The following is a 56,658-nucleotide window of genomic DNA, read 5'->3' as shown; positions in this document are numbered from 1 at the left end:
GCGAGATCGGCCACCACTTTTCCGACGCTGAGGGAGACCAGGACGAATGTTTCCGCCGCGCACGAAAGGCGTCACGAGGCCCCACGAGATGGCCTGCTTTTTTGGAATGGCCGTGGAGGGTTTACCAAGGACGGGCGCGAATATGTGATCGGAGCGGATGCGACGCCAACGCCGTGGTGTAACGTCCTTGCCAATAGCGCGTTTGGCTGCCTGACGAGCGACAGCGGTCTTGGGTACACTTGGGCGGGCAACAGCCAACTGAACAGGCTCACGCCCTGGTCTAACGACCCGGTCTCGGACCCGCCGAGTGAAGTTATCTACTTGCGCGATGAGCAGACGGCGGAGCTATGGACGCCGACGCCTTTGCCTCTCGGCCAGACATCGACGACGAGGACGAAGCATGGTCAAGGTTACACGTGCTACGAAAGCAGTCGCGGACCATTGCATCATGAAATGACTGTCCACGTGCCGGCCTCGGGAGCGATCAAGGTTGTCCGCCTTGCTATTCGCAACGACGGAAAACGACTTCGCCGCCTTACCGCCACCTACTTCGTTGAATGGGTCCTCGGCACGCTGCGCGAAAGCGCATGCTCCCGGGTCGAATGCGAATTTGACAGCGAGATCGGTGCTATCGTTGCCCGGAACGTCTGGGAAGGGGATTTTTCCGGAACGCTCGCATTCGCCGCCTCAAGCGCGCCTGTCCGATCGTTCACATGCGATCGGCGCGCGTTCCTCGGCAGAAACGGTTCCATCGCTCAGCCGGTGGGATTGGAAGGCTTCGATCTCGGGGGACAAACCGGTTCTCTGCTCGACCCCTGCGCAGCCCTCATGGTCAGCGTTTCAATCCCGCCGGCGGTGACCGTCGAGCTGGTATTCGTGCTCGGGCAGGCCGAAAGCCGCGAGGAAATGCGCAGGCTCGTCCGCGAACATGCCGGACCGAGGGGCGCCAGGAACGCGCTGGCAGCCGTTTCACAACAGTGGGATCATCTGCTGAACGCCGTCACGGTCCGAACGCCAGATACGGCCTTCAACCTCATGATGAACCGCTGGTTGCTCTATCAGGTGTTGGCTTGCCGTATCTGGGCGCGAACAGGGTTCTACCAATCCGGCGGCGCCTATGGATTTCGCGACCAGCTCCAGGACGTCGCAGCCCTCGTCCATTGCGCGCACGATGAAGCGCGAACGCACATCCTTCGCGCTGCCTCGCGCCAGTTTGCCGAGGGAGACGTTCAACATTGGTGGCATCCGCCATCGGGTGCCGGCGTGCGCACACGCATGACGGATGACCTCTACTTTCTGCCCTACGTCGTCCATCACTATGTATCGGTCTCCGGAGACTACGGGCTCCTCAGCGAACAGGTTCCTTTCATCGTCTCGCCGCCTCTAGAGGACGAGGAGGAGGAGCGCTACGAGGTGCCTCCGGCCAGCCAGGAGAGCGGGACCGTCTATGAGCACTGCTGTCGGGCACTTGACCGAGGTTTGCGGCTAGGCAGCCACGGGCTTCCGCTTATGGGAACGGGCGATTGGAACGACGGCATGAACCGGGTCGGCGCGGAAGGCAAAGGCGAGAGCGTATGGAACGGATGGTTCTTTCTGACCGTCCTTGGATCCTTTGCCGCCATCGCATCGGCGATGGCAGATGACGAACGGGCCAAATGGTGCAAGGAGCGCGCCGAGACCCTGCGCATATCCCTGGAGACCCACGCCTGGGATGGCGCCTGGTATCGCCGTGCCTACTTCGACGATGGCACTCCCCTCGGGTCCCAGTCGAACGACGAGTGTCAGATCGACGCGATCCCGCAGGCCTGGGCAGTTATCTCGGGTGCTGCAGATGCCGAGCGCGCCGCGCAGGCAATGCGCGCGGTTTGGGAGCGGCTCGTTCGTACCGACAGCGGCTTGATACAGCTTTTCGATCCGCCGTTCGACAAGGGCGCGCTGCAGCCCGGCTACATAAAGGGCTATGTGCCCGGAATTCGGGAGAATGGCGGCCAGTACACCCACGCGGCCACGTGGGTGGCGCTGGCGACAGCATTGCTGGGGGATGGCGATCGGGCGTTTCAGCTCTGGAGCATGCTCAATCCCATCAACCATGCCCTGTCACCCAAAGACACCGACCGCTACATGGTCGAGCCATATGTTGTCAGCGCCGACGTCTATGGCGCCGCTCCTCACACCGGCCGCGGTGGCTGGACCTGGTATACGGGATCGGCGGGCTGGCTGTACCGCGTTGGCCTTGAGGCCATTCTCGGCATTCGCCGTCAGGGACCCCGGCTTTTTGTCGAGCCGTGCATTCCCACCGGGTGGTCGACATACGACGTGGACTTTCGCCATGGGAGGTCGACCTACCGTATCAAGGTGAGCCGAGATACCAAACGAGGACAGAAGCACTATTCGCTGAGCCTCGATGGCAAGAAGGTCGCTGACCGGAGTGTTCCACTCGTGGATGACGGACGAGATCACGACGTCCGCCTCGTGGTGGCCTAGCCATGCCGGGATTGTTGTCGACAGACCCCGAATTGAACCGGATGCCGACCGAGCAGGATCTCGCCCGGCTCCAGTTCACGACGCTTCTGTACTATCTGCATTGCACCAATCCCGACAACGGCCTGGTGCGCGACAAGACACAGGAAGATGCACCCGCAAGTATTGCGGCGATCGGTATGGCGCTGGCGACGATCCCCGTGCTTATCGAGCGGGGCATTGTCATTCGCAAGTTCGCCGCAAAGATCGCGCGTCGACGGCTGCAGTTTCTTCTGCAATGTCCGCAAGGGCCGGAGCCGGATGCTTCCGGCTACAAGGGCTTCTTCTATCACTTCCTGGATATCGAGACCGGCAGGCGCGTTTGGGAATGCGAATTGTCGACGATCGATTCCGCCTTCCTTTTCGCCGGGGCGCTGACGGTGGCCGCCTATTTTGACGGCGATACGCCGGATGAAATCGAAATTCGCCGGTCGGCAAATGCGCTCTATGAGCGTGCCGACTGGAACTGGGCCTGCGATCACGGACTTACGCTGACCCATGGCTGGCGGCCGGAGAACGGCTTCATTCCCTATCGCTGGCGCGGCTACGACGAGGGCCTGCTTCTCTACATACTCGGCCTCGGCTCGCCGACCCATCCGCTGCCGGCCGAAGCTTACGCCGCCTATACCGAAAGCTACGACTGGCGGAACCTTTACGGTCGCGAGTTGCTCTATTCGGGCCCTCTCTTCACGCACCAGCTCTCGCATATGTGGATCGATTTCCGCGGGATCCGTGACGAGTTCATGCGCGAACACAATAGCGACTACTTCCAGAACAGCCGGCACGCGACATTCGTCCAGCAGGAATATGCCATCCGCAATCCGCTGAATTTCGTCGGCTACGGCGAGCATTGCTGGGGCTTCACGGCGAGCGACGGGCCAGGCTGGACCAAGCGTACCGTGAACGGCAGCGAAAGGGAGTTTTTCGATTATCTCGCCCGCGGCGCGCCCTTCGGCCCGGATGACGGAACCGTGTCGCCCTGGGCCGTCGTCGCCTCGCTGCCGTTCGCGCCGGAGATCGTCATCCCGACAGTCTGGAACTGCGCCCGCATGAAGCTCGGCATGACCAGGCTTTATGGCTTCAAGCCATCCTTCAACCGAAGCTTTCCGGTGGAAGGAACCGAAACTGGCTGGTGGGTCAGCCCCTACCACTTCGGCATCGACCAGGGCCCGGTTGTCCTGATGATCGAGAACTACCGAACAGGCTTGCTGTGGAACATCATGCGCCGGTGCGCGCCTGTGGTGGTGGGATTGAGGCGTGCAGGTTTTTCCGGCGGCTGGCTCTGAGGGCCAAACCAACAAAAGGTACTCAGATGGACAGCCAGCCAGTACCGATCAGAACGACCGCATTTCGTTTCGCAAGAGCTGTCCGATTTTTCCTGACATCCGAAGTCGGCGGCAGGGCCAGGTGGATGTTTGCCGGGCTCATGGCTCTGCTCTTCGGCTTGAATGGCCTCAACGTGGTGAACAATTACGTCGGCCGCAATTTCATGACTGCGATCGCCGAGCGCCAGATGGATGAGTTCGTTCGGCAAGCGGTCTTTTACGTCTGCGTCTTTGCCGTCCTCACCGTTGTCGGCGTCATCGCGCGCTTTGTCGAAGAACGGCTGGCGCTGCTTTGGCGCGGGTTCCTGACGAGACGCGCCGTCGATCTCTATCTGGAGAATGAGGCCTACTATCGCCTGGAGGTCTCAGTGACGCTGAGCCACCCGGACCAGCGGATATCCGAAGACATCCAGGCATTCACGGTCACCACCCTCTCCTACATCATCATGTTGTTCAGCAGTACACTGACGGTGGTGACGTTCTCAGGCGTGCTTTGGTCCATAAGTCCCCTGCTGTTTGTCGTAGCCGTGCTATATGCGGCTTGCGGCTCGTACATGACGATCGTTTTGGGGCGCCCTCTCATCGGCCTGAACTATGAGCGACTCGACAAGGAAGCGAGCTTCAGGTCCAGCCTCATGCATGTGCGCGAAAACGCTGAATCGGTGATGGTGGCCAGCGTTGAAGGCCAGCAAAAAACGCGATTGATGCAGCGCCTCGATGATCTGATCGCCAACATCCTCACCATTACCGCGGTCAACCGGAACCTGGCCTATTTTACGAGCGGCTACAATTGGATGATTCAGATCATCCCGGACTTGATCATTGCTCCGGCTTTCATGCGGGGGGAAATCGAATTCGGAGTGATCACGCAATCCGGCGCGGCCTTTGCCATGCTCGTGGGCGCGTTCTCCTTGATCGTTCGGCAATTCAATTCGATCTCAAATTTCGCTGCAGTGGTTTCCCGGCTGAGTTCCCTGCTCGAAGCCATTGAAAAGAGCCGAACAAGGGGTGGTGGGACCGGCATCGAACTGGTCAAGCAAGATGGCGATTTGGCCTTCGACCACGTGACGTTGGGCTCGGCTGGCGGCCACGCATTGCTACATGATCTGTCGGTAACGATCCCGCCGGGAACACCGGTGTTGATATCGGGATCGCATGGGGCTGCAGGTGCAGCGCTCTTCAGGGCAACCGCCGGAATTCCGACCGCCGGCGCCGGGCGGATCCTGCGCCCGAACGACCTGATGTTTCTTCCGCAGCGCCCCTATCTGCCGCCGGGGTCGCTTCGGCAAATTCTTCTGCCTCCGGATAACCCGGGCGATGCCTCCGACAGTCAAATGCTCGAGGTCGTGCGCAGCGTTGGTCTCGACGGCCTCGTTCACGACGCGCTCGGGCTGGAGAAGGAACAGGACCGGGAGATGTCCCTGGGTGAGCAACAGCTCTTGGCTGTCGCCAAGGTGCTTCTCGCCAGACCGCGATATGTCTTTCTTGACCGGCTTGAGGCAACCCTCGGTCATGAAACGTTTCGGAAGGTGCTGAACCTGCTCTCCAAGAACGCGATTACCTGCATCAACAATGGCGAAGAAGGCGACGCGCGTGATCTCTACGAAGCCGTGCTGGATTGTCAGGAGGATGGCCGTTGGACATGGACCCATCGCCGAGCATGACCGCTTCGCCTCGCACCGCACTCCTTGCTCGGGACGACATCAAGCGCGATGCAGGGGCGGCCAAAGCCTGTCACTTTGGGCCCGGCGGCCGCTGGCCCACCAGACTAGCCGAGCCTTTTCCCTCTGGCGAAGGCGCGCTCGCGGCAGCCAAGTGATCGATGGAAAACGACCGCTGTTACCGGGGGGCGACGATGCCCTGGTAGTAATCGCCGTCACCGCCAACATAGTGCGTGCCACCGCCGCCGGTCTGCGAGCAGGCGGCCAGAGTGACGAGTGCGAACAGCAATACGATCGTTCTCATGAAGTCGGTTCCTTTCGGGCCTTAACAGCGGCTATGTCCTTGAGACTAGTGGGTATATAAGGATTAGCGTACGGGACAGGCAGCATCTAGTCGGTGGTATAGCAAAACGCTTGATCGTTGAAGATGTAATTTGTACCGGCGACCACTTGGCCGCTCGCGCATCCAGAATCTCCATGAATTTGTGTAAATCTTGGTCAATGATCGATGAGCGCGCGGGCTAGATCGGCTGCTGCTTGTTCCCCTGCTCCCGCTCCTGCCAGTATCTGAGGCGAAGCCGCGGCGCCATGAACCAGGCGACGAACGGCGTCGTGACAAAACAGGCAACCACCAGCGCCGGGATCGAATACTTCGCGTTGTCGGCGAGAACCGGGATCGACAAAACCGTTACGATGCCGATCCCGAACAGGATGGCATTGATCATCAGGCCGACCATGATGGCGAGTTGCAGGCGGACGGACATTTCGACCTCCCCGAGCTTCGAGGCAACGTTGCACCCCAAAGAAAACTTCCCGGCGTTGATTGTATCAGAGATCGCGAATTCGCGAAATGGTCGAAGGTGCAGAGCCGCAACCGGCCGCGCCGGCGACAATGCGTCACGCATGGTGCGCCGCCCCTGTCGCGCGCGAAAATCCGCCCTATGCTCTTAGGCGAGTGATTGAAGACGCATGATCGCAACGCACGCAGAGCGTCGGCGATGCGACCTCAATCGATGCCGCCTGAGGGAGACCGCATGACGAGCCCATACGAAACGCTCGGCGTCAGCCGCGAAGCGACACAAAAGGACATCCAGAGCGCCTATCGCAAGCTCGCCAAGAAATTGCACCCGGATCTTAACCCGGGAGACAAAGGAGCGGAGGACCGCTTCAAGGCTGTTTCGGCGGCCTACGCCCTCCTCAGTGACGAGGAGAAACGCGGCAAATACGATCGCGGCGAAATTGACGAGACGGGTGCGGAGACTGCACCCCGCCACTACTACCGCGACTATGCCTCGTCTGGAGATACGGCGGGACGCTACGAGAGCGCACATGGCTTTTCGGATTTCGCGGATGCGGACGATATATTCTCGAGTTTCTTTTCCCGTCGCAGCGGCGGCCAGCAGCAACGCCAGCGCGGCCGTGATCAGCACTTTTCCATGGAGATCGGCTTTCTCGACGCGGCCAACGGCACCAAGACCGAGATCAGCCTGCCGGGCGGCGGACCGGCGCTTGATCTCACCATCCCGCCCGGCACGCGCGACGGCCAGACGCTGCGGCTGCGTGGCAAGGGCGAACCCGGGTTCAACGGTGCGCCGGCCGGCGACGCGCTGATCGATATCCGCGTCAGGCCGCATCCTCTTTTTGCAACCGATGGTGACGACGTTCGCTACGAGGTGCCGATCTCACTGAGTGAAGCGGTGCTCGGCGGCAAGATCCGGGTTCCGACGATCGACGGGGCGGTCAATGTCACGATCCCGCCGCACTCCAACACCGGCAAGACATTGCGTTTGAAGGGCAAGGGCCTGCACAAGTCCGGCGGCGGCCATGGCGATGCCTATGTCAGCCTGAAGATCGTGCTGCCGCAGACCCCCGATCCGGCGCTATCCGCCTTCGTTGAAAGCTGGGCAGGCGGAAAGACGGAAGACCCGCGCAAAGGCATGGGAGGGCAAGCATGAACGACCGCGAATTCTGCGAACACCTCGACATCGAGGTGAAGGTCTTGCGCATCTGGATCGAACAGCGTTGGCTGATGCCGCGCGAGGCCGACTCCGGCTGGCTTTTCGAAGACGCCGACCTCGCCCGCGCCCGTCTGATCCAGGATCTGACAGGTCCAATGGGCGTCAACGACGACGGCGTTGATGTCGCCATGCGGCTGCTCGACCAGATCCACGGCCTGCGCAGCCGCCTCGCCGTGTTGATGAACGCCATCCGATCCCAGGAACCGGAAGTTCAAAGGCTCATCCTGTCCAGAGTTGAGGACGAATAGTCTCTGTCCCGCGCGTCCAGTAGCCCGATCGTTTCGGCGACGAACAAGGTGTCAACGAACTCCGTCAGATCGACGATCCACCCGTCACGGAACGTGAACTTGTCGATGATTTCGGTCCGTTGACGGGTTTGCGATGGAATGAAGCAAACGACGCCGGCGCGGTGGACGACGATAGTATCGCCGTCAGCGTAAGCGCCAACCATCTCCATCTCGCTCAGGTCCCAGTTCTCAACGAGGGCCTGGAAACTGCTGCGCACCGTTTCCGGCGTGTTGACCCCGAGCGCCATCGTGCCGAGCCTGCCGTTTCCGACGATGCGGAAGCTGAAGTCTGGATCGAGTTGCGCCATCATGGTGTCGAGGTCGTTGACGTTGCGGGCAAGGTAGAGGGCCCGAATCCTGGTTTCCAACACGCTTCGCTCGGTCATTTGAAGCCTCCCCGTTTCTATCTGGGCGAGTGTGCGCGAACTTTAGTGATATCGCAAGTACAGGTTCGCGCTTCGGGATTCGTTCACCGCAAGTGCCACGAATCTGGCTGTCGTTAGGATTTTATTAAAAGGCAGGTGCTGGCTTTTACACGCCTGCAAGTGGAGTTGAGCGACAAGAAAGGATTGAACGACGGGAAAGCAGGAAAGACGTGACACAGGTCGTCACAGTATCCGCGACGACAGCGGCTTATGCAGCGGAAGCGCTGAAGCCGTCTGCACGCGTGCGGGGTGACGGTCCGACCGACGAAGCGATCACGCTGCTTTCGATCCGGCGCGCCGAGGAGCCCGCACTGACGCCGGTCTCGATCCCCAAGACCAAGGGCGCCCTGCCCCTCTCCTTCATGCTCATGAGCGCCGATGGCCGGTTGCCGGAACGCTCGGAAGCCGAAGCGCTGCGCCGCTATCTCGAATTCATGCGCGATGACGACGACGGATCCGAGAGCCGCGAAAACGAAGGCCGGCAGGATGAACCGGCCGGCCAAGAGGATGAAAGCGACGCCGCCTGAGGCGAGCGTCGCAATATCTCAATCAGTGATGCTTGTGGCCGCCGGCCGCCGCGCCGCCCTTGGCCGAGCCCACCGGGAATGCCGCATCGACCTTGCCAGCCTTTTCGAAGACGAGCGTGACGGGAACGGCATCACCTTCCTTGAACGGCGTCTTCACGTCCATGAACATCAGATGCAGGCCGCCGGCCTTGAGCTCGACCGTTTCACCGGCCGGTACTGCAACGCCGTCATCGAGCTTGCGCATCTTCATCACGTCGTTTTCCATTTTCATCTCGTGGATCTCGACGCGAGCAGCCGCGGGGCTTTCGACGGCCACGAGCCGATCCTCGCCTGCCCCGCCATTCCTGATCGTCAGGAAGCCGCCGCCGACCTTGGCGCCCGGCAACATGGCCTTAACCGAGCCGCCTGATATCTCGAGGTCGCCAAGTTTCGCTGCCCCGTCGGCAGCAGCCATGTGCCCGCCATGGCCGGCATGAGGATCGGCAGCGTCGGCCATGGTTACCGTCACGGTCGGCGCCGGGCTCTTCAGGTCATGCGCGTTCTGGCCTTCGGCAGCAACCTGATCCCAGACGACCTTGCCTTCGGTTCCGCAAAGCTGCGTGGTCGGGAACGCAAGCACGGTTTCCTTGTCGAAGCCCGAGAGTTTGCCGCGTACGACAAAGGTGTCGTAGTAGTCGTCCGAGAGGTTGCCGCCCTTCCAGCGGATTTCCACCGGGCCGGACGAGACCTTCTCGCCATGATTGTCATAGGTTTTCTGGTAATCGCCCTTGATCACCTCGAGCTCCCAACCGGGCTTCGGCTGCGGCTTGGCGAAGACGAAGCCTTCGGGCAGCTTGATCTGCACTTCCGTCGTCGGCTTGCCGTCGCAGCCGTGTGGCACCTGCAGCACCGCCTTGAAGGTGCTCTCCACCGGCGCCGTGTCGTTTTCGAAGGTGGCGTGCGCGTGGGCAATGCCGCTTGCGGCAAGGCTAAGGCCGAGCGAAAGCGAAGCCAGTCTGGTCGTGTTCATGTCGTAATCTCCTGACCACGGGGGTGGTCCAAGCCGCTTGAGGGCGGCGAATTGTAATGGGAATGCGAGAGGAGGATTACGAACGCACAGGCGGCCCGCGCGAATGCGGCAGCAGGCGCAGATGCTGATGGGGCGTGGCGTTCTCAGCGAGAACCGGCGATAGCTGCCATTCGCCGGCATCGGCGCGAACGCTCTCGGTCGGCGGAACTGGCAGGAGGATCGAACCCGAGAGCCGGCAGGCTTCGCAGATCGGGGCCATCGATTGGCCCTTGCCGCTTTGGTGGTCGACGCCGTCCAGGCCGAAGCAGATTTCGGCGATCGAACCGTCAGGCAGCTGATAGGCGGCGATCTCGGCCGGCGTCAGCGTCTTGGCCATGAGCGGCTTGTGGGCAAAGGCCAGGAAAACGAGCGCGAATACGGCGACGAGCCGCACTGCTATCCCGAATTTTCCTTCGCGCCCTGTCATGGTCATCCCCGGTATTTCACTTGGGTTATCCTCAACCGGAGAAGAATGCAAAGACAGAATTGCCGCACCCGCCCGGGCTGCGGCCTTTGGTCGTGCGACAAAAATGTGTTTCACCGCGACACCGCCCCCTTGCCAAGCTCCCGCCTTCGCCGTTATCTGGAGACGATCTTGTTGGGAGAAGCCGGCTCAAACCGGTGCCGAAGGAGCAACCGCCCCGGAAACTCTCAGGCCAAAGGACCAGCAAGGTGCCGGTAGGACTCTGGAGAGAAGCGTTTTTGCGCTCGCCGAAGGGATAACAATCTCAGGCAAAGGGACAGAGGGGGCTCGAATCGACGGCGATTGACGCCGGAAGTGTGAGCCGGCGCGGGAGCGCCAGACCTGGAGGCCGGATTTGGAACAGAATCCCCATTTGAAGCATACGCCGCTGCATGCGCTGCACCTTTCCTTGGGCGCGCGCATGGTGCCCTTTGCCGGTTACGACATGCCGGTGCAGTACCCTGATGGCGTGATGAAGGAACACCAGCACACCCGCGTTGCCGCTGGTCTCTTCGATGTCTCCCATATGGGCCAGGTCATTGTCCGGCCGAAGTCCGGCAAGATCGAAGACGCAGCGCTTGCGCTTGAAAAGCTGGTGCCGGTCGATGTGCTCGGCCTTGGCGAAGGCCGGCAGCGTTATGCGATCTTCACCAATGCCGAAGGCGGCATCCTCGACGACCTGATGATCGCCAACCGTGGCGACCACCTGTTCCTCGTCGTCAACGCCGCCTGCAAGGATGCGGATTTCGAGCATCTGAAAAAGGGGCTTGCCGACACCTGCGAAGTCACCATGCTCGACGACCGCGCGCTGATCGCGCTGCAGGGTCCTCATGCCGAAGCCGTGCTGGGCGAATTGTGGGCCGATGTCTCGGCCATGCGCTTCATGGACGTCGCCGAAGCCGATCTGCATGATGTTGCCTGCATCATTTCCCGCTCCGGCTACACCGGCGAAGACGGTTTCGAAATCTCCATTCCCGTCGCATCCGCAGTGGATGTCACACAGCGGCTGCTCGAGCATCCCGATGTCAAGCCGATCGGCCTTGGCGCGCGTGATTCGCTGCGTCTGGAAGCGGGTCTTTGTCTTTATGGCAACGACATCGACACCACGACCACGCCGGTCGAGGGCGCCATCGAGTGGGCGATGCAGAAGGCCCGGCGGGCCGGCGGCGCCCGTGAGGGAGGCTTCCCCGGTGCCGATCGCATCCTCGGCCAGCTGGCCGATGGCGCTTCGCGCCGCCGCGTTGGTTTGAAGCCGGAAGGACGCGCGCCCGTGCGCGGCGGCGCAAATCTGTTCGCCGATGCCGAGGGCAAGACGCCTGTCGGCCAGGTGACGTCGGGTGGTTTCGGCCCCTCCGTCGATGGCCCCGTCGCCATGGGCTACGTCGATGCCGGCCACATCGAAATCGGCACCACCCTCTTTGCGGAAGTGCGCGGCAAGTACCTGCCCATAGCGGTCGCCGCCCTGCCCTTTGTCAAACAAACCTACAAACGCTGATCAGGAGAGAGCGCACATGTTGAAGTTCACTGAGGAACACGAGTGGCTGAAGATCGAAGCTGGTGTCGCAACCGTCGGCATCACCGAGCACGCCGCCGGCCAGCTTGGCGACCTCGTCTTCGTTGAGCTGCCGGAAACCGGCTCGACCTTCGCCAAGGGCGATACCGCCGCCACCGTCGAATCCGTCAAGGCAGCCTCCGACGTCTATTGTCCGCTTGACGGCGAAATCGTCGAAGTGAACCAGGCGATCGTCGACGACCCGTCGCTCGTCAACAGCGACCCGCAGGGTGCTGCCTGGTTCTTCAAGCTGAAGCTTGCCAATCCCAGCGAAGCCGACGCCCTTCTCGAAGAAGCGGCCTACAAGGAGCTCGTCGCCTGATGAGCATGCCCAAGGATTTCACCTTTACCGACTACAAGCCGTATGACTTCGCCAACCGGCGTCATATCGGCCCGTCGCCGGCCGAAATGGACGAGATGCTGAAGGTCGTCGGTTACCCGTCACTCGACGCGCTCATCGACGATACCGTGCCACCGTCGATCCGCCAGAAGACGCCGCTCGCCTGGGCCGCGCCGATGACCGAGCGCGAGGCGCTCGACAAGATGCGCGAAACGGCCAACCGCAACCAGAAGCTCGTGTCGCTGATCGGCCAGGGCTATTATGGCACGATCACGCCGCCGGTGATCCAGCGCAACATCCTGGAAAACCCGGCCTGGTACACGGCCTATACGCCCTACCAGCCGGAAATCAGCCAGGGCCGCCTCGAGGCGCTGCTCAACTACCAGACCATGGTCTGCGACCTGACCGGCCTCGACGTCGCCAACGCCTCTCTGCTCGACGAAGCGACCGCCGCAGCTGAAGCCATGGCGATGGCCGAGCGCGTCTCGAAGTCGAAGGCCAAGACCTTCTTCGTCGACGAGAACTGCCACCCGCAGACGATCGCTCTCCTGAAGACCCGCGCCGAGCCGCTCGGCTGGCAGATCGTCATCGGCAATCCCTTCACCGATCTCGATCCGGTCGATGTTTTCGGCGCGATCTTCCAGTATCCGGGCACCTACGGCCACGTGAACGATTTCACCGGCCTGATCGCCCGCCTGCACCAGACCGGCGCGATCGCAACCGTCGCCGCCGATCCGCTGGCGCTGGCTCTGCTGAAGTCGCCCGGAGAGATGGGCGCCGATATCGCTATCGGCTGCACCCAGCGCTTCGGCGTGCCGGTCGGCTATGGCGGTCCGCATGCGGCCTATATGGCGGTCAAGGACGCGCACAAGCGCTCCATGCCCGGCCGCCTCGTCGGCGTATCGGTCGATGCGCGCGGCAACCGCGCCTATCGCCTGTCTCTGCAGACCCGCGAACAGCACATCCGCCGCGAGAAAGCGACGTCGAACATCTGCACCGCCCAGGTGCTGCTCGCCGTCATGGCCTCGATGTACGCGGTGTTCCATGGACCGAAGGGCATCAAGGCGATCGCCCAGAGCGTTCACCAGAAGACCGTGCGTCTCGCCATGGGCCTTGAAAAACTCGGCTATACCGTAGAGCCCGATGTGTTCTTCGACACGATCACCGTCGAAGTCGGCAAGCTGCAGGGCATCATCCTCAAGACCGCGGTCGCCGAGGAAGTGAACCTGCGCAAGATCGGCGAGACCAAGATCGGCATCAGCCTTGACGAGCGCTCGCGCCCGGTCACGCTCGAAGCCGTCTGGCGCGCCTTCGGCGGCGACTTCAAGGTGGAACAGTTCGAGCCGGGTTACCGCCTGCCGCAGCCGCTGCTGCGCACAAGCGAGTACCTGATGCACCCGATCTTCCACATGAACCGCGCAGAAAGCGAGATGACGCGCTACATCCGCCGTCTGTCGGACCGCGACCTCGCGCTCGACCGGGCGATGATTCCGCTCGGCTCGTGCACGATGAAGCTCAACGCGACCGCGGAAATGCTGCCGATCACCTGGCCGGAATTCTCCGAGATCCATCCCTTCGTGCCGAAGGAGCAGGCGGCTGGCTACCAGCACATGATCGAGGACCTGTCGGAAAAGCTCTGCGCCGTCACCGGCTACGACGCGATCTCGATGCAGCCGAACTCGGGCGCGCAAGGTGAGTATGCCGGTCTGTTGACGATCCGCGCCTATCACATCGCCAACGGCAACGGCCATCGCGACGTCTGCCTGATCCCGACCTCGGCGCACGGCACCAACCCGGCCTCCGCGCAGATGGCCGGCATGAAGGTCGTCGTCATCAAGGTGAGTGAAAACGGCGACATCGACATGGACGATTTCCGTGCGAAAGCCGAGCAGTACGCGGAAAACCTCTCGTGCTGCATGATCACCTATCCGTCGACCCATGGCGTGTTCGAGGAGAACGTGCGTGAGGTCTGCGAGATCGTGCACAAGCACGGCGGCCAGGTCTACTTGGACGGCGCCAACATGAACGCCATGGTCGGCCTTGCCCGCCCCGGCGACATCGGTTCCGACGTCAGCCACCTCAACTTGCACAAGACCTTCTGCATCCCGCATGGCGGCGGCGGTCCCGGCATGGGCCCGATCGGCGTCAAGGCGCATCTGGCACCCTATCTGCCGGGCCATCCGGAAACGGACGGCCATGAGGGTGCGGTCTCGGCGGCTCCCTTCGGCTCGGCTTCGATCCTGCCGATCTCCTGGAGCTACTGCCTGATGATGGGCGGCGAAGGCCTGACCCAGGCGACGAAGGTGGCGATCCTCAACGCCAACTACATCGCTGCCCGCCTGAAGGGTGCCTACGAAGTGCTCTACAAGTCGTCGAAGGGCCGCGTGGCGCATGAGTGCATCATCGACACCCGTCCGCTGGTCGAAAGCGCCGGCGTCACCGTTGACGATGTGGCCAAGCGGCTGATCGACTGCGGTTTCCATGCGCCGACCATGAGCTGGCCGGTTGCCGGCACGCTGATGATCGAGCCGACGGAATCGGAAACCAAGGCCGAGATCGACCGCTTCTGCGATGCGATGCTGGCAATCCGCGAGGAAGCCCGCGCCATCGAGGAAGGCCGAATGGACAAGGTCAACAACCCGCTGAAGAACGCACCGCACACGGTCGAAGACCTGGTCGGCGAATGGGATCGTCCCTACTCGCGCGAACAGGCCTGCTACCCGCCGGGCGCCTTCCGGGTCGACAAGTACTGGTCGCCGGTCAACCGTGTCGACAACGTCTTTGGCGACCGCAATCTCGTCTGCACCTGCCCGCCGCTGGAAAGCTACGCGGAAGCGGCAGAGTAACGTCAATAAAGCCGGCGGGGCGCTCGCTCCGCCGGTTTCCTCAGCGCCTTCTGGCGCCCGTGGCACCGCGCAGCGCCTGCCCTCATCCAGATTGATTCCCGAAATCTACAAGGATCGACACCAGGACGTGACGCGTTCGTCCGCCCGCGTTTTTTGGCGCGCACTTACCGACGCGTGGTCATTCCGGGAGGCAGGATGGTGTTTTCAATCCAGAAGCGGACGAAGGCCTCGGCAAAGTGCCTGTAGCCGGCGACCGAAGCAGGTTTGGCGACATAGGCATTGGCGCCGGCGCGGTAGCAATGGAGCACGTCGGTCGGATTGCTGGATGACGTCAGCACGATGACCGGGATCAGGACGGTCGCCTGCCCCCTGCGGATGCGCCGCAGAAGCTCGATACCGTCGCTGCCGGGCATTTTGATATCCAGGAGCACAAAGTCGAAATGGGTGCGGGCAAGCTGGGCGATCGCGTCGTCCGCATCCGCCGCCAGCACCAGATCGATGGTCTCGTCGACCTGTGCGAAGGCACGCATGACGAAGCGCGCGTCGTGCGCGTCGTCCTCCACCAAGAGCAGTCGCTTTGGCGTCGAGACCACCTGTTCCGCCCTAGTTTGCCTTCCGTAGCCGCCTCGGAAGAAGCACGATGAAACGTGCGCCTTCGCGGAAGGTGGTGTCAAGTCGGATCGAGCCGTCGTGGCTTTCGGCTATGCGCTTGGCAAGTGCCAGACCTATCCCCGTGCCGCCATAGACGGTCTCGTCCTTGTGCAGCCGCTGGAACACATCGAAAATCCGCGTCGAAAAGCGCGGGTCGATGCCGATGCCATTGTCTTCGACCACCAGCTCAACGATCTGATCGGCGACGCCGCCGTGAATGCGGATCACCGGTTGGCGGTCGGTGTGCCGATACTTGATCGCATTGCCGATCAGGTTCTGGACCAGGCGGCGCAGAAGCTCCGGGTCCCCTTCCACTTCCGGCAGGTCGCCAACCTCGAAGGTTGCCTGCGCGTCCTGTATATCACCGGCCAAGATCGTCAGCGTCTCGGCAACAATGTCTGTGAGCCGTACCTCTGTCCAATGGGTGATCCGGTGCGCGATCTGCGCATAGTCGAGCAGGCTGTCGATCACCCTGTTCATGCGTTTCACGCTGTCGCGCAGATGACGCGCATTCTCGGCGAGTTCAGCCTGGCTTCCTGCCGCCAGATCGTCCTCGATCATTTCGGAGAACATGGAGATGTGTCTGAGCGGCGCTTTGAGGTCATGGGAGACCGTCGCGGTGAATTGATCGAGCGCCTCGTTCTTGTGCTCGAGTTCCTGCCGCTGGCGCTCGAGCGCGAGCTCGGCGCGTTTGAGATCGGTGACGTCGACGCGTGCGACGACGGTGTTACCGTCCTTCGCCTTGATATTCTCCACGCGCAGCCAACGATCATCGGCATAGCGGTATATCCTGGGTCGACCATCGGGGTGACGGAAATCGCGCAGGCGCGAAGCGATCCACTCGTCGCCCTCGCGGGTGCCCGGCAAGGCATCGGGATAATGGCCGCCCTGTCGCGCCAGAAGCAGGATCTCCTCGGCCGTGATGCCGGGCTTCAGCGCCGCGCCGGCCGGCCCGCAGATTGCGTGATACGCCCTGTTATAAACGACCAGCCGCTCTTGCCGGTCGAAAATGGCAAAGCCCTCTGGCATCGCTTCCAGCGCTGCGTTGAGCATATCGGAAGCCTTCTGCCGCTCGCCCACAGCCTCCGTGAAATCCGAAACGTCGCGGATGATGCCGATGAGCGCCAGTTCCTCGCCCTGGTCGTCGAGCAGCGGCGTCGTGCGAAGGTGGCCGGAAAATGTCGATCCGTCGCGCCTGACATAGAGATAGTTCGACGTCCGGGCCGCGGTTTCGTCGACGCGTGCCGCGCGGTTCCGCAGGCGCTTCTCGTATTCCGCGTCGTTGGCATAGATCAGCCGCACCGAGCGGTCGATGAATTCTTCTGAGGAATAGCCGAACTGACGAAGGGCGGCGTTGTTTGCGGAGCGGATGACGCGCTCGGCGTCGATGATGATCACCGGATCGGGAAACGTCTCGTAGAGCGCCTTGAAGACGAGATCCTCATTGAACGCCGCCATGCCCAATCCCCCGTTCCATGTTCAAGCATCTCAGCAGAAAAATGGCCCGGCGAAAACCGGGCCAACCTATCCGTTTGAAAGAATGGAGGAAATTTAGTTGGCGCGCACCACCGCATCGCCCTGTGCGGCCAGAGCCGCGAGGTCGGCGGGCTTCAGTTCGACCGATTCGCCACAGCCACAGGCGGACGTCTGGTTCGGATTGTTGAAGGTAAATCCGGAGCGCAGCGTCGTGACTTCGAAATCCATCTGCGTGCCAAGCAGGTAGAGCACGGCTTCGGGCGCCACCCAGACCCTGGCGCCCTGATGTTCGATCAGGTCGTCCTTGGGGTTGGGCTCGGTCACCAGGTCGACGGCATACTCCATGCCGGCGCAGCCACCCTTCTTGATGCCGACGCGAATGCCCTTGGCATCGGCACCGGCGCCTTCGACGATCGAACGGACGCGGTCGGCGGCAGAATCGGTCAGGCTCATTACGGCAAAGCCCATGGGCTCATTCTCCTTGTCGTCACCGGGGTAAAGGCCCGGCGCCTTACAGAATCAAATGTAGTATCCGTGCCTTAACGGATCAATATGCGGCGCCGGCTCAATACCAGCCGACAGCGACCTGCGCCTCCTCGGACATGCGGTCCGGTGTCCATGGCGGATCGAAGGTCATCGAGACTTCGACGCCCGATACGCCCTCGACGGCGCCGACGGCATTCTCGACCCAGCCCGGCATTTCGCCGGCAACCGGGCAGCCCGGTGCGGTCAGCGTCATGTCGATCTTGACCATCCGGTCGTCTTCGATGTCGATCTTGTAGATGAGGCCAAGCTCAAAGATGTCGGCCGGGATTTCCGGATCGTAGACGGTCTTCAGTGCGGCGATGATATCGTCGCTGAGGCGCGCCAGTTCCTCGGTCGGGATCGCCGAATGCACGATGCCCTCGCGGACATCGACCTTTTCTTCCGTTGCATCAAGGCTCATATCGGCCTCCTGGACTTTCTCTTTTGGTTCAAAAGACTACGAGAACTCTTTGAACCTTTTACCAATTTCTTAGGCGAAAAACTTGCGTGCATGCTCCAGCGCGTCCGCCAGCGCGTCCACTTCGGCCCTGGTATTATAGAGGCCGAAAGATGCACGGCATGTGGAGGTAACACCGAAGCGTTTCAAGAGCGGCTGAGCGCAATGCGTGCCGGCGCGAACAGCGACCCCGGCGCGATCGATGACCATCGAGACGTCGTGGGAATGGATGCCGGCGATCTCGAAGGCAAAAATGCTGCCCTTATCGGGCGCGTCGCCGAAAACCCGAAGCGAATTGACCGCCGAAAGACGCTCGCGCGCATAGGCCGTCAGGTCTGCCTCATGCGCCTGGATCGCTGCGCGGCCGAGCTTTTCCATGTAGTCGAGCGCGTAGCCAAGCCCGATCGCCTGTACGATCGGCGGCGTGCCCGCCTCGAAGCGGTGCGGCGGATCGTTGTAGGTGACGTAATCTTCGGTCACCACCTCGATCATCTCGCCGCCGCCGAGGAACGGCCGCATCTCCTTCAGTCGGTCCATCTTGCCGTAGAGCACGCCGACCCCGGAGGGGCCGTAAAGCTTGTGGCCGGTCATCACGTACCAGTCGCAATCGATGTCCTGGACGTCGACCGGCATGTGCACGGCACCCTGGCTGCCGTCGACCAGAACCGGGATGCCGCGTTCGCGAGCGATGCGGCAGATCTCCTTGACCGGAACCACCGTACCCAGCGCATTCGACATATGGGTGATGGCGATGAGCTTGGTGCGGTCCGTCAGGCATTTGACGAAGTCTTCGACGTGGAACGCGCCGTTCTCGTCCACCGGCGCCCAGACAAGCTTGGCGCCCTGACGCTCACGGATGAAGTGCCAGGGAACGATGTTGGAGTGGTGCTCCATGATCGACAGCACGATCTCGTCACCCTCGCCGAGCTTCGGCATGCCGTAGCCATAGGCGACCGTGTTGATCGCTTCGGTCGAGGATTTGGTGAAGATGATGTTGTCGGGCGAAGGGGCATTCAGGAAGCGGCGCACCTTATCGCGCGCCGCCTCATAGGCTTCCGTCGCGGCATTCGACAGGAAATGCAGGCCGCGATGGACGTTGGCATATTCGTTGGAATAGGCATGGGCCACCGCGTCGATCACGACCTGTGGTTTCTGCGCCGATGCGCCGTTGTCGAGATAGACAAGCGGCTTGCCATAAACGGTTCGCGACAGGATCGGGAAATCCTTGCGGATCGCTTCGACGTCGTAGGCAGGCACCGGTACGGAGTGTTCCATGTCTTTCAATCCAATTTCGCTACAGCGCCGCGCGTCATTCCAGACGCGCTAAGGTCGCTGTAACATGTTGAACTGCTGCATAATTCTATCCCTAAATCGCTTCCGAATTAAGGAATTACGCAATAGCCTTAGGCGTGCTTGTCGAGCCAGGTCGAGATGACGTCTTCGAGTGCCTCGACCAGCGCTTCGTGCTCTTCCAGCTCTTCGACGATCTCGGCGACGAAGGCGTTGACGAGCATCGCCCGCGCCTTGTTCTCCGGAATGCCGCGCGCCAGCATGTAGAAGAGCTGGGTGTGGTCGATGTCGGTAACCGTCGCACCGTGACCGCACTGGACGTCGTCCGCGAAGATCTCCAGTTCCGGTTTCGCCGACAGGTCGGCATCGTCGGACAAGAGCAGCGTGTTGCACGCCATCTTCGCGTCGGTCTTCTGGGCGTCCTTGGCGACCAGGATCTTGCCCTGGAAGACGCCCTTGGCGCGGTCGAACACGACGTTGCGGATGACCTCCGTCGAGGTCGTGTGCGGCACGTTGTGGCCGAGCGTGAAGGTCACGTCCGTGTGGCTTTCACCACCGAGCAGGTTGATGCCGCGCAGCTTGAAATCCGCGCCCTCGCCGCTCGTCTTGCCGTGGATCTCCTGGCGCACCAGCTTGCCGCCGGCATTGATGACGAAGAGATGCAGCTTGGCGTTCTTGCCGAGGTCGAAGCGGAGCTGGCCGAGATGGGTATCGGAAATGCCCTGCTGCTGCAGGATGATCCAGATGATCTCGGAACCTTCCGCAAGCGTCACGTCGCTGACAGACGAGACGAAGCTCTCGCCGGCATCGGTCGAAAGATGCCGCTCGATCACGGTTGCCTTGGTGTTGGCGCCGAAGGCGACCGGGAAGCGCGTATGCGCCTGGCCGAGGCTCTGCACCAGCTGGATTTCCAGCGGATCTTCCAGAGCAGTTTCAGCAGCCACGTCGATTTCGAGACCGCCGCGGACAAGACCGCCATTGATGCGGCCGATCGCGTCGTCAAAGCCGAGCACGGCGAGGCCGGCGGCCGCCGAACCGTCGAGCAGGCTGTCGACATAGGAACGGACGGTCACGCCATCAGGCAGGCTGGCCTTGACCTCAGCCTGGCCGTTGCGGACGGAAAGTACTGTCGAGCCCGGAACCAGCGCATCGACGCGATCGGCAAAGGCCGTCGGGTCGGCGGCCGGCACTGCGCGCAGCAGGGTGCGCAGGTCGGTATAGTGCCAGGATTCGACGCGGCGGGTCGGCAGGCCAGCCGTCTTCAGTTCGTGCACCAGCGTGTCGCGGACCGAGAGAACTGAACCATCACCCGGCAAATCGCCGATCTGCGCGGTATAGGCATCGACGAGCGCCGTCTCGGCCGCCGTCATCTTGATTGCCTGTTGCATATTCATTCGAACACTCCTTCAACAGGCGTCAAGCCGCGGCATCGATGATGTCGGCGTAGCCGTTGGCTTCGAGTTCGTGCGCCAGCATCTTGTCGCCCGACTTGATCACTTGGCCCTTGTAGAGGACGTGCACCGTGTCCGGAACGATATAATCGAGCAGGCGCTGGTAGTGGGTGATGACGACGACGGCGCGGTCCGGCGAGCGCAGCGCGTTGACGCCGTCGGCGACGATCTTCAGCGCGTCGATGTCGAGGCCCGAGTCTGTCTCGTCGAGCACGCACAGCTTCGGCTGAAGCAGCGACATCTGCAGGATTTCGGCGCGCTTCTTCTCACCGCCGGAGAAGCCGACGTTCAGCGGACGGCGCAGCATTTCCGGAGCGATCTTGAGCTCGGCTGCAGCTTCCTTGACGCGGCGCATGAATTCCGGCGTCGTCAATTCGTCTTCGCCGCGATACTTGCGCTGTTCGTTCATTGCCACCTTCAGGAACTGCATGGTGGCGACGCCGGGGATTTCGACCGGATACTGGAAGGCAAGGAAGATGCCCTTGGCCGCACGCTCGGAAGCGTCGAGTTCCAGGATGCTCTCGCCGTTATAGAGGATGTCGCCTTCGGTGACTTCGTAGTCTTCACGGCCCGAGAGGATGTAGGAGAGCGTCGATTTGCCGGAGCCGTTCGGGCCCATGATGGCAGCAACTTCGCCTGCCTTCACCGTGAGGTTCAGGCCACGGATGATTTCGGTGCCATCTTCGGCGATGCGGGCATGCAGGTTCTTGATTTCAAGCATTTCTATCGTCCTCTTGGGAAACGAACGTTTGTTCGCGCGCAAACACGACGTGCGCGCCATTCAATATTCAGTTCAGGGCCTTAGCCGACGGAGCCTTCCAGCGAGATGCCAATCAGCTTCTGCGCTTCGACGGCGAATTCCATCGGCAGTTCCTGGATGACTTCCTTGACGAAGCCGTTGACGATCAGCGCGATCGCCGCTTCGGTCGGGATGCCGCGCTGCAGGCAGTAGAACAGCTGGTCCTCGGAGATCTTGGACGTCGTGGCTTCATGCTCGAACTGCGCCGTCGAGTTCTTCGCCTCGATATAGGGCACGGTGTGCGCGCCGCACTTGTCGCCGATCAAAAGCGAATCGCACTGGGTGAAGTTGCGGGCGTTCTCGGCCTTGCGGTGGGCCGAGACCTGGCCGCGATAGGTGTTTTCCGAAACGCCGGCAGCGATGCCCTTGGAGACGATGCGGCTCGACGTGTTCTTGCCGAGGTGGATCATCTTGGTGCCCGAGTCGATCTGCTGGTGGCCGTTCGAGACCGCGATCGAATAGAACTCGCCGCGCGAACCGTCGCCGCGCAGGATGCAGGACGGATACTTCCAGGTGATCGCCGAGCCGGTTTCGACCTGCGTCCAGGAGATCTTGGAGTTCTTGCCACGGCAATCGCCACGCTTGGTGACGAAGTTGTAGATGCCGCCCTTGCCTTCCTTGTCGCCCGGATACCAGTTCTGCACCGTCGAGTACTTGATCTCGGCCTCATCGAGGGCGACGAGCTCGACGACGGCAGCGTGAAGCTGGTTCTCGTCGCGCTGCGGCGCCGTGCAGCCTTCGAGATAGGACACGTAGGCGCCCTCTTCGGCGATGATCAGCGTGCGTTCGAACTGGCCGGTGTTCTTCTCGTTGATGCGGAAATAGGTGGAGAGCTCCATCGGGCAACGAACGCCCTTCGGCACGTAGACGAAGGAACCGTCGGTGAAGACCGCGGAGTTCAGCGTCGCATAGTAGTTGTCGGTCGTCGGAACGACGGAGCCGAGATACTTCTGCACCAGCTCGGGATGTTCGCGGATCGCCTCGGAGATCGACATGAAGATCACGCCGGCCTTCTTCAGCTCTTCCTTGAAGGTGGTGACGACCGAGACGCTGTCGAACACGGCATCGACGGCGATCCTCGACTTCTGCACGCCGGCGAGGAATTCCTGTTCCTTCAGCGGAATGCCGAGCTTTTCGTAGACCTTGAGGATTTCGGGGTCGACCTCGTCGAGCGACGTCGGACCGGTCATGCCCTTCGGCGCTGCATAGTAGTAGATGTCGTTGAAGTCGATCTTCGGATAGCTGACGCGGGCCCAGGTCGGCTCGTCGAGCGTCAACCAGCGGCGATAGGCGCCAAGGCGCCACTCGAGCATCCATTCCGGCTCGTTCTTCTTGGCCGAAATGAAGCGGATGATGTCTTCCGACAGGCCCTTCGGGGCCTTCTCGACTTCAATGGTCGTTTCGAAGCCGTATTTGTACTGGTCGACGTCGATCTGACGGACCTGATCAATGGTCTCCTGCACGGCAGGCATGTCGTTCTCCAATCTTTCCGGATCCAAGGTCCGGTAGCTTGTCAACACGATGCGACTGAGCGCATCGCTTATGTAATGGCTAAAAGGCGCTTTTCACCCTGTTTGCCAAGCGGAAAATTGCTTTTCCGCAATTTCGTCCCATCGCCTCGCCTTAGGCCGCCTGCCCCGGCGCCCGGCGTCTTGCTGCTACCTTTGCGAAGGCGGCGGCGCAACGTTCGATTTCAGCCGCGGTCGTCGCCTCGCCGATCGAGATCCGCAGCGCACCCTGGCGCGGATCGTAGCCCATCGCCGTCAGCACGTGACTCTGTCCCACCTTGCCGGACGAACAGGCCGATCCGGCCGAAAGCGCGACGCCTTCGAGATCGAAGGCGATCTGTCCCGTCTCGGCTTTCAGGCCAGGGAGCGTGAAGAATGTCGTGTTGCCAACGCGCGAAACGTCGCGGCCGTGTATGACCACATCCGTTGCCGCTTTCAGCATCTCGCCTTCGAGCTTGTCGCGCAACGCTCCAACGGCGCTCATCCGCTGGCCAACGCCTTCGCCGACCTTTCTGGCGGCGGCGGCAAAGCCGGCAATCGCCACAGGATTTTCAGTCCCGGAACGATGCCCCTTCTCCTGCCCGCCGCCGCGGATCAGCGGTGCGGGCATCAACACCTCGCCGCGCGCCACCAGCGCGCCTGCGCCTTTCGGGCCACCGATCTTGTGCGAGGAGAGAATGAGAAAATCGGCGTTCAGCTCTTCGATCGCCAGCGGCAGCCGGCCCGCGGCCTGCACCGCGTCGACGACAAGTATACCACCTTTGGCGCGAACGATTTCGGCAATCTCGGCAATTGGCTGAATGATGCCGGTCTCGTTGTTGACCAGCATGACGGCGACCATCGGCAAGCCAAGTTCACGGTCATGCGCTGCGAGCAGTTCGCGAAGCACCTGAAGATCGACGACACCCGCCGAGGTCACCGGGATTTCGCAAACGGCTTCGCGCGCAAAGCGTCCGCCTTCGCGTATCGCAGGGTGTTCGATCGCCGACGCGTATAGCCGGCTGATCTTGAGCGGTGTGCGGCCCATGCGGAAATCTGGCGTCAGCACCAGATTGGCCGCTTCCGTCGCCCCGCTGGTAAAGATGACGCTGGCAGCTTTCGCACCGCAAAGGGCGGCCACATCACGGCGGGCATTTTCGATGAGCGTGCGCAGCGCACGGCCCTCGCCGTGGACGGAAGAAGGGTTGCCGACGAGGTCGAGCGCGAACAGGCAGGCCTCGCGCGCTTCGCTCAGAAGCGGCGCCGTGGCATTCCAGTCCATGTAGATGCGCGAACCCGACATGATTTCCTTCGCTAGACCAACAGGCCGCAAGCCGGCAACCTCTGGCGATGCATTTTCCTTGAATTTTCCGCGTCGCTTGCCTTAAGAGACGAAGCACAAGGCGGAATGCCCGCACAGAAGTTTTGAACGGTTCTAAACTAGGTTTTAGAAAAGCTGACTGCTTTCGTCAAGACTGATCGCGATCTGAACCCAAGATTCGAACCAGGAACACTCCCGGAGAGCCAATGCCCGAAATCATTTTCAACGGACCCGCCGGCCGCCTCGAAGGCCGTTATCAGCCTTCGAAGCAGAAGAGCGCCCCGATCGCCATCATCCTGCACCCGCATCCGCAGTTCGGCGGCACGATGAACAATCAGATCGTCTACCAGCTCTTCTATATGTTCCAGAAGCGCGGCTTCACCACGCTCCGTTTCAATTTCCGTGGCATCGGTCGCAGCCAGGGTGAGTTCGACCACGGCGCCGGCGAACTGTCGGATGCGGCGTCCGCGCTCGATTGGGTGCAGAGCCTGCATCCGGATTCCAAGAGCTGCTGGGTTGCCGGCTATTCCTTCGGCGCCTGGATCGGCATGCAGCTCCTGATGCGCCGTCCGGAGATCGAAGGCTTCATGGCCGTGGCACCGCAGCCGAACATCTACGACTTTTCGTTCCTGGCGCCCTGCCCGTCCTCCGGCCTGATCATCAACGGAGATTCCGACAAGGTCGCGCCGGAGAAGGACGTGAACGGTCTCGTCGAGAAGCTGAAGGCGCAGAAGGGCATTCTCATCACCCACCGCACGGTGCCCGGCGCCAACCACTTCTTCAATGGTCAGGTCGACGGACTGATGGGCGAATGCGAGGACTATCTCGACCGTCGCCTGAACGGCGAACTGACGCCGGAGCCGGCCGCCAAGCGCATTCGCTGACCGTTTGGTAGATTGAGCAGTAGAGCCGTGCGTTCTTCGGACCGCACGGCTCTTTTCGTTTGCGGCGAGCTTTGCGTACGTTTGAGCGCTGCGCCGCGTCGCTGTTACCCTCATTTAACTCCGAAGCCCGGTCGTCCTTCACCCGGTGGGGTGATTTCAGAGCCGCGCAAACGGCGTATGGTGCAAGTCTGAGCTGTTTAAAGGACGGCAGGGTTATTTGGAGTTGATCCGTTTGTCCGTGCTGGCGTGCGCGTCACGCCAGGCGCTTTTTTGGGGGATCGCGATGACGGGAATGTTGGGCGTTTCATTTGGCGAACCGAAATGGCAGACCCTTCCGGATACTCCGGCGCTTCCAGCGGCCACGCAGAACGGGTTCGTACCGGTATCGGGTGCGGAAATCTGGTACTCGGTCTACGGCACAGGCGAGCCCATCATCATGTTGCATGGAGGCCTGGCCAATTCCGACTATTGGGGGCGCCAGGTTCCTGAACTCGCCAAGTTCTACCAAGTCATCGTTCTCGACAGCCGCGGCCACGGCCGCAGCACCTGGGACAACCTTGTCGGTTACGACCTCATGGTTTCCGACGTCGTGGGGGTGATGGAACAGCTGAACATACCCAGAAGTGCCATTGTCGGCTGGAGCGACGGTGCCATTACCGGCCTCAAGCTGGCGATGCTGCATCCCGAGCGGGTCAGCGGCGTATTCGCCTTCGGGGCAAACAGCAACCCGTCCGGAACCTTCGATCTAACCAATAGCGCCATGTTCAACGCATACGAGGCCCGGGCCCGCGTCGAGTACGAGCGGTTGTCCCGCACTCCCGGCGGATACGCTGCCTTCTATGATCAGATGCTGAAGATGTGGACCTCACAGCCAAACATGACGGACCGCGATCTCCAGGGAATCCGGGTTCCCGTCTGGGTCGTGGATGGCGATCACGAGGAAGTCATCAAGCGAACGGATACACTGTTCATCGCCGACAACATTCCGAACTCCGGTTTGCTGATCCAACCGGAAGTCAGTCACTTCTCCCTCTTGCAGGATCCTGACCAGTTCACTCTGGACATTCTTCGCTTTCTGCAGGCGAAGGGTATCGGCAAGACATCCGGCGCGCTTGCGGACGCCCGTCCAATCTATGCTTGAGCCCGCGGCCCCTAGGGGCGACCGACCCACTGCGGCACGGTCGGATTGACGACCGTGGTCGGCGTCTCCGTGCATTCGACCCGATTGCGCCCGTTTGCCTTGGCCGAGTAGAGCGCCATGTCGGCGCGCTGCATGACGGGATCCAAGGCCTCGCCGCTGCCGACGGCGGTGACGCCGAAGCTCGCCGTCACGCGCGCTGCTTCCGGCAGGCCGGCGATTTGCTGGGACATGATGGCAGCGCGCATGCCGTGCGCGACGACGCGCGCTTCTGACAAGTCCGTGCAGGGCAGAAACACCGCGAATTCCTCACCGCCAAGGCGGCCTGCCACGGCACGGTTCGGCATGACGTCCATCAGCACCCGCGCAAAACGACGGATCACCTCGTCGCCGGCGAGGTGGCCATAGGTGTCGTTGACCAACTTGAAGCGATCGAGGTCGGCGAGGATAAGCGTGCCCGGCGTCTGGGTCGCACGCGCATGCAAGAGCGGCATGACGCGATCCATGAAGCCACGGCGATTGTAGAGCCCCGAAAGCAGGTCGATTTCCGAACGGGCCTGAACATCGTCGACGATGTCCTTCACCATCACGCCGAGCATGGCAAGCCCTGCCCCGACGATCAGCATTGCGCCGAGTGCCTGGGAAATGAGCGCGAATGGGCTCGAGACGTAGTCCTGGGCGGTGACGCCCGAGCCGGCTGCAACTGCGGCATAGATTTTCACGAGATAATAGAGCGAGCAGAGCGCCAGAAGACCGAAAAGCAGCCAGTCGAAGAACGAGCGTCGCCCCGAGCGCAGCACCACGGACGCGGTCCACACCTGGATCAGGAAGAAAGGCATCTGGTAAGGGATGGCGTGCTGCCAGGTGCCGCGCGGCAAATCGTAGATCGCCATGTCCAGCGCAACGCCCACGACGAAACACGCGGCAAGTACCGGCCAACGCACCGGAACCTGATAGAAGAGGCCGAGGCCGAACCGCAGAAGACAGAAGCCGCCGAGCACGCAGGCGAAGGCGCCGATGGCAAAGAGCCGCGGTGTCGACGAGAAGGGAACGATCGCTTCGCAAACGGCAGCAAGCGACGCGACGGTAAAACCGGCCGCGCACCACAGCGCCGCGCGGCGCTGTCGGCTCTTTACGGCAATGGTGAGGAATGCGACCGTGAAAATCTGCGCAATGATAAAGTTCACAGCCAGCAGAGAGATCGCACCACCCATCGAAGAACCCGAAACCTTCGTCCTGCGGCTAGCCGCCTTTCGCCACCTCCGGTGGTCGCGGAGGCCGATCCTAATTGGCCGATGCGAAGAATTGATTAATCCATTCGGTGGATAGCATATACCGTTTCGGGCCTATCAGCGAGCAGGTCTGGCGGCTTGTTTTCCGCCCGTGACAGGCCGCCGGACCCCGGTCGTTCCCGGATAGGTCAGCGGCAAGCCCTGCAGCGATCTTACGGCGAGATAGGCCCAGGCCTCGGCCTCCATGGAATCGCCGTTAAAGCCGGCGTCCTCCGCCGGCAGCACCGCTGCACCCTCTTCCTTGGCGAGCGCCGCGAGGTCGCGCATGATCACCGGATTGAGGCGGCCGCCGCCGCAGATGATGTAGGTCGATGGCCGCTGCGGCAGGTGTACGGCCGACTTGAGGATCGCCGCTGCGGTCACATGGGCAAGCGTGCGGGCGCCGTCGGCAAGACCGGCGTCGCTTCCCGTCGGCGGCGCAAAATCGTTTCGGTCGAGCGACCGGCGCTGCTTCGCGGTGAAAAAGGGATTGGCGAGGTAGCGCTCCGCGAGATCGGGAAGAACGGCGCCCTCGCTGGCGATCATGCCGCCCTGGTCAAAGGGAATGCCGGCACGGGCCTCGACCCATTGATCGATCAGCGCGTTGCCCGGGCCGCTGTCATAGGCAACGAGCGTTTCGCCCGCGCCGATGAAGGTCAGGTTGGAAATGCCGCCGATATTGACGAAGACGACCGGCGCCGCGAGACCGGCTGCACCCCGCGCCAGAGCGGCGTGATAGGCGGGGATCAGCGGCGCGCCCTGCCCGCCATGCACCATGTCGTTGGCGCGCATGTCGTAGACGACGTCAATAGCCGTTTCGCCGGCAAGCAGCGGGCCGTCGCCGACCTGTACCGTCAGGGCTTCGTCGGGACGGTGCAGCACGGTCTGCCCGTGGAAGCCGATCACGTCGATAGCCGTCGGCGACAGGTCGTTTTGCTGCAGGAAGGCTTTGACTGCTTCGGCATGCCGCAGCGTCAGGTCGCGCTCAAGCTGCGACAGCGCGCCGGGCCTTTGATCCCGTTGCGTGATCGTCTTTGCGTCGACCAGTCCCTGCTTCAGCCGGTCGCGAAAGCGGGCGTCATAGGCAAAGCCGGCGGAGGGGCCGCGCTCGACGATGTCTTCGCCGTCCGTCCTCAGCATGGCGACGTCGATGCCGTCCATGCTCGTGCCGCTCATCAGGCCGATTGCCGTTCTTGTCCGTGTCATGCCGTCAACATTTCCAGAATCACTTTTGAAGTGATTATGCGCGGAAACAGTGCTAAACGCCCGTTCGTTCAAAAACTTCCCCGCAAGAGAGACAGAATATGTCCGGTTTCAAGTCCGATTTCCTTCACACCCTCAGCGAGCGTGGTTTCATCCACCAGATCTCCGACGAGTCTGGCCTGGATGAACTGTTCCGGAAGGAAATCGTGACGGCCTATATCGGCTTCGACCCGACCGCACCGAGCCTGCATGCCGGCGGTCTCATTCAGATCATGATGCTGCACTGGATGCAGGCGACCGGCCATCGGCCGATCTCGCTGATGGGCGGTGGCACCGGCATGGTGGGCGATCCGTCCTTCAAGGATGAGGCGCGCCAGTTGATGACGCCGGCGACGATCGAAGCCAATATCGCCAGCATCAAGACGGTCTTCTCCAACTATCTCACCTATGGCGACGGCCCCAAGGACGCGTTGATGATCAACAACGCCGACTGGCTGCTCGGCATCAACTACCTCGAGTTCCTGCGCGACGTCGGCCGTCACTTCTCGGTCAACCGCATGCTGTCCTTCGACAGCGTCAAGACGCGGCTCGATCGCGAGCAATCGCTGTCGTTCCTCGAGTTCAACTACATGATCCTGCAGGCCTACGACTTCGTGGAACTGCACAAGCGCACCGGCTGCCGCCTGCAGATGGGGGGATCGGACCAGTGGGGCAACATCATCAACGGCATCGACCTCGGCCACCGCATGGGTACGCCGCAGCTCTATGCGCTGACCTCGCCGCTGTTGACGACGTCGTCGGGCGCCAAGATGGGCAAGTCGGTCAACGGCGCGATCTGGCTCAACCCGGATATGCTGTCGGCCTATGACTTCTGGCAGTACTGGCGCAACACCGAGGACGCGGACGTCACCCGCTTCCTGAAGCTCTATACGACGCTGCCGATGGCCGAGATCGAGCGGTTGTCGAAGCTTGGCGGGTCGGAGATCAACGAGGTCAAGAAGATCCTGGCGACGGAAATCACCGCCATGCTGCACGGTCGCCCTGCCGCCGAGCAGGCCGCGGAGACTGCGCGCAAGACCTTCGAGGAAGGCGCGCTCGCCGACAACCTGCCTTCGGTCGAAATCCCGACCGCCGAGCTCGAAGCCGGCCTCGGGCTTTTGACGCTGATCGTGCGCGCCGGCCTCGCCGCCTCCAACGGCGAAGCCCGTCGCCACGTGCAAGGCGGTGCCGTCAGGATCAACGACGAGGCGGTCAGCGACGAGCGTCGCCTGATCGGCACCGGTGACGTCACCGCCGATAATGTCGTCAAGCTGTCGCTCGGCAAGAAGAAGCACATCCTCGTGCGCCCGGCTTGAGCCGAGCCACAACGAATAGATGACTGAGGCCGGCCACCACGCCGGCCTTTTTCATTGGAACTCGAAGATGCTGCGGAAGACGCCCGGCGCGATGATCGACAGGGGATTGACCGTCAACTTCGGCTGATTGAAGGGACCGTTGAGCTTGAAAGTGATGCCGAGCAGGCCGCGGTCGCGGCCATTGCCGAGCAGAACGCCGATCAGCGGCAGTTCGCCAAAGATACGGTTCAAGCCATAGGCCGGCATGAAGGTGCCGGTCATATCCATGATGCCGTTGTTATCGCGCACCGTCCCCTGGAAGGTCGCGCCGACGTCGGTGCCGCGCAACACGCCGCCATCGACGCGGATCGCGCCGCGGTCGAGCGCGAGCTGGGCGAAACCGCGCTCGAAGCGGGCCGAGCTCACGTCGATGTCGCGGCGGACGGCCTGGTTGAGGCTTCGCCCGTCGGCGCCTGTTGGCGTCGACACCATCGATTGCAGGCGTTGTTCGCCGACGAGCTGGAACTTGCGGATGTCGACGCTCCCGCGCCAGGAACGCCCGCCACGATCGCGCAGTTTGAGATTGAGCAGGCCGCCGCGCATGTTCTGGTAGATATCGGCAAAGCGTGCCAGCGCGCCGGCGTCGCCTGTGGTCAGCTCAAGCGTATTATCGGCGCCGGCCTTGGCAATCCGGGCGACAAGTGCCTGACCGCTGCCGGTGACAGCCGAAAGATTGACGTCCTCGATCTGGCTGCCGCGTTCGGCATAGACCAGGTTCACATTCGACAGGGATTCGCCGTTGAAGCCAGTGACGCGATCGAGCTGTGCCTTGATGGTGATGTCGTCGCCGCCGCCCTGGCTCTGGTCGCTTCCCGCCTTCATCTGCGCGAGGATCGGCCTGATGTCTGCAGCGGCGCCGCTGAGCGTGGCCGTATAGCCCCCCTTGCCGCGGTCGACCGAAACCTTGAAGTCGTCGCCCTGGGCCAGTCGGACGTTGTCGAGGCGGGCGGAGACCAGTCCGCCACCGTCCACCTGCAGATCACCCCGTGCACCGAAACCGTCTCCGGCGACGGCAAAATCGGAGATGACGACGGTGTCATTAGACTTGCTCGCCGTGAAACGCGCCTCCGCCGGAATGCCGGCTCCTTTGCTCCAGCCGATCCACGGCAAGGACAGAGCGGCCTTTGCGAGCCCGATCTTCGCCTCTACCCGATCCTGATCGCCAATCGTCACGTCGGCACTGATCGGTCCGGAGACGATCTTCGACAGGCCCGGCGCCAGCTTCTGCCAGACACCCTGGTCCAAGGTGCCTGAAATCTCACGCGAGCGCTTGACCTTCGAATCGCTATCGACCGGTTCCGTCAACGCAATGCTGACCTTGGCGCCCTCCAGTTGCGCGTCGGCATCGAGCACGGCCTGCTGATTGTCGACCCGGAACGTTCCGACGAGGTCGGATACCGGCCGGCCATAGAACGCCCTGTTGACGCTGACCTTGTCCAGTTGCATCTCCACCTGCCACAGCGGCTTGGGCGGGCGCTGGTCCGAGATCAGGCCGAAGCGCGCACCGACAAGCGCGGTGAGAGGACCGCTGAAGTCCTCCGGCAGCAGCGACGTCTTTTGCAGTGCCTGGATCGGTTTGTAGGTGACGAGTTCGGCAATCGCATCCGCAGCACCTCCAACCTCGATCTTCATCTCCGCCATCAGCGGCTTGGTGTAGACATCGGGGAGGATGAAGTCGCCGCCGTTGAGCGCCACGGACCGTCCCGACGGGAAATAGGCGGTGCCCTGCCCGATCTCAACCGTCATGCGCTGGCCGCTCAGCTTGAACTTGCCGGAGGTGTCGCGCAGCGGCGGTATCTCGCCGGTTATGTTGATGCGGGTGTCGTCGATGTCGAAGTTGATGTTGAGCTCCTGTTCGTTGAGCTTCAACTCCCCTTCGTTGTTGGCAATCCGGCCTTCGGCAACTGACACTTCGATGCGCGCATTGGTGACTATGCCGCCGAAGAGGTTGCCGATCGCCCAACGGCGAGCGCCCTTGGCGATCCACCACGGCCACAACTGCTTGACGGCCGTCGCCTCCATGCGGTCGCTGACGGCGGCAAAGCTGATCTGCGGCGAGGTCTTGCCGAAGGCGACCGAAAGCGAGCCATACATCGAGCCAAGCGGGCTCGACACGGCGAGCTGATCGAAGATCAACCGGTGGGTGTCTGCGGTGAACCGGCCGCTTGCCTTGGCATCGAAGGTCAGCGGCTGATCGGTGACGTCTTCCGGGGCCGAGCTTGCGTTCTTCAGGAGGAGATCGATCGCGAAGCCATTGTCCGTGGCGCCGGCAAGTTTGTCGAGGTCGATGACCGCGCCGGTGAACGGAAAGGTCGAGCGGCCGATCTTGACGACCGATGGCAGGATCTCGACCGCGGAGCGCCCGAAATCATAGGCGATGTCCATTTGCGACGGATTGAGCGTCGAGACGAGGCCGCCGGCATGGAAGGTGCCCTTGGAGGTGCGCACTGCCACGCGCAGATCCGGCTTCGCCTCCCCGACTGCCCGCGTCGCGTTCAACGTCAGCCCTGCCGTCGCGTCGATGCCAAAGGCCTGCTCCGCACCCGACTTGCCGTGGTAGAAGAACGGCGCGAGAGGCAGATTGGTGATCGCCGCATCAAAGCCGGTCACGTGCCCTCTCTGGCCAAGCGCGTCGGCGGTGATATCGACCTCGACACCATCGACGGTGGCGCTGCCCTTGACGCTCATCGAACCGCTGGCATCCCGGTTGAATTCGAGTGCGGAGGCGACGACCGGAACGACGCGGTTGCGGGCGCCGACGACGGAAAAACTGAAGTCGGAGAGTGTTACGGTCTGGCTGCCCCGCCCGGCCGCCATCTGCGACATGCGGTCGACATGGGAGAACAGGGCCTCGAGCGCATCGCCGACATCGGCGATACGGATCTTGGTGAGATCGAGCGGCTCGCCCCGAGGAAGGAGCCCGGTATCGAAATCGCCGCCTTCCGCTTCAAGGCTGGAGACGGCGATGCGGCCGGTCATCAGCGCCAATGGGTCGAGTGCGATCGAGATCGAGCGAAGCTTCGCGACGGGTTGGCCGGATGCCGCTTCGCTGAGCGCCACCTCGCGGGCCTTGAGCGCAATCGCGCCGCTTGCCGTCATGCGCACGACCGTGCTGCCGACGTCGGCGCGGTAGGCGTCTCCGAGCGCAGCATTGAGGGCCGTCCGGGCACGCGCGTTCAGCGTGCTGTCCATCATGCCGCTTTCGATCACGGTCACGAGGATCGCCCCTATGATGAGGGCGAGCAGGGATATGGACAGGGCAATCTTGGCACAGAGACGCAGCAGGGCGCGCTTGCGTGGTGCGTGCACGATCATGGGATCGTGAGCCTGCGCCGAAGGCAACGCATGCAGCGCGACGATGTCTTTCTTGCGAAAGCCGACTTTTTCGCCGCGGATCTCACTCATCAGCGCGGACGTCCTCCGTTCGATACGAGCTTTTTCGCCGCGCCTTCTTTTCAATCGTTGCGGACGGCTGGTTCTCGTTTCCTGTAGACCACATGTCGTCGTGCAGAGTCACCATGAGACGCGGGACCATGCTGTGGAAAGCCACCACCCTCAACGGGAATCGCGCGGGCGAGCGACTGCAACGTTTCGTAGCGGCTGACGCCGTCCGAAACCTGTCGAATCTAGCACAAATGCGCTGGACGGCAGTCGACGAATTTCGATATGCCCTACAGCGCGGCGTGCCTTAAGAGGCGCGCAGAAGTCGCTGTAGAACTTTGAGTTGCCGCAGATTTCGCATTGATCGGCAACGATCAAGGGCCACATGCAGTAGCGTCCGATTGTCTGCAAAACTTGGCAGAAGGAAGGTTTAATCATGGCAAGACCCGCTCCCGGAGATGTCGCTCCCGACTTCACGCTGCCGCGCGATGGCGGCGGCACGATCTCGCTTTCCGCCTTTCGCGGCCGCCCCGTCGTGCTGTTTTTCTATCCGAAGGACGATACGCAGGCCTGCACGCTGGAGGCGATCTCGTTCTCCGAACTTGCCGAAGAGTTTGCCGCAGCCGGCATAACGCTGATCGGCCTCTCCCCCGATTCGGTGAAAAAGCACGATCGCTTCGCCAAGAAGCACAACCTCACAGTGACGCTCGCTGCCGACGAGGAAAAGGCGGTGGTGACTGCCTACGGCGTCTGGGGTGAGAAAATGATGTACGGCCGCAAGTACATGGGCGTCGAACGCAGCACCTTCCTGATCGGCGCCGACGGCGTCGTCGTCAGGGTATGGGAAAAGGTGAAGGTCGACGGTCACGCCCAGGAGGTCCTGGCCGCCGCAAAGGCCCTCTGAGGAAACCCATGACCGAATTGCCCGTGTTTCACAGCCTGCGGGGCGGCGCAGTCGAAGCGATTCGCGCCGCCGACCTCGAGGTCAAGACGGCGCTTGCGCAAGAAACGGCACGGCGCTGGCAGCGCCGCACGCTGTCGCTGCGCTCGCCGCTCGACCGACCCGTTCCGGTTCGCCCCGGGCGGCCGGACAAGCCCGTACTGACACCGCCGACGCAGGTGAAGCGGCGGTCGCTCGGTTCCCTCAAGGGCCGCATCGCCTTGCTGCACTCGATCGCCCATATCGAGTTGAACGCCGTCGACCTGGCCCTCGATATCGTCGCCCGCTTTGCGACCGAGCCGGTGCCCAATTCCTTCTTTGACGGCTGGATGCGCGTCGCCTTCGAGGAGGCCAAGCACTTCCGGCTGGTCCGGCAGCGGCTGAACGATCTCGGTGCAGACTATGGCGACATGCCTGCCCATGACGGGCTCTGGCAAGCGGCGCACGATACCCGCAACGACCTGACGGCCCGCCTTGCCGTGGTGCCGCTCATTCTCGAAGCGCGCGGTCTCGATGTGACGCCGGCCCTTCAGGCCAAGATGCGCGAAACCGGCGACGTCGAGAGCGCCGCCGTTCTGGATGTGATCTACGAAGACGAGAAAGGCCATGTTGCCGTCGGTGCCAAATGGTTCCGTTTCCTCTGCGCCCGCGAGAAGAAGGATCCCGCGGTGACCTTCCAGGCGCTGGTGCGCGCCAATTTTCGCGGACCATTGAAGGCACCGTTCAACGACATTGCCCGCGCCGAGGCAGGCCTGACGCCGTCCTTTTATCGCTCGATGACCGCCTCGACCAACCGATAGCCGCATCACGCAACCGCAATCATCCTTACCAATTGTTAACCCTAACGAAGTGTAATGATCCGCAGGTGATGCGAGGCAACGCGCACATGGCGGGAGAGAACGGGTGTCTGGACGTTCGGCAAATCGTGCCTTCGGAAAACGTAAGGAAAATCACGTTCTGATACTGGCAAGTGGCGACAAGGTTCGCCACATGACGGTTCGTCCCTGGATGGCGGCAATCGCCGTATCCTTCGCCGGCGTCTGCAGCATCGGCTATCTCGCGGCCACATCCTATCTGGTCCTGCGCGACGATCTCATCGGCGGCACGATCGCCCGCCAGGCGCGAATGCAGCACGAATACGAGGATCGAATCACGGCGTTGAGAGCGCAGGTCGATCGCGTCACCAGCCGGCAACTGCTCGACCAGCAGGTGGTCGAAGAAAAGGTCGAGAAGCTGCTGCGCCAGCAGATGGCGCTGACCTCGCGCAACGGAAAGCTCGGCGCCCTGGTCGAAAGGGCCGAAAGTTCCGGCCTGACGACGGAAAGCAACGGGACCCCGGAGATTGAACCCCTCGCCTTTGAGAAACGGGCCGACGCCAGCAGCGGCGGCGTAAAGGCGATCGAGAAATTGATGGGCCTGAGCGGCGCGTCGGTCACCGGTGCAATTCGTCCCGCTCCCCTCGCCTATGCCGCACCCGATGCGGCCGAATCGACCTCGGACCGTGCCGACCGGATATTCTCCAAAGTGACGCTGTCGCTGAAGGACGTCGAACTCGAACAAATGGCGCGACTGAAGCAACTGACGGATGGTGCTGCAAAGACGTCGGGTGCGATTCGCTCGATCGTCGGTCGGACCGGTGTCGACCTGCCGGTCGGCGATGTCGCAGCAATGGTCCCCGTCGCGACGTCTGACTCTGTCGATAGCGCCATTGGCGGCCCGTTCGTCGAACCGGCGAATGATGACGAGTTCGGCCAGTCGCTGGCGGCTCTCGATACGGCTCTTCTGGAACTGGAACGGACGCGGGCGCAGGTCCGCGCGCTGCCGTTCGGCAACCCGTCTCCGGCGAGCGACATCACCAGCGACTTCGGCAACCGTCTTGATCCGTTCCTCGGTCGCCTGGCGCTCCATGCCGGCATCGACTTCCGCGCGACGGTCGGCACGCGCATTCGCGCGGCCGCGCCCGGCACCGTGACGAATGCCGGCCTGACCGGCGGCTACGGGAACATGGTCGAAATCGACCACGGAAACGGCGTGTCGAGCCGATACGCCCACCTTTCCGCCGTTCTGGTGAAGGTTGGCGACCAGGTGACGGAAGGTGAAGTCATTGCCAAGTCCGGCAATACGGGTCGTTCCACCGGTCCGCACCTTCATTATGAAATCCGCCTGAATGGCGAGGCGGTGGATCCCATGCGCTTTCTCGATGCCAGCCGGAAGCTCGCCTCCTACATGAACTGACGGGTCGTTTGGCTGTCTCCAGGTCTTGCGCGGCTTGACAAGAAATGCGACAGATTCGCCACTATTTACCTTTTGCTGCTTCAACGTGCTGGATTTCTTGACTTTCAGCGACGTTCAGCTTATGAGCGCGGCCACGTCTCGTGCGTTTTCCATCGATCGATCAGTGTTCTATTGAACCGGAACGGAAACAGATTTCCCTTTGACCAATTTTGCTGACCTTGGCCTGAGCCAAAAAGTTCTCTCCGCTGTCACCGATGCGGGCTACACAATCCCGACCCCGATCCAGGCTGGCGCCATTCCGCCGGCCCTGCAGCGTCGTGACATTCTGGGCATCGCCCAGACGGGAACGGGTAAGACCGCTTCGTTCGTGCTGCCGATGTTGACGCTGCTGGAAAAGGGCCGCGCCCGCGCCCGCATGCCGCGCACGCTCATCCTGGAGCCGACGCGCGAACTCGCCGCCCAGGTCGCGGAGAACTTCGACAAGTACGGCAAGAACCACAAGCTCAACATCGCGCTTCTGATCGGCGGCGTTTCGTTCGATGAGCAGGATCGCAAGCTCGAGCGCGGCGCAGACGTTCTGATCTGCACGCCCGGCCGCCTGCTTGATCACTTCGAGCGCGGCAAGCTGCTGATGACCGGCGTCGAGATCCTGGTCATCGACGAAGCCGACCGCATGCTCGACATGGGCTTCATTCCCGACATCGAACGCATCGCCAAGATGATCCCGTTCACGCGTCAGACTCTGTTCTTCTCGGCGACCATGCCGCCGGAAATCCAGAAGCTCGCCGATCGCTTCCTGCAGAACCCGGAGCGCGTCGAAGTCGCCCGCCCGGCCTCCACGGCACAGACGGTGACACAGCGCTTCGTCGCGGCGCACGCCAAGGATTACGAAAAGCGCGCGGTGCTGCGCGATCTGATTCGCGCCCAAGACGATCTGAAGAACGCCATCATCTTCTGCAACCGCAAGAAGGATGTCGCCGACCTCTTTCGGTCGCTCGAGCGTCATGGCTTCTCGGTCGGCGCCCTGCATGGTGACATGGACCAGCGCTCGCGCATGGCCATGCTTGCCGGCTTCAAGGACAACAATATCACGCTGCTCGTTGCATCCGATGTTGCTGCCCGCGGCCTCGACATCCCCGATGTCAGCCATGTCTTCAATTTCGACGTTCCGATCCATGCGGAAGACTATGTTCACCGGATCGGCCGCACCGGCCGTGCCGGTCGCTCTGGCGCCTCCTTCACGCTTGTGACCAAGCGCGACACGAAGTTCTCCGATGCGATCGAGAAGCTGATCGGCCAGAAGGTCGAATGGCTGAACGGCGACCTTTCCAATTTGCCCGAGCCGATGGAAAGCCACGACAGCGGTCGCCGCGATCGCGGTCGCGATCGCGATGGTCGCAAGGACCGGAAAAAAGATGGGGATCGCGGCCCGAGGGCTCGCGCCGATCATAAATCCGATACCGTGCGTGTCGATAGTGAGGCCGAAGTTGCAACAGTCGTGGAAAGGGCGGAATCGGTGAAACCGGCACGCAGCGCAGAAAACAAGCAGGGACAGAACAACCGCGCCGATCGTCCGGTGCGCGCATCGAACCCGGCCAACGATGACAATCGCGATCGCCGCAACCGTCACCGCCGCGACTATGATGACGGCCCGACGCCCGTTGGCTTCGGCGACGAAATCCCCGCTTTCATGCTGATTGCCGGCAAGGCCTGATTAAACCTATGGGCCTGCCGGGCATCGATTTTCCGGGTCTCGGCTGCGGACTTGCAATCGTGCGCGACGGCAAGATCCTGCTCTACAAGCGCGTTAACGCGCCTGAAGCCGAGCACTGGAACATCGTCGGCGGCAAGGTCGATCATATGGAACGCTCGGAAGCCGCAGCGCGGCGCGAGGCCGAAGAGGAAAGCGGCCTCCAGATCCGTTCGAGCGAGTTCCTCTGCCTCAGCGAACAGGTGATCGAGGCTGACCGCCAGCACTGGATCTCGATGATCTATGTGACCCGGGACTTTATCGGTGAGCCTGAACTCACCGAGCCGGACAAGCTTTCCGCTCTCGGCTGGTTCGATCTCGATGCCCTGCCCCAGCCGCTGTCACGTTTTACGGCCGACGCAGTCGATGCGTTGCGCAGGCTGGAGCACAAGAGCGCCGTGCGTTCAAGCGAAGGCACAAAGGACGCTCTAGCACTTTGATTATAGAGCATCTTTCCGCCTCCAGTGATTCCACTTGAGAGCGGGATCCTCTAGCGGCGCAGTCGTCGCGGATTGCCTCCGCCGGCGGGTTTATCCTCTATTTTCTCGATCGTAACGCTGCTTCATAGGCAAGCCGCACCCAGCGCGCCATCTCGTCGGGGTCGTCAAAGGCGTCGTCCGGTATGCTCCAATAGGGCATCTTCACCGGCTTGCCCTTGCCATCATAGGCCCATTGCCGGGAGCCGGCCGCCTCGAAGGTCGGCGCCGTCTGCTCGTCCCCCTTCAGGAGGATTTCTCCGTCCACCTCGAGTGCGAAGATGATGCCCTGGCAATAGATCCCCTTGCCGCCGAACATCCGCTTGATGGTCACCGGCCCCAGCGTCTCGAACATCTCCTCGATGGCAGCATTGTCCACGCGTTCATTCCTCCAGGATACCGCCGGCAGCCACAATCTGCTCCGGCGTGTCGAGATCAAGCCGCGCCGCCGAACCAAGCTCGACATCGATGACCGGCAGTCCGCACTTCTCGATGATGTGCCTTGCGCCAACGTCTCCAACCAAAAGACGGACAGCGGAAAAGGTTTGCCGCGGCAGGATGACCGGATTGCCGCGTTGCCCATCGGCGGTTGCCCGAATGACGGCGCGGCCGCCTTCGGCCGCAAAACGATCGAGCAACCTGCGCAGATCGCCGCTGCTGACGCCCGGCATGTCGGCGAGCATGACCAACATGCCCGCGGATCGCTCGTTGATGGCCGAAAGTCCAATCGTCAGAGATGAGGCCATTCCGGACATGTAGTCTGGATTCGAGACGAGCTTCGCGGGCAGACCCTCCAACGCAGCGCGGATATCGGTCTCGCGGTGGCCGGTGACCACGACAACCCCGCCGGGGGCCGCAGCAATCGCTGCCTCGACGCTGCGGCGAACCAGCGGCACGCCGTCAAAGGTCGCCAGCAGCTTGTGCCCGCCGTCCGGTCCCATCCGGCTGGCGCGGCCGGCGGCCAGAACGACGATCTCGACCGGTCCTAACGGCAACGCCGTTGCTTTTTCACGCGGCTGCGGCCGGGTCGGGATTTCGCCGAGCAAACCACCGACGCCAAGGCCGGTTATGTCGTCGAAGCTCGGCCACTCGCCGGCGAGGATACGGTCGAGGATCCAGTCGAATCCGTTCTCGCGCGGGCTGCGGGCGCATCCGGGAGCCCCGATCACGGGGATCTCGCCGACACGGCCAAGAACGAGAAGATTGCCGGGATCGACGGGCATGCCGACATGATCGACGACGCCGCCTGCCCGACGAACCGCCGCGGGAATCACATCATCCGGATCGGCGACAGCGGAAGCACCGAAGACCACCAGCAGGTCATGGTCGGCCTGGAGTTCGTCGATTGCCGCGGCGACCGCGCCTTCCGTGTGTGCGACGCGTCGCTCGGTCACAAGCTCGCTTCCCGATTGCCGCAGGCGAGCCGCCAGGATGGTTTTCGTCTTGTCCATGACCTGGGGTTTCAGTGTCGGCAACTGAGTTGCTATTAGCGCTGCGCGTCGCGCGGAAAAGGGTTTTACTTCGAAGGCGGCATGGCTCCGGAGCAGCTTCTGTGCTTCCTCGACGAGTTGGCCGGCCACGGCGAGTGGAATGATCTTGATCGTCGCGACCATGTCGCCGGCCTGCACAGGCACATGGTCGGCAAGGCAGGCGAGCGTGATGGCGGGATCGATGCGGTTCAATCGGTTGACGGTGTCGCGCTTCGCGACGAAGAGGCCGGCAACCCGAGAGTAGACGTTCACACGCCCGGTTGCCGCCTGAGAGAAGCGCAGGTGGTCGGGTGCAATTGCCGCCGCAATGCGCGTTGCGGCCTCGTCTTCCATGAGATCGCCGGGGTCAAGGCGCGCAACAACCACCTCCAGCGTGCCGCAGGCGATCAAGGCGGCGATATCGGCGGGCGAAAGCCGGTGACCCTTCGGCAGCCGGATCTCATCCGTCTTGACCGCATGCGCCAGCATGGCGCCCTCCGCTTCGCTGGTCTTGACCGGCCCGAACCTCACGCAATCACTCCTTTGACATGGCTGGTATCGCGGCGCCGTAGCGCCTCGATGATTTCGGCCAGGATGGCGACGGCGATCTCGGCCGGGCTCGCCGCACCGATATCGAGGCCGATCGGTGCGCGGATGCGGGCTATGTCAACATCGGAAACACCGGCCTGTCGCAACCGTTCGACCCGTGTCGCATGGGTTTTCCGGCTGCCGAGCGCGCCGACGTAGAAACAGCCGGCTGCAAGGGCGACCCGGATTGGTTCGTCGTCGATTTTCGGATCATGGGTGACGGCCAGCACGGCGGTGAAGCGGTCGAGCGGCCTCTGTTTCAGGGCATCCTCGGGCCATTCGGCGATGAGCTCGACGCCTGCGAAACGTTCCGGCGTTGCGAAGGCAGTACGCGGATCGATGATCGTCATGTCGAAACCGGCAACGGGCGCCAGCTGGGCCAAGGCCTGTGAAATATGCACGGCGCCGATGACGAGAATGCGTGGCGGCGGCAAGTAGACATTGAGGAAGAAAGAGCCCTGCTCCGTCTCCACGATCCCGGCCTTGCCGGATTGCAGGGCGCGCGCGACCGGGCCGCGCCAGACATCCGGACAATCATCGCCCTCGAGATAGACCTGGCTGCTGCTGCCGGCTAGAGCGCTGACAGTGACAACCGCCCGACGCGCCGAACGCGCCGCATTGAGTGCTTCAAGAATCCTCCGTTCCATCGCTAGCCTTCGACCCGTTCAACAAGGACCCGGATCCTGCCGCCGCAGGAAAGTCCCACGCGCCAGGCGGTTTCGTCCGCAACGCCGAAATCGAGGATCCTTGGCGCGCCCGAAGCGATGACATCTGCCGCTTCGGTGATGACGGCGCCTTCGACGCAGCCGCCGGAAACCGAGCCCTGAAAATTGCCGTCGCCGTCGATCACCAGATGGCTGCCGACGGGGCGCGGCGCCGAGCCCCAGGTTTCGATCACGGTGGCAATCGCCACCTTACGCCCTTCCTTCATCCAGGCTTGGGCGATGTCGAGCGGATCCAGAACATTTGCAGCTTCCAGCATGTTGCCACCCTCCCGCCGGACAGATCAAGATCTGAGGAACCGCCGCGGGTTAGCCTGCCGGGAACCCTGCCCGGAAAGCGCCTTCACCAGTTCCCCAATCGATTCAAGATTGTGCACCGCCCGGAATTCGTCAACATGCGGCAGCATCGCTCTGACGCCGCGCGCACGCGCCTCGAAGCCGTCGAAGCGCAGCAGCGGGTTGAGCCAGATCAGCCGGCGGCAGGACCGGTGCAGTCGATCGATTTCGATTTCAAGATCGCCCACATCGTCACGCTCCAGGCCATCGGTGATCATCAGCACGATGGCGCCTTGTCCGAGCACGCGCCGCGACCAGCGTCTGTTGAATTCATGCAGCGTTTCGCCAATGCGCGTACCGCCGGACCAGTCCTTCACCGCAGCCACGCAGTCGTCGATCGCGGCATCCGGATCGCGATTGCGCAACTGGCGGGAGACATTGGTCAGCCGTGTGCCGAACAGGAAGGTGTGCACGCGCCGCCGCTCCTCGGTCAACGCATGCAGGAAATGCAGAAAGATGCGGGTGTACTGGCTCATCGAGCCCGAGATGTCGGCAAGCACGACGAGCGGCGGATGCACCACACGCCGCTCCCGGAACCGCGGCAGGATCAGTTCCCCGCCGAAACGCATCGCGTCACGCATGGTGGCGCGCGGGTCGATGCGGATCTGCCTCTTCGATGGGCGGAAGCGACGGGTTACGACACGGTCCATCGGCAGCGTCAGCGCGGCAAGGGCGCGTTTCGCCTCGGCAAGTTCGGCAGCACTCATCTGCGCGAAATCGGCCCGACGCAGGAGCTCGCGGCCCGAAACCGTGAAGCGCGCATCGATATCGATCTCGGGTTCCTCACGTGGCGGTCGATCCGCTTCGTGCCCGGAAAGCAACGCATCGCTGACGCGTGTCTCGCCGGCACGCCGCTGGTGCCGCTCGCTTTCGCGCTCCGGCGCCAGCGGCGACATCATCGCGATCATCTTCTCGACGAGGCCGCGCGAGCGCCAGAACAGCCGAAAGGCTTCGTCGAACACCGGCTGGTCCTCGTGGCGCTTCACGAAGACGCATTGCAGTGCGGCGTAAAACGCATCCCGGCCGCCGATTCCGATCAGTGCCACCGCATCGATGGCATCGGCGATGGCACCGGGCCCGATCTTGATGCCGGCGCGACGCAGGGCGCGTGCGAAGAAGACGATGTTGTCGGCAAGCCGGCCGTCGCTTTCCCCTGGCGGCGGGACAATGGCACCATCCCTGTGCTGCTCCCGCTCCTCCATGGTCAGCCCGCTGCCAGCAGTTCCGCCTTGACTTCGGCGAGTAGCTTGCGCCCCTCGGCACCCTCTATCCTGGCGATGTCGTCCTGATACTTGAGCAATGTTCCGAGCGTATCGGCGATCGTTTCCGGATCGAGCGCCAGCCGGTCGAGTTCCGTCAGGGCCGTTGCCCAGTCGATCGTTTCGGCGACGCCGGGGTTCTTGAAGAGGTCGATCGTCCGCAGCCGCTGCACATAGGCGATGACTTCGCGCGACAGCGTCGCGTTGCAGCCGGGAACCTTGCGGCGGATGATTTCCAGCTCCTGCGCCGCCTTGGGATAATCGACCCAGTGATAGAGGCAGCGCCGCTTGAGCGCGTCATGGATTTCGCGGGTGCGGTTGGTGGTGATGATGACGATTGGCGGTTCGTCCGCCCGGATTGTTCCAAGTTCCGGTATCGTGACCTGGAAGTCGGACAAAACTTCGAGCAAGAACGCCTCGAAGGCCTCATCTGTCCGGTCAAGCTCGTCGATCAGGAAGACAGGCGCGCGGCCCGCGCTGGAAGAAATTGCCTGCAGGACCGGGCGGCGGATCAGGAACCGTTCGGAAAAGATATCGCTTTCGATCCGTTTTCGATCGACCTTGCCGGCTGCTTCCGATAGGCGGATTTCCAGCATCTGTGCCGGATAGTTCCATTCGTAGACGGCCGAGGCGACGTCGAGGCCCTCATAACATTGCAGCCGGATCAGAGGCCGATCGAGCGCCTTTGCCAGAACCTTGGCGATCTCGGTCTTGCCGACGCCTGCTTCGCCCTCGAGAAAGAGCGGGCGCTTCATCCTGAGCGCCAGAAACAGCACCGTCGCCAGCGCCGTTCCCGCGAGATAGTCATGCGCCTCCAGCAGCGCCATCGTCTCCTCGATGGACTGCGGCAGGGCTGTGGTCGCCTGTGTCGCCATGTCTCCTCCGCCACGGCTCGAATCGATAACTTGATGTTGAAAAGCGAATGAACTCACCCTTCCAACTCAAAGGCTTACGGCGATCTTCTCATGTCTCGATGGGCACGAAATCTCGCCACGTAAAACTTATAGCGAGTGGTATCCGCGGTCCACATAAATGAGTGGCGGCCGCGCCGGTCCGATGGCGACATCGACGACTTCGCCGAAAAGCACCAGATGCGTGGCGATCGTCTTCACCTCGATGAGCCGGCAATCGAACGAAGCGATCGCGTTGGTGAGGATCGGAGAGCCTGTCGTCAGCTTGGTCCACTTGCCAAGGGCAAAGCGCAGATCCATGTCGAGCTGATCGCGGCCGGAAAAAGCGTGTGCCATGGCGCGATGTTCATCGCCAAGCAGATTGAGCGCGAAACTGTCGCTGCGCGTGAAGATCTCATTGCGCGGATTGGCGCCGTTGAGGCAGGCCAGAATCGTCGGCGGACTGTCGGACACGGAGCAGGATGCGGTGACCGTGACACCGCGCCGCTCGACACCATCGGCCACGGTGATGATCTGCACGTGACCGGCCAGGCGACTCATGGCGTCGCGGTAACTGATGGGGTCCAGCCGGCTCTTGTCCAACAATTCTTTCTCCGAGCGAAGTCAGCCACATACATAGACAGTACCGGGAAATATGAAACCCGCTGCAAGGAGAATCTTGCAGATCTGCGACACGCCAGCGACGCGGATAGAACCATCCGCGGCCGAAGTCACATCTTTTCCTTTGACGCGGCAGGGCACATCCTTAAAACATGCGGCCACTACCGTGCCGCGCGCCCGTCGCGACCGGCACGGATAAGGCAATGTTTGGGCTCGCCGCAGGGTCAGGATCCCTCCTGATCCGGGGAAAATGCGGCAGCGGAGAAAATGAATGCTTCGATCGATCGTCGCCAGCCTTGTCGTGGCCGGACTGGTACAGGCCGCACCCGCCGCGGCAGCCGGCATCAAGGTGGCCGTCGTCGCGCCGGTCGAAGGCCCGTTTGCACCTCTCGGCAAGCAGATCATCGATGGCGCCGCGTTCCAGGCCGGCGATCGCGGCAGTGAGATCGTCGTCATTCCAGAGAGTTGCGATACGGCCGGCAATGAAGCGCTGACCAAGGCGCTGCTTGCGGCCGGCGCCGAGGCAGCGATCGGGTTTCTCTGCACCGAAAGCCTGGACGCCACACTTCCGGCACTTGCCGAAGCGGGCCTTCCCGCCATCACCCTCAGTGTGCGTTCCGATGTCCTGATGGAAGATGCGCTGAAGAAGAAGTGGCCGCTCTTCCGTCTTGCGCCGAGCGGTAACGCCGAGGCTGCCAGCATCGTCGACACCATCGTCCAGCGCTGGAAGGACAAGCCGATCGCGTTGATCGACGATGGAACCATCCACAGCCGGGAACTGGTTGAAAGCGTACGCTCCGCCCTCGGCGAAATTGGGCTGACACCGGTCTTCACCGACACCTATCGGCCCGCCCAGGAGCAGCAGGTCAACCTGGTGCGGCGACTGGTGAAGAGCGGCGCGACCCATGTCTTTACCGGCGGCGACAGGCAGGACACGGCGGTGATCGCGCGCGATGCGCAAGGCGAAGGCGCGAGCCTCGCCTTGCTCGGCGGCGATGCGCTGAATGCCGCCGATCTCACCGTGCCGCTCGCCGATGGCGTTTTCGCGGTCACCTTGCCGGACGCATCGCAATCGCCCGAGGGCAAACCGGTCGCGGATGCCTTGCGCGCCGCCGGAACCGAACCGGATGGCTACGTATTGTCCGCCTTTGCGGCGGTCTCCCTGCTCGAGCAAGCCAAGGACCAGGCGGAAAAGGACGACAAGCCCCTTCTCGACGCATTCGCCAAAGGACCCTATCCGACCGTGCTCGGCCCCATTGCCTTCAACGCGCAGCACGAGCGCGCCGAAAATCCCTATCGCCTGATGCAGTGGCAAGGCAGCCGCTTCGTGCCCGCGCCTGCCGAAGGAACCGCCCAATGATGCGCACCGGACCGCTGAACCTGATTACCGACGTTGAGGGCCTGACGGTCGGCAATGCCGAGGATCACCGGCTGAAATCCGGCGTCACCGCCATCCTCTGCGATCCCCCGGCAACCGCTGCGGTTCAGGTGCTGGGCGGCGCGCCCGGAACGCGGGAAACCGATCTGCTCGACCCGCACAATACGGTGCAGACAGTCGACGCCCTGGTGCTTTCCGGCGGTTCGGCCTTTGGCCTCGATGCTGCGTCCGGAGCCCAGGCCGCGCTAAGAGAAATGGGCCGCGGCTTTGCCGTCGGTCCGCACCGGATACCGATCGTGCCCACCGCCATCCTGTTCGACCTGATCAACGGCGGCGACAAGGACTGGGGACGTTACCCGCCCTATCGCGAACTCGGCTTCGAGGCGGTTCGTCGCGCCGGCCCGTCGTTCGCGACCGGAACCGCCGGCGCCGGTACCGGCGCTCTGACCGCCGCCTTCAAGGGCGGCCTCGGCTCGGCATCGACCGTTCTGCCAAGCGGCATCACCATCGGCGCGCTCGTCGCGGTCAACGCGCTCGGCTCGGCGACCGTTGGAGATAGCAGGCATTTCTGGTCCGCACCCTTCGAGCTTGATGGCGAGTTCGGTGCGCTCGGCCTGCCGCATCCCCTGCCCGCTGACGCCGCCGATATCCGCATCAAGTTCCGCGACCGGCAGTCCGCAGCCGCCAACACGACGATCGCCGTCATCGCGACGGATGCAGTGCTCACAAAGGCCGAAGCGAAGCGCCTGGCAATCGCCGCCCATGACGGTTTTTCCCGAGCGCTCTGGCCGGCGCACACGCCGCTCGACGGCGATCTCATCTTTGCGCTTGCCACCGGCGCCAGCGGCAAGACCCCCACACTTGAGGATTTCATCGACCTCGGCGCGGTGGCGGCATCGACGATGGCACGCGCCATCGCCCGTGGCGTTCATGACGCGGCCCCGGCCGAAAACGACCTCATGCCGTGTTGGTCGCAGCTCAGCTGACGCAGCTTTGATCGCAGGCATGTTGTTTGCGCGGCCAGCCGGTGCTATTGCGCGGAAAACACGCTGGAGTGCGCCATGACCCATCCTATCCGCATTGCTCCGTCGATCCTGGCGGCCGATTTCTCCAAGCTCGGACAGGAAGTCCGCGACGTCGTCGATGCCGGCGCCGACTGGATCCATCTCGATGTCATGGACGGGCACTTCGTGCCGAACATCACCTTCGGCCCCGACGTGATCAAGTCGTTGCGCCGCTACACCGATGCGACGTTCGATTGCCACCTGATGATTTCGCCCGCCGATCCGTTCCTCGAAGCCTTTGCGAAAGCCGGCTGCGATATCCTCACCGTGCATGCCGAAGCCGGTCCGCACCTTCACCGTTCGCTGCAGACCGTCCGGTCGCTCGGCAAGAAGGCCGGTGTCTCGCTCAACCCGGCAACGCCGGAAAGCGCCATCGAATACGTGCTCGATCAGGTTGATCTCATCCTGGTCATGACCGTGAACCCGGGCTTTGGCGGACAGAAGTTCATCGAAGCTACGGCGGAAAAGATTCGCCGCATCAAGGCGATGATCGGCGATCGTCCGATCGAGATCGAAGTCGACGGCGGCATTACGCCCGACACGGCGGCTTTCGCAACCGGCGCCGGCGCCAACGTTCTCGTCGCCGGTTCGGCGATCTTCAAGGGCGGCTCCGTCGAAGCCTATCGCACGGCGATCGAGGCGATCCGCACGCCGGCAGAGAAGGCCTATCGATGACGCCGCGCGCGGCACTGCCCGGCGTGCTTTTGCTGGGCGCTGCGGCAGCCGCAGCGCCGGCCTTGGCGGGCGACTATGCCGCGCTCCAGCCGATCGGCTTTTCGGCCGACGGCAATGTCTTCGCCTTCGAGGAATACGGCGTTCAGGATGGCTCCGGCTTTCCCTATTCGACCATCTATGTGATCGATACGCGCAATGACAGCTTCTTGCCCGGTGCGCCGGTGCGCGCCGTCAGCCGCGAAGATGGCAGCCCGCTCTCCAAGGCGCGTCACGAGGCACGCCGCCGTGCGGCACCCTTGATCGACGCCTATCGCCTGGCTGATGCACCCGGGCTGCTTGCCGCCTTCAATCCGATCACCGAGGCGAACGCCAAGCCGCTGGCGCTGACCTACGATTCCTTTGCGGCCGACGAAGGGTTCCGCGAGACCTATTCGGTGACGCTCGAAGAGAAGACCTTCGAGCCCGAAGGCATCTGCAAGGACTTCCTGAAGGAGGTCAAAGGCTTTCGTCTGTCGATGACGATGAAGGCGGGCAAGCCGGCGACCGACGTCCTGCAGGAGGACAGCCGCTTGCCCGAGAGCCGCCGCTGCCCCACCGGCTATCAGGTCGGTGGCGCCGTCACCCATCGGAATGACGATGGCTCCGAAACCCACGTCATCATGGTTCTCGTCAAGTCGCTCGGCTTCGAAGGCACAACCGATGGACGCTGGATCGCGATCCCGACCCGGATCGCGAAATGAGCGATGCGGCGGCCGGCGTCGAGGCAAAAGCAGATCTGGCGCCGGTAGGCGTCCTGCGTCGACGCCGGCTCGCCCAATCCCTTCCGACGATGCGGGAGCTTGTCATCGGTGCGCCGCTCTGGGGCGGCGCGATGGTGCTTTCGGCCTGGTGCGGCCTCTGGCTTCGCGAGCGTGCTCTCACCTTTCATCTGTCCGAGCTGCTTCTGATCTTCGGCTTCGGGGCGCTTCTGGCCTGGGCGCCATCGCTGTTCCTGGCTCGACTTGCAGCTTTGGGGGGCCGGCCGGAAACGCGTTTTGCGGCTTACCTCTTCTTCCTTTCGCTCGGCACCGTCGCGATGACGGCGATGCTCTATGCCCTCGACTACCGGCAGTTTTACGCCCAATGGCACGCGCCTGCCGGCACCAGGACCTGGTTTCTCCAGCTCGCCTTCACCTCGCTCATCGCGTTCTACCAGTTTCTGGTGATGGGGCTTCGCCTCTATCTGCCCCTCGGTGGTGCTATACTCGTCGGCGTCAGCCTGTGGCTGGCGAGCGAGCGCACGAGCCAAACGCGTTGAGCTTCACGGCTATCTTTGCTAGAGGCACGGCCATCCTCCACTGACGACGAAAGCTAAAGCCCATGATCCCGCGCTACTCCCGTCCGGAAATGGTGGCCATCTGGTCGCCGGAAACCAAGTTCCGCATCTGGTTCGAGATCGAGGCTCATGCCTGCGATGCGCTTGCCGAAATCGGTGTGATCCCGAAGGATGCGGCCCGCACGATCTGGGAGAAGGGCGGCGCTGCCACCTTCGACGTCGCGCGCATCGATGAGATCGAAGCCGTCACCAAGCATGACGTCATCGCCTTCCTGACGCATCTTGCCGAATTCGTCGGCCCGGACAGCCGCTTCATCCACCAGGGCATGACCTCGTCCGACGTGCTCGACACCTGCTTCAACGTCCAGCTCGTCCGCGCGACCGATCTGCTGCTCGCGGATCTCGAGCATCTGCTCGAAGCCCTGAAGCGCCGCGCTTTTGAACACAAGGACACGGTGACGATCGGCCGTTCGCACGGTATCCACGCCGAACCGACGACGTTCGGCGTCAAGCTGGCGCTTGCCTATGCCGAGTTCGACCGCTGCAAGCAACGCCTGCTGGCCGCACGTGAGGAAGTCGCCACCTGCGCGATCTCCGGCGCCGTCGGCACCTTCGCCAACATCGATCCGCGCGTGGAAGAACATGTCGCCAAGGCGCTTGGCCTGAAGCCGGAACCGGTTTCGACCCAAGTCATCCCGCGCGACCGTCATGCCATGTACTTCGCCACCCTCGGCGTCATCGCCTCGTCGATCGAGCGCCTGGCGACGGAAATCCGTCACCTGCAGCGCACCGAAGTGCTCGAAGCCGAAGAGTATTTCTCGCCGGGCCAGAAGGGCTCGTCGGCAATGCCGCACAAGCGCAACCCTGTACTGACCGAGAACCTGACGGGTCTCGCCCGCATGGTCCGCGCCTTCTCGGTACCGGCAATGGAAAACGTTGCCCTCTGGCACGAGCGCGACATCTCGCACTCCTCCGTCGAGCGCATGATCGGACCGGATGCGACGGTGACGCTCGACTTCGCGCTTTCCCGCCTGACCGGCGTGATCGACAAGTTGCTCGTCTACCCCGAGAACATGATCAAGAACATGAACAAGTTCCGCGGTCTGGTTCATTCGCAGCGCGTGCTGCTGGCGCTGACCCAGGCAGGGGTATCGCGTGAGGATGCCTACCGCCTCGTTCAGCGCAACGCAATGAAGGTCTGGGAACAGGGCAAGGACTTCCTTGAGGAACTGTTGGCCGATACGGAAGTCCGTGCAGCGCTTTCCGAGGAAGACATCCGCGAGAAGTTCGATCTTGGCTACCACACCAAGCACGTCGACACGATTTTCAAGCGCGTCTTCGGCTGAGCCTGACTGTGCGCGGGTCACGCGCCCGCGTTGCACCTCATGAATATGCCCGCATTTGGCGCACATCGCTCAAATGCGGGCATTTCTTTTAGCGCGATGTTCAGTGATCGTGTGTGACGATCCAGGCCTGTCAATTCAGGTTCGAGGATCACATGGCCTACAAGGACAGTACGGAGCGTGCGGCAGCCCGCACACAGACGAAGATCACCGGCATGGTCACCTGCAAGACCGGGTCCAGCAACGGCGTCGTCAAGGACCTTTCGGACGAAGGCATCTGTTTCCAGCTCTATTTCGACATCGGCGCCAAGACGGGGCAGGAAGTGACGATCAGGAGCGAGGAACTGGGCTTCCTGACCGGCATGGTACGCTGGTACCGCGGCGACAAGATCGGCATCAAGCTCAATCTGTCGTCCAACACGGCGGCGCAGATTTCCTCCTACTACAAGTACTTTCGCTAAGCCGTAAGACCGGTCTTCGCTGACGCTTGAAAGCGCCGCAAGTCGATTGACCTGCGGCGCTTTTCGCGTTGATAGGTTGCGTCGGCTCTCGCCGTGACTCGCCTATCGTGAACCGGCGCGCGGACCTGGCTCCACCATCTTGCGATAGATATGCCATGTGGCGTGGCCGAAGATCGGCATGATGACGGCAAGACCGACGAAGACCGGGATCGAGCCGACCACCAGACCAGCCGCGATGATGAAGCCCCAGAGCGCGACGGGTACCGGATTGACGAGGGTCGCGCGGATCGATGTTTCCACCGCCGCGACGGCGCCGACATCGCGATCGATCAGCAACGGGAAGGATACGACCGTTGTCGCGAGCACGATGACGGCGAAGACGAAGCCGACGGCGTTACCGACGAGGATCAGGTTCCAGCCCTGTTCGGTACCGATGATGCCGTTCCAGAAGGCAGCGATCGAAGCCGGCGGTTCGGCCCCGAAGATTTGTACGTAGAGCGCCTGGGCCACCAGCAGCCAAACAATGAAAACCACGAAAAGCATGGCGGCAACGGCCATGATCGATGGCAAGGCTGGAGAGCGATGCAGGCGAAGCGCATGCGGCCATGAATAGTCCATGCCGAGTTCACGCCGTCGACTGATTTCGTAAAGACCGATCGCCGCGACAGGGCCGATCAGGGCAAAGCCCGAGACCAGCGGATAAAGCAGCGGCAGCATGTTTGCGCCTGCACTCCAGGTAATCAGCACGGCGCCGGCAATCGGGTAGATCAGGCATAGAAAGACGTAGTGCGACGGCTTTTCGCGAAAATCTTCAAATCCGAGACGCAAGGCGTCGAACACATCCGAGACACCAATCTTCTTTATCCCGGGGTGGGCGACACTCGCATCCGCCCCCGACAGAACATGGAATGTTGTCATGGCTCACTCCTCAACGAACTAGAGCGGCCGCGGAACAGAGATGCGACGAAACAAAGTCGCACCAACCGCGACCGTCATGGCGATTATACAGAAAATGAAGGCGCTGTCGCCTGCTGCCTGTTTCTCCAGGTCGTCACCGATCCAGGGATGAAAACATCCAGTCCTTCGAGGTGCTGCTGCGACCATGGCGCCTCTCAAATAGCGCACGGCGTTGCAGGTCTTGACTTCGGCCGCTTTCAGCGCCACATCGCGGCCACTATGAAAGTATCCGACGCCCATATCCTCATTGTCCCTGGCTACACCAACTCCGGACCGGAGCACTGGCAGACCCGCTGGGAGCGCAAGATGTCCACCGCGCGCCGCGTCGAGCAGGCGGAGTGGGCAAAGCCCGTGCGTGAAGATTGGGTGGCGCGCATGATCGAAGAGGTCAATGCGGCGGAAAAGCCGGTCGTCATCGTCGCCCATTCGCTTGGCGTCGCGACCGCCGTGCACGCCCTGCCCCACTTCAACAAGCCGATCGCTGGCGCCTTCCTGGTAGCACCTCCGGATGTGGCCAATCCAACGATCCGCCCGAAGCATCTGATGACATTCGGCCCCTATCCGCGTGATCCCCTGCCGTTCCCGTCGCTGATGGTTGCAAGCCGCAACGATCCTTTCGGTTCCTACGAACACGCAGACGATATCGCCAATGCCTGGGGTTCGCTGCTCGTCGACGCCGGCGAATCGGGCCATATCAACACCGAGTCCGGGCATGGCCCCTGGCCGGAGGGAACGATGGTGTTTGCTCAGTTCCTGAGCCGCCTGAAGCCCTGATGCTTCGCCGCCCTGGTTGACGGCTTCCCATTAATCCGACGTTCATTGTCCGCGGTCATCATCGTTTGGCATGGCAACGTGACTCGTCCTCAAGGGGCGTTGAGCGTTGTCGAATCTTGATTTGCAGCCTGATTTCCGGCTCCCCGTGCCTTGGAAATGCGGCCGCAAACGCTGGACATGGGATAAGTGGCCGTCAACGAAGGTCTCACCAAAGGTGCGCGTGGCGCGCCGGCGAATTCGGATGTTCTCACGCAGGCCGCTCTGGAGCGCTTGCCGGCCGGAGCAATCATTGCCAATGATCTGGGACGGATCCTAACGACCAACGCGCGCGCCGGCGAACTGCTGCTAAGGACACCCGCTTCGCTCCGCAAAGCCCTTCTCGCAGATCTCGTGCTGGATGAGGACCGGCCGCTGTTGCCGGCGCGGAACATCTTGCCGCCCACGACGACCGCGTCCACGACGCTCCGTTTCGAAAGCCTCTCCGGTCCGCTGCCGATGCTTGTCTCCTGGTCACCTGTGCTTTTTGCCGACCAGGACGCCTTTCTCCTGCTGATGCTCCCCGCCCATGAGCTCGTCGACGAAATCGCCGGTCTTCGCAACGACGAAACCCGCTGGAAATATGCGCTCGACAGCGCACTTGAAGGCGTGTGGGACCACGACTTCGAAACCGGGAACCTGTTTTACTCCACCACCTGGAAGCGGCTTCGTGGCCTGCCCGACGATGCCGAAGTCGACGGTAGTCTTGAGACCTGGATCCAGAACGTCCACCCCGACGACCACGCGCATGTGCGTGCCGCAATCGAGCGGCAGGATTCCGGCGAGGCTGTGTTCAACACCTTCGAGTACCGCGAGCGCCATGCGGACGGGCATTGGGTCTGGATCGAGAGCCGTGGCGCGTCCGTTGCCTATTGGCCGGATGGCAGACCCTCCCGCATCATCGGGACGGACACGGACATCACGGCGCGCAAGGAGGCGGAGGCCCGTCTCGAAGAGGTCTCTCGCCGCCTGAGGCTCGCTCTCGGCGTTTCGAAGATCGGCGTGTTCGACTTCAACCTCGACGCCCAGAGGGACGACTGGGACGAGCGCATGTTCGAGATCTACGGCCTCGACCCAAGTGATGGGCCGCCGAGCTCCGAATCCTGGGAAAACACCCTGCATCCCGACGACCGCGACAAGGTCATCGCTCGGACCAACGAAGGCATCGCTTCCGGCAAGCCCTACAGCAATGCCTTTCGGATCGTGCGCCCGGACGGCACGATCCGGCATATCCGCTCCAATGCGGCGACCTATATCGATCATCTCGGGACGCGAAAGCTCATCGGGGCGAACTGGGACGTCACCGAAGACATCGCATTGCAGGAGGACTTGCGCCAGGCCCAGGCTTCCGCCGAAGCGCGCAACCGCGAGCTCGAGCTGGCGCGGATCAGGATCGAATACAACGCCCTGCACGACTACCTGACGGATCTGCCCAACCGGCGCTACCTCGACCAAATGCTGGCGGAAAACGTCGCGGTCAACGCCATCCTGCATATCGACCTCGATCGTTTCAAACAGATCAACGACACGCTTGGGCACCAGGCTGGTGATGCCATGCTGACCCATGCCGCTGCCATCCTTCGCGCGCACGCTCGACATGACGATTTCATTGCCCGCATCGGCGGCGACGAATTCGTCATTCTCTGCCGCCGCGGTCGCAACCTGCCGCAGCTCTCCGAGCTTGCCGAGCGTATCGTGCACGCCTTCCGTCGCCCCATTCCCTACGAGGGCCAGCTCTGCCGCCTGGGCGCGAGCATCGGCATTGCCTGGAAAGGGCATGACGATTTCGATGCGAAGCAGTTGTTGATGAACGCCGACATCGCGCTCTACCGGGCAAAGAGCCTCGGCCGGGACCGGGTCGAAGCCTTTTCGGAGCAGATCCAGACACAAATTCTGACTGCCAAACGGATCGGCGACGATATTCGCCAGGCGATCGAGGAAGGGCAGTTCACGGTTTACTATCAGCCGCAATTCGATGCGCGTTCGCTCGAGATAACCGGTGTCGAGGCTCTGGTCCGCTGGAACCACCCCGAGCGCGGGGTGCTCGCCCCCTTCCATTTCCTGAAGATCGCCGAGGAGATCAATGTCCTGCCGGCCATCGACCGAAAGGTCGTGGAGCTCGCCTATGCCGACTTTCAGTCCTGGCGGCGGTCCGGCTTCGCGATTCCCAAGATCTCGGTCAACATGTCGTCGCCGCGCCTGCGTGATCCCGGCCTGATCGCCGACCTGCGTGATCTGCAGATCGCCCCTGGCGTCCTCTCGTTCGAATTGCTCGAATCCATCTTCCTCGACGATCCGGAAGATGAGATCGCCGAGACCATCTCGGCCCTCGGCGCGCTTGGGATCGAGGTGGAGATCGACGACTTCGGCACCGGGCACGCCTCGATCATCGGCCTGCTCAATCTCAATCCGGCGCGGCTCAAGATCGACCGGGCGCTGGTCGGACCGATCACGGAGAGCCCGAAACAGGCCAAGCTGGTCCGCGCGATCATCGACATCGGCCATTCGCTCAACATCGAGGTCGTCGGCGAAGGCGTCGAGACCTGGGAGCATGCAGCGATGCTGCGGGATCTCGGCTGCGATGTGCTGCAGGGCTACGCGCTGGCCCGCCCGATGGATCGTCTGGAGCTCGAACGGCGCCTGCGGCGCGGATGGAAGCCGGTCTTCGGCACGGAGGACAAATAAAAACGCCCGGCTTTATGGCCGGGCGTGAATGGTCGGCATTGGTGCCTGAAGACTTACTTGTTCTGGATCTGCTGGACGGCTTCGCCGAGAAGCTCGAGCATCCGCAAGCGGATCTGATCTTCCGTCTGGGCAACGCCTGCAGCGTCAAAGTCGGCCTTGATCTTGCGGACGACGTCTTCGTGGCCGGCCTCTTCGAAGTCGGCAACCACCACTTCGTTGGCGTAGGCGTCGGCGTCGGCCTTGCCGAGCAGACCGGCAGCCCAGAGACCGACAAGCTTGTTGCGGCGCGCTTCAGCCTTGAACTTCAGCTCTTCGTCCAGCGCAAACTTCGCCTCGAAGGCCTTTTCGCGATCCTGCATCGTCGTCATCAATCGATCTCCCTGAAAATTCCATGCCGGAAACAGTTATCGCCATAAACCAAAACGGAGGTCAAACTGCAATGCGTAGTTTTCCGGTTTGATGACTTTCATGTTACCCTTCGGATGGTTCCTGAAATTGCGTTCAATTCAGGGACTACAAACGTCGCAGCGCCCAAAGTGACACGGCGACCTTGACGCGTCCAGGTAGAGACGCGCGGGCGCCCTACGCAATTCAAGGGGACGGGAAGATACGCCGATTGTGAAATCCGTTCTTTTCGGTTATGGACCCCGAGAGATATTCCACGCGCGCGACCCAAGAGCGCCAACAACCACAGAGACAGAATCCATGAATCGTCGCCGCCGTATCTACGAGGGCAAGGCCAAGATCCTCTATGAGGGTCCGGAGCCAGGTACGCTCATCCAATTTTTCAAGGACGACGCGACCGCCTTCAACAAGAAAAAGCATGACGTCATCGACGGCAAAGGCGTGCTGAACAACCGTATTTCCGAGTACATCTTCACGCATCTCAACAAGATCGGCATCCCCACGCACTTCATCCGCCGCCTCAACATGCGCGAGCAGTT

General features: G+C 62.3%; 53 protein-coding genes and 1 riboswitch (2 of these 54 running past the window's edge). Of the genes, 27 read left to right on the top strand and 26 right to left on the bottom strand.

The features are described 5' to 3' along the window. The 3 genes in view from AC3WWH_RS22965 to AC3WWH_RS22955 are tightly spaced (at most 26 nt apart) and all read left to right on the top strand, a layout consistent with a single transcriptional unit that may run on beyond the window. Positions 1–2,484: the 3' portion of a GH36-type glycosyl hydrolase domain-containing protein gene (locus tag AC3WWH_RS22965; protein ID WP_058324160.1), read on the top strand. The gene continues 1,368 nt to the left of window position 1, outside the view; 2,484 of the gene's 3,852 nt are visible here — the last part of the coding sequence; its start codon lies beyond the left edge, outside the window; it ends in the stop codon at positions 2,482–2,484. Positions 2,485–2,486: 2 nt separating this feature from the next. Further along, positions 2,487–3,806, top strand: coding sequence for a glucoamylase family protein (locus tag AC3WWH_RS22960; RefSeq protein WP_058324159.1), 1,320 nt, complete (start codon positions 2,487–2,489; stop codon positions 3,804–3,806). A 26-nt stretch (positions 3,807–3,832) separates the two neighbouring features. Further along, positions 3,833–5,509, top strand: coding sequence for an ABC transporter ATP-binding protein/permease (locus AC3WWH_RS22955; RefSeq protein WP_058324158.1), 1,677 nt, complete (start codon positions 3,833–3,835; stop codon positions 5,507–5,509). Between the two features lie 175 nt (positions 5,510–5,684). Here AC3WWH_RS22955 and AC3WWH_RS22950 read toward each other — a convergent pair whose 3' ends face one another. Further along, positions 5,685–5,810, bottom strand: a complete 126-nt coding sequence (locus AC3WWH_RS22950; RefSeq protein WP_255571446.1) for a hypothetical protein — start codon at positions 5,808–5,810, stop codon at positions 5,685–5,687. 217 nt (positions 5,811–6,027) lie between these two features. After that, on the bottom strand, positions 6,028–6,270 hold the full coding sequence (locus AC3WWH_RS22945) for a hypothetical protein (protein WP_057250349.1): 243 nt from the start codon (positions 6,268–6,270) through the stop codon (positions 6,028–6,030). A gap of 270 nt (positions 6,271–6,540) precedes the next feature. Between AC3WWH_RS22945 and AC3WWH_RS22940 the strand changes: the two genes are divergently transcribed. Then, positions 6,541–7,461, top strand: a complete 921-nt coding sequence (locus AC3WWH_RS22940) for a DnaJ C-terminal domain-containing protein (protein ID WP_058324157.1) — start codon at positions 6,541–6,543, stop codon at positions 7,459–7,461. Then, entirely contained in the window at positions 7,458–7,772 is a 315-nt protein-coding gene (locus AC3WWH_RS22935) for a chaperone modulator CbpM (RefSeq protein WP_057250244.1), read from the top strand. The genes AC3WWH_RS22940 and AC3WWH_RS22935 overlap by 4 nt, the downstream gene beginning before the upstream one ends. On the opposite strand, the gene AC3WWH_RS22930 is transcribed toward AC3WWH_RS22935, so the two are convergent. Beyond that, positions 7,736–8,197, bottom strand: a complete 462-nt coding sequence (locus tag AC3WWH_RS22930) for a nuclear transport factor 2 family protein (protein WP_057250242.1) — start codon at positions 8,195–8,197, stop codon at positions 7,736–7,738. The two genes, AC3WWH_RS22935 and AC3WWH_RS22930, sit on opposite strands and share 37 nt — an antisense overlap. Before the next feature lie 209 nt (positions 8,198–8,406). Here AC3WWH_RS22930 and AC3WWH_RS22925 point away from each other — a divergent pair, with 209 nt between their 5' ends. Continuing rightward, positions 8,407–8,763, top strand: a complete 357-nt coding sequence (locus AC3WWH_RS22925; RefSeq protein WP_057250240.1) for a hypothetical protein — start codon at positions 8,407–8,409, stop codon at positions 8,761–8,763. Positions 8,764–8,785: 22 nt separating this feature from the next. On the opposite strand, the gene AC3WWH_RS22920 is transcribed toward AC3WWH_RS22925, so the two are convergent. Both AC3WWH_RS22920 and AC3WWH_RS22915 read right to left on the bottom strand, forming a co-directional pair. Further along, a complete protein-coding gene (locus AC3WWH_RS22920; RefSeq protein WP_058324156.1) occupies positions 8,786–9,772 on the bottom strand; it encodes a DUF1775 domain-containing protein in 987 nt (328 codons plus the stop codon). A gap of 76 nt (positions 9,773–9,848) precedes the next feature. Continuing rightward, on the bottom strand, positions 9,849–10,238 hold the full coding sequence (locus AC3WWH_RS22915; RefSeq protein ID WP_058324198.1) for a hypothetical protein: 390 nt from the start codon (positions 10,236–10,238) through the stop codon (positions 9,849–9,851). A gap of 162 nt (positions 10,239–10,400) precedes the next feature. Continuing rightward, positions 10,401–10,488: riboswitch (glycine riboswitch) on the top strand. Positions 10,489–10,629: 141 nt separating this feature from the next. Here AC3WWH_RS22915 and gcvT point away from each other — a divergent pair. Genes gcvT through gcvP form a run of 3 tightly spaced genes read left to right on the top strand, consistent with a single transcriptional unit; the run spans position 10,630 to position 15,012 of the window. Further along, positions 10,630–11,769, top strand: coding sequence for a glycine cleavage system aminomethyltransferase GcvT (gene gcvT / locus AC3WWH_RS22910; RefSeq protein WP_057250236.1), 1,140 nt, complete (start codon positions 10,630–10,632; stop codon positions 11,767–11,769). A 16-nt stretch (positions 11,770–11,785) separates the two neighbouring features. Continuing rightward, positions 11,786–12,148, top strand: coding sequence for a glycine cleavage system protein GcvH (gene gcvH / locus AC3WWH_RS22905; RefSeq protein WP_057250234.1), 363 nt, complete (start codon positions 11,786–11,788; stop codon positions 12,146–12,148). Next, positions 12,148–15,012 carry an aminomethyl-transferring glycine dehydrogenase gene (gcvP, locus tag AC3WWH_RS22900; RefSeq protein WP_058324155.1) on the top strand — a complete coding sequence of 955 codons (2,865 nt, stop codon included), beginning with the start codon at positions 12,148–12,150 and terminating at the stop codon, positions 15,010–15,012. The genes gcvH and gcvP overlap by 1 nt, the downstream gene beginning before the upstream one ends. 164 nt (positions 15,013–15,176) lie before the next feature. Here the strand turns inward: gcvP and AC3WWH_RS22895 are convergent, their stop codons facing one another. The 9 genes from AC3WWH_RS22895 to AC3WWH_RS22855 form a co-directional block, all read right to left on the bottom strand. Beyond that, positions 15,177–15,605, bottom strand: coding sequence for a response regulator (locus tag AC3WWH_RS22895; protein ID WP_057250231.1), 429 nt, complete (start codon positions 15,603–15,605; stop codon positions 15,177–15,179). A gap of 10 nt (positions 15,606–15,615) precedes the next feature. Continuing rightward, positions 15,616–17,121, bottom strand: a complete 1,506-nt coding sequence (locus AC3WWH_RS22890) for a sensor histidine kinase (protein WP_058324154.1) — start codon at positions 17,119–17,121, stop codon at positions 15,616–15,618. A gap of 93 nt (positions 17,122–17,214) precedes the next feature. Continuing rightward, the gene (gene sufA, locus AC3WWH_RS22885; protein ID WP_057250226.1) at positions 17,215–17,607 is read right to left on the bottom strand and encodes a Fe-S cluster assembly scaffold SufA; all 393 of its coding nucleotides are present in this window, start codon (positions 17,605–17,607) and stop codon (positions 17,215–17,217) included. Positions 17,608–17,704: 97 nt separating this feature from the next. Further along, positions 17,705–18,085, bottom strand: a complete 381-nt coding sequence (locus tag AC3WWH_RS22880) for an SUF system Fe-S cluster assembly protein (RefSeq protein ID WP_057250224.1) — start codon at positions 18,083–18,085, stop codon at positions 17,705–17,707. A gap of 69 nt (positions 18,086–18,154) precedes the next feature. Next, positions 18,155–19,396: a cysteine desulfurase gene (locus AC3WWH_RS22875; RefSeq protein ID WP_058324153.1), complete on the bottom strand. Its 1,242-nt coding sequence runs from the start codon at positions 19,394–19,396 to the stop codon at positions 18,155–18,157. Between the two features lie 128 nt (positions 19,397–19,524). Next, complete coding sequence (sufD, locus tag AC3WWH_RS22870; protein WP_058324152.1) at positions 19,525–20,805, bottom strand: Fe-S cluster assembly protein SufD; 1,281 nt, start codon at positions 20,803–20,805, stop codon at positions 19,525–19,527. A gap of 22 nt (positions 20,806–20,827) precedes the next feature. Further along, positions 20,828–21,583: a Fe-S cluster assembly ATPase SufC gene (gene sufC, locus AC3WWH_RS22865; protein WP_057250217.1), complete on the bottom strand. Its 756-nt coding sequence runs from the start codon at positions 21,581–21,583 to the stop codon at positions 20,828–20,830. An 80-nt stretch (positions 21,584–21,663) separates the two neighbouring features. Further along, positions 21,664–23,133 carry a Fe-S cluster assembly protein SufB gene (sufB, locus tag AC3WWH_RS22860; RefSeq protein ID WP_492377284.1) on the bottom strand — a complete coding sequence of 490 codons (1,470 nt, stop codon included), beginning with the start codon at positions 23,131–23,133 and terminating at the stop codon, positions 21,664–21,666. 151 nt (positions 23,134–23,284) lie between these two features. Beyond that, entirely contained in the window at positions 23,285–24,451 is a 1,167-nt protein-coding gene (locus AC3WWH_RS22855; RefSeq protein WP_058324150.1) for a cysteine desulfurase family protein, read from the bottom strand. Positions 24,452–24,675: 224 nt separating this feature from the next. Here AC3WWH_RS22855 and AC3WWH_RS22850 point away from each other — a divergent pair, with 224 nt between their 5' ends. Both AC3WWH_RS22850 and AC3WWH_RS22845 read left to right on the top strand, forming a co-directional pair. Further along, complete coding sequence (locus AC3WWH_RS22850; protein WP_057250211.1) at positions 24,676–25,353, top strand: alpha/beta hydrolase; 678 nt, start codon at positions 24,676–24,678, stop codon at positions 25,351–25,353. Between the two features lie 238 nt (positions 25,354–25,591). Then, a complete protein-coding gene (locus AC3WWH_RS22845; RefSeq protein ID WP_348272226.1) occupies positions 25,592–26,494 on the top strand; it encodes an alpha/beta fold hydrolase in 903 nt (300 codons plus the stop codon). 11 nt (positions 26,495–26,505) lie between these two features. Here the strand turns inward: AC3WWH_RS22845 and AC3WWH_RS22840 are convergent, their stop codons facing one another. After that, a complete protein-coding gene (locus tag AC3WWH_RS22840; RefSeq protein WP_058324149.1) occupies positions 26,506–27,705 on the bottom strand; it encodes a GGDEF domain-containing protein in 1,200 nt (399 codons plus the stop codon). Between the two features lie 135 nt (positions 27,706–27,840). Then, positions 27,841–28,968: an anhydro-N-acetylmuramic acid kinase gene (locus AC3WWH_RS22835; protein ID WP_058324148.1), complete on the bottom strand. Its 1,128-nt coding sequence runs from the start codon at positions 28,966–28,968 to the stop codon at positions 27,841–27,843. 98 nt (positions 28,969–29,066) lie between these two features. Between AC3WWH_RS22835 and tyrS the strand changes: the two genes are divergently transcribed. Next, positions 29,067–30,320, top strand: coding sequence for a tyrosine--tRNA ligase (tyrS, locus tag AC3WWH_RS22830; protein ID WP_058324147.1), 1,254 nt, complete (start codon positions 29,067–29,069; stop codon positions 30,318–30,320). A 51-nt stretch (positions 30,321–30,371) separates the two neighbouring features. Here the strand turns inward: tyrS and AC3WWH_RS22825 are convergent, their stop codons facing one another. After that, complete coding sequence (locus AC3WWH_RS22825) at positions 30,372–33,764, bottom strand: YhdP family protein (protein WP_058324146.1); 3,393 nt, start codon at positions 33,762–33,764, stop codon at positions 30,372–30,374. A 412-nt stretch (positions 33,765–34,176) separates the two neighbouring features. On the opposite strand from AC3WWH_RS22825, the gene AC3WWH_RS22820 reads away from it, so the two are divergent. The 5 genes from AC3WWH_RS22820 (at position 34,177) to AC3WWH_RS22800 (ending at position 39,105) form a co-directional block, all read left to right on the top strand. After that, positions 34,177–34,644, top strand: a complete 468-nt coding sequence (locus AC3WWH_RS22820) for a peroxiredoxin (protein ID WP_058324145.1) — start codon at positions 34,177–34,179, stop codon at positions 34,642–34,644. An 8-nt stretch (positions 34,645–34,652) separates the two neighbouring features. Further along, entirely contained in the window at positions 34,653–35,480 is an 828-nt protein-coding gene (locus tag AC3WWH_RS22815; RefSeq protein ID WP_058324144.1) for a ferritin-like domain-containing protein, read from the top strand. A gap of 103 nt (positions 35,481–35,583) precedes the next feature. Next, entirely contained in the window at positions 35,584–36,915 is a 1,332-nt protein-coding gene (locus tag AC3WWH_RS22810) for a M23 family metallopeptidase (protein WP_058324143.1), read from the top strand. 199 nt (positions 36,916–37,114) lie between these two features. Next, positions 37,115–38,629 (top strand): DEAD/DEAH box helicase, encoded by a 1,515-nt coding sequence (locus AC3WWH_RS22805; RefSeq protein ID WP_058324142.1) that lies wholly within the window; start codon positions 37,115–37,117, stop codon positions 38,627–38,629. Between the two features lie 8 nt (positions 38,630–38,637). Beyond that, entirely contained in the window at positions 38,638–39,105 is a 468-nt protein-coding gene (locus AC3WWH_RS22800; protein WP_058324141.1) for an NUDIX domain-containing protein, read from the top strand. 97 nt (positions 39,106–39,202) lie between these two features. Here AC3WWH_RS22800 and AC3WWH_RS22795 read toward each other — a convergent pair whose 3' ends face one another. The 7 genes from AC3WWH_RS22795 to AC3WWH_RS22765 all read right to left on the bottom strand — a co-directional run bounded on the left by AC3WWH_RS22795 (position 39,203) and on the right by AC3WWH_RS22765 (position 44,966). Continuing rightward, entirely contained in the window at positions 39,203–39,520 is a 318-nt protein-coding gene (locus tag AC3WWH_RS22795; protein WP_058324140.1) for a TfoX/Sxy family protein, read from the bottom strand. Between the two features lie 4 nt (positions 39,521–39,524). Then, complete coding sequence (locus AC3WWH_RS22790) at positions 39,525–41,141, bottom strand: NTP transferase domain-containing protein (protein WP_058324139.1); 1,617 nt, start codon at positions 41,139–41,141, stop codon at positions 39,525–39,527. Beyond that, positions 41,138–41,845, bottom strand: a complete 708-nt coding sequence (locus AC3WWH_RS22785; RefSeq protein ID WP_058324138.1) for an XdhC family protein — start codon at positions 41,843–41,845, stop codon at positions 41,138–41,140. Before AC3WWH_RS22785 ends, AC3WWH_RS22790 begins: the two co-directional genes overlap by 4 nt. A 2-nt stretch (positions 41,846–41,847) precedes the next feature. Next, positions 41,848–42,180 (bottom strand): XdhC family protein, encoded by a 333-nt coding sequence (locus AC3WWH_RS22780; protein ID WP_058324137.1) that lies wholly within the window; start codon positions 42,178–42,180, stop codon positions 41,848–41,850. 24 nt (positions 42,181–42,204) lie between these two features. Next, positions 42,205–43,458: a vWA domain-containing protein gene (locus AC3WWH_RS22775; RefSeq protein ID WP_058324136.1), complete on the bottom strand. Its 1,254-nt coding sequence runs from the start codon at positions 43,456–43,458 to the stop codon at positions 42,205–42,207. Between the two features lie 2 nt (positions 43,459–43,460). Continuing rightward, on the bottom strand, positions 43,461–44,390 hold the full coding sequence (locus AC3WWH_RS22770; protein ID WP_058324135.1) for an AAA family ATPase: 930 nt from the start codon (positions 44,388–44,390) through the stop codon (positions 43,461–43,463). Between the two features lie 126 nt (positions 44,391–44,516). Then, complete coding sequence (locus AC3WWH_RS22765) at positions 44,517–44,966, bottom strand: flavin reductase family protein (RefSeq protein ID WP_082615818.1); 450 nt, start codon at positions 44,964–44,966, stop codon at positions 44,517–44,519. Between the two features lie 331 nt (positions 44,967–45,297). Here AC3WWH_RS22765 and AC3WWH_RS22760 point away from each other — a divergent pair, with 331 nt between their 5' ends. The 7 genes from AC3WWH_RS22760 (at position 45,298) to AC3WWH_RS22730 (ending at position 51,262) form a co-directional block, all read left to right on the top strand. Continuing rightward, on the top strand, positions 45,298–46,386 hold the full coding sequence (locus tag AC3WWH_RS22760; RefSeq protein ID WP_057250178.1) for a branched-chain amino acid ABC transporter substrate-binding protein: 1,089 nt from the start codon (positions 45,298–45,300) through the stop codon (positions 46,384–46,386). After that, complete coding sequence (locus AC3WWH_RS22755) at positions 46,383–47,390, top strand: P1 family peptidase (protein ID WP_057250176.1); 1,008 nt, start codon at positions 46,383–46,385, stop codon at positions 47,388–47,390. The genes AC3WWH_RS22760 and AC3WWH_RS22755 overlap by 4 nt, the downstream gene beginning before the upstream one ends. Positions 47,391–47,465: 75 nt before the next feature. Continuing rightward, a complete protein-coding gene (rpe, locus tag AC3WWH_RS22750) occupies positions 47,466–48,143 on the top strand; it encodes a ribulose-phosphate 3-epimerase (RefSeq protein WP_057250174.1) in 678 nt (225 codons plus the stop codon). Then, the gene (locus tag AC3WWH_RS22745; protein ID WP_058324134.1) at positions 48,140–48,883 is read left to right on the top strand and encodes a DUF2259 domain-containing protein; all 744 of its coding nucleotides are present in this window, start codon (positions 48,140–48,142) and stop codon (positions 48,881–48,883) included. Before rpe ends, AC3WWH_RS22745 begins: the two co-directional genes overlap by 4 nt. Then, positions 48,880–49,440: a hypothetical protein gene (locus AC3WWH_RS22740; protein WP_058324133.1), complete on the top strand. Its 561-nt coding sequence runs from the start codon at positions 48,880–48,882 to the stop codon at positions 49,438–49,440. The genes AC3WWH_RS22745 and AC3WWH_RS22740 overlap by 4 nt, the downstream gene beginning before the upstream one ends. Positions 49,441–49,502: 62 nt before the next feature. Further along, a complete protein-coding gene (gene purB, locus AC3WWH_RS22735) occupies positions 49,503–50,804 on the top strand; it encodes an adenylosuccinate lyase (RefSeq protein ID WP_058324132.1) in 1,302 nt (433 codons plus the stop codon). A 152-nt stretch (positions 50,805–50,956) separates the two neighbouring features. Next, on the top strand, positions 50,957–51,262 hold the full coding sequence (locus tag AC3WWH_RS22730) for a PilZ domain-containing protein (RefSeq protein WP_058324131.1): 306 nt from the start codon (positions 50,957–50,959) through the stop codon (positions 51,260–51,262). Between the two features lie 102 nt (positions 51,263–51,364). Here the strand turns inward: AC3WWH_RS22730 and AC3WWH_RS22725 are convergent, their stop codons facing one another. Continuing rightward, positions 51,365–52,180, bottom strand: a complete 816-nt coding sequence (locus AC3WWH_RS22725; protein ID WP_058324130.1) for a DUF2189 domain-containing protein — start codon at positions 52,178–52,180, stop codon at positions 51,365–51,367. 258 nt (positions 52,181–52,438) lie between these two features. Here AC3WWH_RS22725 and AC3WWH_RS22720 point away from each other — a divergent pair, with 258 nt between their 5' ends. Next, on the top strand, positions 52,439–52,993 hold the full coding sequence (locus tag AC3WWH_RS22720) for an RBBP9/YdeN family alpha/beta hydrolase (RefSeq protein ID WP_058324128.1): 555 nt from the start codon (positions 52,439–52,441) through the stop codon (positions 52,991–52,993). A gap of 186 nt (positions 52,994–53,179) precedes the next feature. Further along, positions 53,180–55,714, top strand: coding sequence for an EAL domain-containing protein (locus AC3WWH_RS22715; protein ID WP_058324127.1), 2,535 nt, complete (start codon positions 53,180–53,182; stop codon positions 55,712–55,714). Positions 55,715–55,767: 53 nt separating this feature from the next. Here AC3WWH_RS22715 and AC3WWH_RS22710 read toward each other — a convergent pair whose 3' ends face one another. Then, a complete protein-coding gene (locus AC3WWH_RS22710; protein WP_057248961.1) occupies positions 55,768–56,082 on the bottom strand; it encodes a DUF1476 domain-containing protein in 315 nt (104 codons plus the stop codon). Positions 56,083–56,419: 337 nt separating this feature from the next. Between AC3WWH_RS22710 and purC the strand changes: the two genes are divergently transcribed. After that, a protein-coding gene (gene purC, locus AC3WWH_RS22705; protein ID WP_057248960.1) for a phosphoribosylaminoimidazolesuccinocarboxamide synthase crosses the window boundary here: on the top strand, positions 56,420–56,658 show its 5' end (the start). It continues 526 nt past the right edge of the window; the window shows 239 of its 765 coding nt (coding positions 1–239); the start codon lies at positions 56,420–56,422; its stop codon lies beyond the right edge, outside the window.

The organism is Ensifer sp. EB106-03-01-XG145 (assembly GCF_058792075.1).
This window is presented reverse-complemented; position numbering and strand designations above follow the sequence as displayed.

Excerpts from the sequence above, each read along its gene's own strand:
- AC3WWH_RS22710 (WP_057248961.1), bottom strand. The coding sequence starts at position 56,082 with ATGACGACGATGCAGGATCGCGAAAAGGCCTTCGAGGCGAAGTTTGCG.
- tyrS (WP_058324147.1), top strand. The coding sequence starts at position 29,067 with ATGTCCGGTTTCAAGTCCGATTTCCTTCACACCCTCAGCGAGCGTGGT.
- AC3WWH_RS22765 (WP_082615818.1), bottom strand. The coding sequence starts at position 44,966 with ATGAGTCGCCTGGCCGGTCACGTGCAGATCATCACCGTGGCCGATGGT.
- AC3WWH_RS22760 (WP_057250178.1), top strand. The coding sequence starts at position 45,298 with ATGCTTCGATCGATCGTCGCCAGCCTTGTCGTGGCCGGACTGGTACAG.
- AC3WWH_RS22955 (WP_058324158.1), top strand. The coding sequence starts at position 3,833 with ATGGACAGCCAGCCAGTACCGATCAGAACGACCGCATTTCGTTTCGCA.
- AC3WWH_RS22755 (WP_057250176.1), top strand. The coding sequence starts at position 46,383 with ATGATGCGCACCGGACCGCTGAACCTGATTACCGACGTTGAGGGCCTG.
- AC3WWH_RS22780 (WP_058324137.1), bottom strand. The coding sequence starts at position 42,180 with ATGCTGGAAGCTGCAAATGTTCTGGATCCGCTCGACATCGCCCAAGCC.
- AC3WWH_RS22825 (WP_058324146.1), bottom strand. The coding sequence starts at position 33,764 with ATGAGTGAGATCCGCGGCGAAAAAGTCGGCTTTCGCAAGAAAGACATC.
- AC3WWH_RS22775 (WP_058324136.1), bottom strand. The coding sequence starts at position 43,458 with ATGGAGGAGCGGGAGCAGCACAGGGATGGTGCCATTGTCCCGCCGCCA.
- AC3WWH_RS22740 (WP_058324133.1), top strand. The coding sequence starts at position 48,880 with ATGAGCGATGCGGCGGCCGGCGTCGAGGCAAAAGCAGATCTGGCGCCG.
- AC3WWH_RS22945 (WP_057250349.1), bottom strand. The coding sequence starts at position 6,270 with ATGTCCGTCCGCCTGCAACTCGCCATCATGGTCGGCCTGATGATCAAT.
- AC3WWH_RS22835 (WP_058324148.1), bottom strand. The coding sequence starts at position 28,968 with ATGACACGGACAAGAACGGCAATCGGCCTGATGAGCGGCACGAGCATG.
- AC3WWH_RS22730 (WP_058324131.1), top strand. The coding sequence starts at position 50,957 with ATGGCCTACAAGGACAGTACGGAGCGTGCGGCAGCCCGCACACAGACG.
- AC3WWH_RS22815 (WP_058324144.1), top strand. The coding sequence starts at position 34,653 with ATGACCGAATTGCCCGTGTTTCACAGCCTGCGGGGCGGCGCAGTCGAA.
- purB (WP_058324132.1), top strand. The coding sequence starts at position 49,503 with ATGATCCCGCGCTACTCCCGTCCGGAAATGGTGGCCATCTGGTCGCCG.
- AC3WWH_RS22930 (WP_057250242.1), bottom strand. The coding sequence starts at position 8,197 with ATGACCGAGCGAAGCGTGTTGGAAACCAGGATTCGGGCCCTCTACCTT.
- AC3WWH_RS22880 (WP_057250224.1), bottom strand. The coding sequence starts at position 18,085 with ATGAGCCTTGATGCAACGGAAGAAAAGGTCGATGTCCGCGAGGGCATC.
- AC3WWH_RS22720 (WP_058324128.1), top strand. The coding sequence starts at position 52,439 with ATGAAAGTATCCGACGCCCATATCCTCATTGTCCCTGGCTACACCAAC.
- AC3WWH_RS22935 (WP_057250244.1), top strand. The coding sequence starts at position 7,458 with ATGAACGACCGCGAATTCTGCGAACACCTCGACATCGAGGTGAAGGTC.
- gcvH (WP_057250234.1), top strand. The coding sequence starts at position 11,786 with ATGTTGAAGTTCACTGAGGAACACGAGTGGCTGAAGATCGAAGCTGGT.
- AC3WWH_RS22940 (WP_058324157.1), top strand. The coding sequence starts at position 6,541 with ATGACGAGCCCATACGAAACGCTCGGCGTCAGCCGCGAAGCGACACAA.
- AC3WWH_RS22840 (WP_058324149.1), bottom strand. The coding sequence starts at position 27,705 with ATGGGTGGTGCGATCTCTCTGCTGGCTGTGAACTTTATCATTGCGCAG.
- AC3WWH_RS22875 (WP_058324153.1), bottom strand. The coding sequence starts at position 19,396 with ATGGAACACTCCGTACCGGTGCCTGCCTACGACGTCGAAGCGATCCGC.
- AC3WWH_RS22855 (WP_058324150.1), bottom strand. The coding sequence starts at position 24,451 with ATGTCGGGTTCGCGCATCTACATGGACTGGAATGCCACGGCGCCGCTT.
- AC3WWH_RS22820 (WP_058324145.1), top strand. The coding sequence starts at position 34,177 with ATGGCAAGACCCGCTCCCGGAGATGTCGCTCCCGACTTCACGCTGCCG.
- AC3WWH_RS22890 (WP_058324154.1), bottom strand. The coding sequence starts at position 17,121 with ATGGCGGCGTTCAATGAGGATCTCGTCTTCAAGGCGCTCTACGAGACG.
- AC3WWH_RS22800 (WP_058324141.1), top strand. The coding sequence starts at position 38,638 with ATGGGCCTGCCGGGCATCGATTTTCCGGGTCTCGGCTGCGGACTTGCA.
- AC3WWH_RS22920 (WP_058324156.1), bottom strand. The coding sequence starts at position 9,772 with ATGAACACGACCAGACTGGCTTCGCTTTCGCTCGGCCTTAGCCTTGCC.
- AC3WWH_RS22915 (WP_058324198.1), bottom strand. The coding sequence starts at position 10,238 with ATGACAGGGCGCGAAGGAAAATTCGGGATAGCAGTGCGGCTCGTCGCC.
- rpe (WP_057250174.1), top strand. The coding sequence starts at position 47,466 with ATGACCCATCCTATCCGCATTGCTCCGTCGATCCTGGCGGCCGATTTC.
- AC3WWH_RS22770 (WP_058324135.1), bottom strand. The coding sequence starts at position 44,390 with ATGGCGACACAGGCGACCACAGCCCTGCCGCAGTCCATCGAGGAGACG.
- AC3WWH_RS22785 (WP_058324138.1), bottom strand. The coding sequence starts at position 41,845 with ATGGAACGGAGGATTCTTGAAGCACTCAATGCGGCGCGTTCGGCGCGT.
- sufC (WP_057250217.1), bottom strand. The coding sequence starts at position 21,583 with ATGCTTGAAATCAAGAACCTGCATGCCCGCATCGCCGAAGATGGCACC.
- sufD (WP_058324152.1), bottom strand. The coding sequence starts at position 20,805 with ATGAATATGCAACAGGCAATCAAGATGACGGCGGCCGAGACGGCGCTC.
- AC3WWH_RS22725 (WP_058324130.1), bottom strand. The coding sequence starts at position 52,180 with ATGACAACATTCCATGTTCTGTCGGGGGCGGATGCGAGTGTCGCCCAC.
- sufA (WP_057250226.1), bottom strand. The coding sequence starts at position 17,607 with ATGGGCTTTGCCGTAATGAGCCTGACCGATTCTGCCGCCGACCGCGTC.
- AC3WWH_RS22850 (WP_057250211.1), top strand. The coding sequence starts at position 24,676 with ATGCCCGAAATCATTTTCAACGGACCCGCCGGCCGCCTCGAAGGCCGT.
- gcvP (WP_058324155.1), top strand. The coding sequence starts at position 12,148 with ATGAGCATGCCCAAGGATTTCACCTTTACCGACTACAAGCCGTATGAC.
- AC3WWH_RS22950 (WP_255571446.1), bottom strand. The coding sequence starts at position 5,810 with ATGAGAACGATCGTATTGCTGTTCGCACTCGTCACTCTGGCCGCCTGC.
- sufB (WP_492377284.1), bottom strand. The coding sequence starts at position 23,133 with ATGCCTGCCGTGCAGGAGACCATTGATCAGGTCCGTCAGATCGACGTC.
- AC3WWH_RS22960 (WP_058324159.1), top strand. The coding sequence starts at position 2,487 with ATGCCGGGATTGTTGTCGACAGACCCCGAATTGAACCGGATGCCGACC.
- AC3WWH_RS22745 (WP_058324134.1), top strand. The coding sequence starts at position 48,140 with ATGACGCCGCGCGCGGCACTGCCCGGCGTGCTTTTGCTGGGCGCTGCG.